Annotated in this window: 53 protein-coding genes (1 of these 53 running past the window's edge); 24 read left to right on the forward strand and 29 right to left on the reverse strand. The window is 42.3% G+C overall.

The window, feature by feature from the left end; translation table 11 throughout:
• Positions 1 to 347 precede the first annotated feature (347 nt).
• Positions 348 to 848, reverse strand: coding sequence for a hypothetical protein (locus RMZ95_RS16215; protein WP_322684290.1), 501 nt, complete (start codon positions 846 to 848; stop codon positions 348 to 350).
• Positions 849 to 1082: 234 nt separating this feature from the next.
• Here RMZ95_RS16215 and RMZ95_RS16220 point away from each other — a divergent pair, with 234 nt between their 5' ends.
• Positions 1083 to 1961: a M48 family metallopeptidase gene (locus RMZ95_RS16220; RefSeq protein WP_322684322.1), complete on the forward strand. Its 879-nt coding sequence runs from the start codon at positions 1083 to 1085 to the stop codon at positions 1959 to 1961.
• Positions 1962 to 2099: 138 nt separating this feature from the next.
• Here the strand turns inward: RMZ95_RS16220 and cimA are convergent, their stop codons facing one another.
• Positions 2100 to 3797, reverse strand: a complete 1698-nt coding sequence (gene cimA / locus RMZ95_RS16225; RefSeq protein WP_322684289.1) for a citramalate synthase — start codon at positions 3795 to 3797, stop codon at positions 2100 to 2102.
• Between the two features lie 75 nt (positions 3798 to 3872).
• Here cimA and RMZ95_RS16230 point away from each other — a divergent pair, with 75 nt between their 5' ends.
• The 6 genes from RMZ95_RS16230 to RMZ95_RS16255 all read left to right on the forward strand — a co-directional run bounded on the left by RMZ95_RS16230 (position 3873) and on the right by RMZ95_RS16255 (position 10911).
• On the forward strand, positions 3873 to 4211 hold the full coding sequence (locus tag RMZ95_RS16230) for a 2Fe-2S iron-sulfur cluster-binding protein (RefSeq protein ID WP_322684288.1): 339 nt from the start codon (positions 3873 to 3875) through the stop codon (positions 4209 to 4211).
• A gap of 17 nt (positions 4212 to 4228) precedes the next feature.
• Positions 4229 to 4627, forward strand: a complete 399-nt coding sequence (locus tag RMZ95_RS16235; RefSeq protein WP_322673556.1) for a hypothetical protein — start codon at positions 4229 to 4231, stop codon at positions 4625 to 4627.
• Between the two features lie 132 nt (positions 4628 to 4759).
• Positions 4760 to 6802 carry a glycine oxidase ThiO gene (gene thiO, locus RMZ95_RS16240; protein WP_322684287.1) on the forward strand — a complete coding sequence of 681 codons (2043 nt, stop codon included), beginning with the start codon at positions 4760 to 4762 and terminating at the stop codon, positions 6800 to 6802.
• 274 nt (positions 6803 to 7076) lie between these two features.
• Complete coding sequence (gene psb34 / locus RMZ95_RS16245; protein WP_322673558.1) at positions 7077 to 7256, forward strand: photosystem II assembly protein Psb34; 180 nt, start codon at positions 7077 to 7079, stop codon at positions 7254 to 7256.
• Between the two features lie 266 nt (positions 7257 to 7522).
• Entirely contained in the window at positions 7523 to 9736 is a 2214-nt protein-coding gene (locus tag RMZ95_RS16250) for a tetratricopeptide repeat protein (RefSeq protein ID WP_322684286.1), read from the forward strand.
• Between the two features lie 455 nt (positions 9737 to 10191).
• The gene (locus RMZ95_RS16255) at positions 10192 to 10911 is read left to right on the forward strand and encodes a choice-of-anchor K domain-containing protein (protein ID WP_322684285.1); all 720 of its coding nucleotides are present in this window, start codon (positions 10192 to 10194) and stop codon (positions 10909 to 10911) included.
• A gap of 238 nt (positions 10912 to 11149) precedes the next feature.
• On the opposite strand, the gene RMZ95_RS16260 is transcribed toward RMZ95_RS16255, so the two are convergent.
• The 4 genes from RMZ95_RS16260 to RMZ95_RS16275 form a co-directional block, all read right to left on the reverse strand.
• Positions 11150 to 12274, reverse strand: a complete 1125-nt coding sequence (locus tag RMZ95_RS16260; protein WP_322684321.1) for a site-2 protease family protein — start codon at positions 12272 to 12274, stop codon at positions 11150 to 11152.
• An 82-nt stretch (positions 12275 to 12356) separates the two neighbouring features.
• Positions 12357 to 12587: a hypothetical protein gene (locus RMZ95_RS16265; RefSeq protein WP_322684284.1), complete on the reverse strand. Its 231-nt coding sequence runs from the start codon at positions 12585 to 12587 to the stop codon at positions 12357 to 12359.
• 300 nt (positions 12588 to 12887) lie between these two features.
• Entirely contained in the window at positions 12888 to 13550 is a 663-nt protein-coding gene (locus RMZ95_RS16270) for a DJ-1/PfpI family protein (RefSeq protein WP_322684283.1), read from the reverse strand.
• A 62-nt stretch (positions 13551 to 13612) separates the two neighbouring features.
• Positions 13613 to 14032 carry a DUF6220 domain-containing protein gene (locus tag RMZ95_RS16275; RefSeq protein ID WP_322673562.1) on the reverse strand — a complete coding sequence of 140 codons (420 nt, stop codon included), beginning with the start codon at positions 14030 to 14032 and terminating at the stop codon, positions 13613 to 13615.
• A gap of 188 nt (positions 14033 to 14220) precedes the next feature.
• On the opposite strand from RMZ95_RS16275, the gene RMZ95_RS16280 reads away from it, so the two are divergent.
• Positions 14221 to 14883 (forward strand): LuxR C-terminal-related transcriptional regulator, encoded by a 663-nt coding sequence (locus RMZ95_RS16280; protein ID WP_322673563.1) that lies wholly within the window; start codon positions 14221 to 14223, stop codon positions 14881 to 14883.
• A 352-nt stretch (positions 14884 to 15235) separates the two neighbouring features.
• On the opposite strand, the gene RMZ95_RS16285 is transcribed toward RMZ95_RS16280, so the two are convergent.
• Together RMZ95_RS16285 and RMZ95_RS16290 are read right to left on the reverse strand one after the other, a co-directional pair.
• Positions 15236 to 16948 (reverse strand): bifunctional diguanylate cyclase/phosphodiesterase, encoded by a 1713-nt coding sequence (locus RMZ95_RS16285; protein WP_322684282.1) that lies wholly within the window; start codon positions 16946 to 16948, stop codon positions 15236 to 15238.
• A gap of 445 nt (positions 16949 to 17393) precedes the next feature.
• Positions 17394 to 18083: a phosphorylase gene (locus RMZ95_RS16290; RefSeq protein WP_322684281.1), complete on the reverse strand. Its 690-nt coding sequence runs from the start codon at positions 18081 to 18083 to the stop codon at positions 17394 to 17396.
• A gap of 180 nt (positions 18084 to 18263) precedes the next feature.
• Here RMZ95_RS16290 and RMZ95_RS16295 point away from each other — a divergent pair, with 180 nt between their 5' ends.
• The 11 genes from RMZ95_RS16295 (at position 18264) to RMZ95_RS16345 (ending at position 30313) form a co-directional block, all read left to right on the forward strand.
• Positions 18264 to 21062 (forward strand): efflux RND transporter permease subunit, encoded by a 2799-nt coding sequence (locus RMZ95_RS16295; RefSeq protein ID WP_322684280.1) that lies wholly within the window; start codon positions 18264 to 18266, stop codon positions 21060 to 21062.
• Positions 21062 to 22087 carry a hopanoid-associated sugar epimerase gene (gene hpnA / locus RMZ95_RS16300; protein WP_322684279.1) on the forward strand — a complete coding sequence of 342 codons (1026 nt, stop codon included), beginning with the start codon at positions 21062 to 21064 and terminating at the stop codon, positions 22085 to 22087. The genes RMZ95_RS16295 and hpnA overlap by 1 nt, the downstream gene beginning before the upstream one ends.
• Positions 22088 to 22157: 70 nt before the next feature.
• Positions 22158 to 23177 (forward strand): adenosyl-hopene transferase HpnH, encoded by a 1020-nt coding sequence (gene hpnH, locus RMZ95_RS16305; protein ID WP_322673568.1) that lies wholly within the window; start codon positions 22158 to 22160, stop codon positions 23175 to 23177.
• Positions 23178 to 23349: 172 nt separating this feature from the next.
• A complete protein-coding gene (locus tag RMZ95_RS16310; protein ID WP_322673569.1) occupies positions 23350 to 24165 on the forward strand; it encodes an alpha/beta hydrolase in 816 nt (271 codons plus the stop codon).
• A gap of 418 nt (positions 24166 to 24583) precedes the next feature.
• The gene (locus RMZ95_RS16315; RefSeq protein WP_322673570.1) at positions 24584 to 25105 is read left to right on the forward strand and encodes a phycocyanin subunit beta; all 522 of its coding nucleotides are present in this window, start codon (positions 24584 to 24586) and stop codon (positions 25103 to 25105) included.
• A gap of 87 nt (positions 25106 to 25192) precedes the next feature.
• Entirely contained in the window at positions 25193 to 25684 is a 492-nt protein-coding gene (cpcA, locus tag RMZ95_RS16320) for a phycocyanin subunit alpha (protein WP_322673571.1), read from the forward strand.
• Positions 25685 to 26386: 702 nt separating this feature from the next.
• Positions 26387 to 27199, forward strand: coding sequence for a phycobilisome linker polypeptide (locus RMZ95_RS16325; protein WP_322673572.1), 813 nt, complete (start codon positions 26387 to 26389; stop codon positions 27197 to 27199).
• A gap of 173 nt (positions 27200 to 27372) precedes the next feature.
• Positions 27373 to 28242, forward strand: a complete 870-nt coding sequence (locus tag RMZ95_RS16330; RefSeq protein WP_322673573.1) for a phycobilisome linker polypeptide — start codon at positions 27373 to 27375, stop codon at positions 28240 to 28242.
• A gap of 75 nt (positions 28243 to 28317) precedes the next feature.
• Entirely contained in the window at positions 28318 to 28572 is a 255-nt protein-coding gene (locus tag RMZ95_RS16335; RefSeq protein WP_322673574.1) for a phycobilisome linker polypeptide, read from the forward strand.
• Complete coding sequence (locus tag RMZ95_RS16340; protein ID WP_322684278.1) at positions 28572 to 29414, forward strand: HEAT repeat domain-containing protein; 843 nt, start codon at positions 28572 to 28574, stop codon at positions 29412 to 29414. Before RMZ95_RS16335 ends, RMZ95_RS16340 begins: the two co-directional genes overlap by 1 nt.
• Positions 29415 to 29521: 107 nt before the next feature.
• On the forward strand, positions 29522 to 30313 hold the full coding sequence (locus tag RMZ95_RS16345; RefSeq protein WP_322673576.1) for a HEAT repeat domain-containing protein: 792 nt from the start codon (positions 29522 to 29524) through the stop codon (positions 30311 to 30313).
• 45 nt (positions 30314 to 30358) lie between these two features.
• On the opposite strand, the gene RMZ95_RS16350 is transcribed toward RMZ95_RS16345, so the two are convergent.
• Positions 30359 to 31009, reverse strand: coding sequence for a hypothetical protein (locus tag RMZ95_RS16350; RefSeq protein WP_322673577.1), 651 nt, complete (start codon positions 31007 to 31009; stop codon positions 30359 to 30361).
• A gap of 347 nt (positions 31010 to 31356) precedes the next feature.
• Between RMZ95_RS16350 and RMZ95_RS16355 the strand changes: the two genes are divergently transcribed.
• The 3 genes from RMZ95_RS16355 to RMZ95_RS16365 all read left to right on the forward strand — a co-directional run bounded on the left by RMZ95_RS16355 (position 31357) and on the right by RMZ95_RS16365 (position 36958).
• Positions 31357 to 32724: a protein kinase domain-containing protein gene (locus RMZ95_RS16355; RefSeq protein ID WP_322684277.1), complete on the forward strand. Its 1368-nt coding sequence runs from the start codon at positions 31357 to 31359 to the stop codon at positions 32722 to 32724.
• A gap of 474 nt (positions 32725 to 33198) precedes the next feature.
• Positions 33199 to 36171, forward strand: a complete 2973-nt coding sequence (gene pruA, locus RMZ95_RS16360; RefSeq protein ID WP_322684276.1) for an L-glutamate gamma-semialdehyde dehydrogenase — start codon at positions 33199 to 33201, stop codon at positions 36169 to 36171.
• 349 nt (positions 36172 to 36520) lie between these two features.
• A complete protein-coding gene (locus RMZ95_RS16365; protein ID WP_322684275.1) occupies positions 36521 to 36958 on the forward strand; it encodes a GNAT family N-acetyltransferase in 438 nt (145 codons plus the stop codon).
• Between the two features lie 64 nt (positions 36959 to 37022).
• On the opposite strand, the gene RMZ95_RS16370 is transcribed toward RMZ95_RS16365, so the two are convergent.
• The gene (locus RMZ95_RS16370; protein WP_322684274.1) at positions 37023 to 39251 is read right to left on the reverse strand and encodes an ATP-binding protein; all 2229 of its coding nucleotides are present in this window, start codon (positions 39249 to 39251) and stop codon (positions 37023 to 37025) included.
• A gap of 448 nt (positions 39252 to 39699) precedes the next feature.
• Here RMZ95_RS16370 and RMZ95_RS16375 point away from each other — a divergent pair, with 448 nt between their 5' ends.
• The gene (locus RMZ95_RS16375) at positions 39700 to 40626 is read left to right on the forward strand and encodes a cobalamin-binding protein (RefSeq protein ID WP_322673582.1); all 927 of its coding nucleotides are present in this window, start codon (positions 39700 to 39702) and stop codon (positions 40624 to 40626) included.
• A gap of 158 nt (positions 40627 to 40784) precedes the next feature.
• On the opposite strand, the gene RMZ95_RS16380 is transcribed toward RMZ95_RS16375, so the two are convergent.
• The 3 genes from RMZ95_RS16380 to RMZ95_RS16390 form a co-directional block, all read right to left on the reverse strand.
• Positions 40785 to 41087: a TMEM165/GDT1 family protein gene (locus tag RMZ95_RS16380; protein WP_322673583.1), complete on the reverse strand. Its 303-nt coding sequence runs from the start codon at positions 41085 to 41087 to the stop codon at positions 40785 to 40787.
• A 77-nt stretch (positions 41088 to 41164) separates the two neighbouring features.
• Positions 41165 to 41596 (reverse strand): TMEM165/GDT1 family protein, encoded by a 432-nt coding sequence (locus RMZ95_RS16385; RefSeq protein ID WP_322673584.1) that lies wholly within the window; start codon positions 41594 to 41596, stop codon positions 41165 to 41167.
• A 100-nt stretch (positions 41597 to 41696) separates the two neighbouring features.
• A complete protein-coding gene (locus RMZ95_RS16390) occupies positions 41697 to 42047 on the reverse strand; it encodes a YkgJ family cysteine cluster protein (protein WP_322684273.1) in 351 nt (116 codons plus the stop codon).
• A gap of 383 nt (positions 42048 to 42430) precedes the next feature.
• Between RMZ95_RS16390 and psb30 the strand changes: the two genes are divergently transcribed.
• Complete coding sequence (gene psb30, locus RMZ95_RS16395) at positions 42431 to 42574, forward strand: photosystem II reaction center protein Ycf12/Psb30 (protein WP_069068686.1); 144 nt, start codon at positions 42431 to 42433, stop codon at positions 42572 to 42574.
• A 78-nt stretch (positions 42575 to 42652) separates the two neighbouring features.
• Here psb30 and RMZ95_RS16400 read toward each other — a convergent pair whose 3' ends face one another.
• The 16 genes from RMZ95_RS16400 to RMZ95_RS16475 form a co-directional block, all read right to left on the reverse strand.
• Positions 42653 to 44773 carry a single-stranded-DNA-specific exonuclease RecJ gene (locus tag RMZ95_RS16400; protein WP_322683524.1) on the reverse strand — a complete coding sequence of 707 codons (2121 nt, stop codon included), beginning with the start codon at positions 44771 to 44773 and terminating at the stop codon, positions 42653 to 42655.
• A gap of 117 nt (positions 44774 to 44890) precedes the next feature.
• Positions 44891 to 45316 carry a hypothetical protein gene (locus tag RMZ95_RS16405; protein WP_322673587.1) on the reverse strand — a complete coding sequence of 142 codons (426 nt, stop codon included), beginning with the start codon at positions 45314 to 45316 and terminating at the stop codon, positions 44891 to 44893.
• 115 nt (positions 45317 to 45431) lie between these two features.
• Complete coding sequence (locus RMZ95_RS16410; protein ID WP_322683525.1) at positions 45432 to 45713, reverse strand: type II toxin-antitoxin system RelE/ParE family toxin; 282 nt, start codon at positions 45711 to 45713, stop codon at positions 45432 to 45434.
• Positions 45682 to 45906, reverse strand: coding sequence for a hypothetical protein (locus tag RMZ95_RS16415; RefSeq protein ID WP_322683526.1), 225 nt, complete (start codon positions 45904 to 45906; stop codon positions 45682 to 45684). Before RMZ95_RS16415 ends, RMZ95_RS16410 begins: the two co-directional genes overlap by 32 nt.
• Before the next feature lie 261 nt (positions 45907 to 46167).
• Entirely contained in the window at positions 46168 to 46995 is an 828-nt protein-coding gene (gene pstB, locus RMZ95_RS16420) for a phosphate ABC transporter ATP-binding protein PstB (protein ID WP_322673590.1), read from the reverse strand.
• Between the two features lie 51 nt (positions 46996 to 47046).
• Positions 47047 to 47946 carry a phosphate ABC transporter permease PstA gene (gene pstA / locus RMZ95_RS16425; protein ID WP_322673591.1) on the reverse strand — a complete coding sequence of 300 codons (900 nt, stop codon included), beginning with the start codon at positions 47944 to 47946 and terminating at the stop codon, positions 47047 to 47049.
• A 6-nt stretch (positions 47947 to 47952) separates the two neighbouring features.
• Positions 47953 to 48894: a phosphate ABC transporter permease subunit PstC gene (pstC, locus tag RMZ95_RS16430; protein WP_322683527.1), complete on the reverse strand. Its 942-nt coding sequence runs from the start codon at positions 48892 to 48894 to the stop codon at positions 47953 to 47955.
• A 49-nt stretch (positions 48895 to 48943) separates the two neighbouring features.
• Complete coding sequence (locus RMZ95_RS16435) at positions 48944 to 49945, reverse strand: PstS family phosphate ABC transporter substrate-binding protein (protein ID WP_322683528.1); 1002 nt, start codon at positions 49943 to 49945, stop codon at positions 48944 to 48946.
• A gap of 88 nt (positions 49946 to 50033) precedes the next feature.
• On the reverse strand, positions 50034 to 51191 hold the full coding sequence (locus tag RMZ95_RS16440; RefSeq protein ID WP_322683529.1) for a sulfate ABC transporter substrate-binding protein: 1158 nt from the start codon (positions 51189 to 51191) through the stop codon (positions 50034 to 50036).
• Between the two features lie 288 nt (positions 51192 to 51479).
• Positions 51480 to 51695: a type II toxin-antitoxin system HicB family antitoxin gene (locus RMZ95_RS16445; RefSeq protein WP_322673631.1), complete on the reverse strand. Its 216-nt coding sequence runs from the start codon at positions 51693 to 51695 to the stop codon at positions 51480 to 51482.
• A gap of 67 nt (positions 51696 to 51762) precedes the next feature.
• On the reverse strand, positions 51763 to 52215 hold the full coding sequence (locus RMZ95_RS16450; protein ID WP_322683530.1) for a type II toxin-antitoxin system VapC family toxin: 453 nt from the start codon (positions 52213 to 52215) through the stop codon (positions 51763 to 51765).
• An 11-nt stretch (positions 52216 to 52226) separates the two neighbouring features.
• Positions 52227 to 52502, reverse strand: a complete 276-nt coding sequence (locus RMZ95_RS16455; protein ID WP_322683531.1) for a hypothetical protein — start codon at positions 52500 to 52502, stop codon at positions 52227 to 52229.
• A 151-nt stretch (positions 52503 to 52653) separates the two neighbouring features.
• Positions 52654 to 53283 (reverse strand): restriction endonuclease subunit R, encoded by a 630-nt coding sequence (locus tag RMZ95_RS16460; protein WP_322683532.1) that lies wholly within the window; start codon positions 53281 to 53283, stop codon positions 52654 to 52656.
• 151 nt (positions 53284 to 53434) lie between these two features.
• A complete protein-coding gene (locus RMZ95_RS16465; RefSeq protein WP_322683533.1) occupies positions 53435 to 54688 on the reverse strand; it encodes an exonuclease SbcCD subunit D in 1254 nt (417 codons plus the stop codon).
• A 129-nt stretch (positions 54689 to 54817) separates the two neighbouring features.
• Positions 54818 to 55543 carry a phosphoadenosine phosphosulfate reductase gene (cysH, locus tag RMZ95_RS16470; protein ID WP_322683534.1) on the reverse strand — a complete coding sequence of 242 codons (726 nt, stop codon included), beginning with the start codon at positions 55541 to 55543 and terminating at the stop codon, positions 54818 to 54820.
• Positions 55544 to 56157: 614 nt separating this feature from the next.
• Positions 56158 to 57671: the 3' portion of a DHA2 family efflux MFS transporter permease subunit gene (locus tag RMZ95_RS16475; protein ID WP_322673600.1), read on the reverse strand. The gene runs 76 nt beyond the window's last position; the window shows 1514 of its 1590 coding nt (coding positions 77–1590); its start codon lies off the right edge, out of view; the stop codon is at positions 56158 to 56160.

Here is a 57671-nt window from a genome sequence, read left to right on the forward strand (position 1 = left end):
ATTAACAAGGCCGCGGCCGCATTCACAATACAAGCCGATGTATTAACAAGGCCGCGGCCGCATTCACAATACAAGCCGATGTATTAACAAGGCCGCGGCCGCATTCACAATACAAGCCGATGTATTAACAAGGCCGCGGCCGCATTCACAATACAAGCCGATGTATTAACAAGGCCGCGGCCGCATTCACAATACAAGCCAACGCATTGGCATTGCACAGTATTGCCTTTCATGAATTCGCTATAAATTAATGAAATTCTGTACTTAGTTTTCTCACGGTACAACAAGACTTTGAAGCTTCTAGATTTCAGAGACTTGGAACTAGGAAGCGAAAAGAAGTGGCTTGGTCAATTATCATTTCGTAGTTTGATTGGGCGAATGTCGCGGATCTTGAGGGTTCTTTTGCCTGCGTTATCGTCGTCATCAATTGTTACCAGGGATTTCACGACCGTATGGTTTGCATTTCCACCAGTCACGGTGAGAACAAATGCTGAGTAACTGTTAGTGTTTGTGCCACAACCACTCCGGTCATGGAAGGTTTGATTCCATTCACCAATACGGACACCCTCGCCTCGTGGCTCATCACCACTTTGTTTAATTTCATTGAGGAGAGCTACTTTCAGTTGAGATAGCTTTGATTTTTTATCGGCAAGCATAAGTTTAAGAAACTTCTCGCGATTTACGTTGTCAAGGTTGCCGCCGTTGCTGCATTTATCTTCGTAGTTGGCAAAAGCTGAATTTGGGCTAGTCATCACCAGTGCTGGGATGTTGGCAGACTCAGAGGCGTGCCCACTTGTTGCCGCTAGTGCGAGAACACATAAAGTTAAAGTACAAAAATCAAAGCGCATTCAATTCTCCAAGCGTGAATTAGTGTGTCCAATCAAGATTAACTGCAACGGACACTAAAGGAGAGGGTTTGCTTGGTAGGCGTATGCAGCAAAGGGGTGACATGAGCAGTGATACCAAAGGTTACGAATATGCAAGAAACGAAACCCCTAACTGAAATCGTTATACTAACTGTGGGAGGCTGTTTATCTATCCAGCCAGATTCCATAGTTGTGTTTTTTATAGCTTGTTGCACTATGTCTTTCTTCAAAACCCCGCTGATTGGTTTAAAAGCTGACTCATTTCGTCATCCATTAGACCTGGAAGCTACCAGAGCGCTCAAGCAGATACCAGGCATAGATATGTTGGTGCGAAATTGGCTCGGGCCAATGGCAGAGCAGGTTTTTTATGTGGAAAATATTGCCTCTAGCATTTTGGTGGGTGAAAAGCAACTACCCGATTTATACAAGCTATTGTTAGATGCCTGTAAAATCCTGGATATCGATCCTCCCCAGTTGTACGTTCGGCAACATCCGGCTCCTAACGCCTATACTTTTGCTGTGCGGGGTAAGCAGCCTTTTGTGGTGGTACACACTTCCCTGATTGATATCCTTACACCAGAGGAAATACAAGCAGTAATCGCCCACGAGTTAGGGCATCTCAAGTGTGACCATAGCGTTTACTTGACACCTGTAAATTTATTAATATTAGCTGCGGCGATTGTGCCCAATGTCGGAACCTTCGTGGCTCAAGCTATACAGGCGCAACTTTTGGAATGGGTACGTTGTGCTGAGTTTACCTGCGATCGCGCCGCATTACTAGCAACTCAAGACCCGAAAGTGGTTATGTCCGTGTTGATGAAGTTGGCTGGTGGTTCTCCCACCTTAGCGCCACAACTGAATCTCGATGCCTTTGTTGCCCAAGCTCGCGCTTACGATGATATTAGCAAGACAGAACTGGGTGAAATGGTCAAAGCTGCCCGTACAGCCCAATTAACCCATCCAGTGCCAGTACTGCGGGCGCGAGAAATTGACCGTTGGGCAAGCAGCACCGAATATCAAACTCTGTTGCACAGTCACGGACTAAAGTCTACTAATAATGAAGTTGCACCCAAAGGTGGATGGCGCAATTGGTAGAGCTTCTATTGACAACCGTTTTTTGGCTATATAAGCAGAAAAATTTTTAATAGATCGTGAGAAGCGATCGCCAAATAGCGATCGCTTCTCCTTTTGATCAAAAAACGCAAACTCTGATTACACTACATATCCCTTTTGTCAACTAGAAGCTTTTAAAGCTGCTTCTGCTTGGGAATGTAACAACAAACCGTATTCCAAGCCCTCTACCACTGCTTGATAGGAAGCCGCCAAAATATTGGTAGAAACCCCTACCGTCGTCCAGCGTTGACGACCATTGCCTGATTCTACCAACACACGAGTTTTCGCCGCAGTGCCCGTATGTCCGTTGAGAATTCGCACTTTGTAATCTGTCAAATCAAAGGTTGCAATCTGAGGATAAAAGTTCACCAAAGCCTTGCGTAAAGCTGCATCTAAAGCTGCAACAGGCCCGTTACCTTCCGCCGCCTCCAAAATATTTTTGCCGTCAACAGCGACTTTGACTGTAGCTAGGGCATTGCTAGTTTCTTTCCCCTCAATCAAGTCACAGTGGACTTGAAAACCTTTGACTTCAAAAAACTTTTGGCGCCCTCCCAAAGCTTCGTGCATCAACAGCACAAAACTCGCCTCTGCGGCTTCAAATTGAAATCCTTCACTCTCCAAATCTTTGAGGCGCTGGAGAATTTCTCTAGCCTCTGCCTTTTGTTGATCCAATTCAATCCCAAAACTGCGGGCTTTGGCTAAAACATTGCTCAGTCCAGACTGTTCCGAAATCACAATGCGGCGGCGATTCCCGACTTGTTCCGGCTGAATGTGTTCGTAAGTCAGGGGATTACGTTCCACTGCTGATACATGAATACCGCCCTTATGGGCAAAAGCCGAACGTCCCACAAAGGGAGCGTGTTCATCTGGCGCAAGGTTGACCACCTCACTCACAAAACGACTAGCTTCTGTAAGTTGTGTAAGCTGGTCTTCTGTGATACAACTGTAACCCGCCTTCAGTTGTAAATTGGGAATTAACGAACAGAGGTTAGCATTACCGCAACGTTCACCGTAACCATTAATTGTGCCCTGTACCATCTTTGCCCCTGCCATCACGGCAGCTATTGCGTTAGCAACTGCCATTTCCGAATCGTTGTGAGTATGAATTCCAATTTGGGGCATTGGGGATTGGGCATTGGGGATTGGGAATTGGGAAGAGTCTTTCCTAGTCCCCAATCCCCAGTCCCCAGTCCCCGATACCCAGTCCCCAGTCACCTTGACTACATCTTGCACAATTTGGCTAATTTCGTGGGGTAAAGTGCCGCCATTGGTATCACACAGGACTAGCCATTCCGCACCAGAGGCGATCGCAGCTTCTAATGTCTGTAAAGCATAATCTCGATTGTGCTTATAGCCATCAAACCAATGTTCGGCATCGTAGATAATCCGACGACCTTGAGAACGGAGGTACTCAATGGTATCGCGAATCATTGCCAAATTTTCTTCTAATGTCGTCTTGAGTCCTGTTGTCACATGTAAATCCCAAGACTTGCCAAAAATCGTTACCCAGCGAGTTCCCGCCGCCAAAATATCCTGTAGCATCGGTTCGGTGGCGGCAGTGGAGTTGGGGCGGCGAGTCGAACAAAAAGCAACAATTTCAGCTTGTTTGAGCGGATCTTCTTGAAGTTGCCAGAAAAATTGTACATCCTTGGGATTGGCACCAGGCCAACCGCCTTCAATAAAGGGAATTCCCAGTTGATCGAGTCTACGGGCAATGCGTAACTTATCTTCTATCGATACAGATAGCCCTTCGCGCTGAGTGCCATCCCGTAATGTAGTGTCATAGAGCCAAAGTTGAGGTGAAGAATTTGTGGTCATAAAACTGGGACCGACGAGACAACTTTCGAGGCAATGTGTCAATATACAACAAAAAGCCAGTTTGGCAATTTAAAAATGCCTAAAGTAATAGCTGAAGGTAAAACAATTGATTGCGAGCATGGAAGCAATCTCCGCACGATTTTGCTGCAAAATGGTATTAACCTCTACAATGACGGTGCTAGGGTAATAAACTGTCGGGGCATTGGCAGTTGTGGTACCTGCGCGGTTAAGGTAGAGGGCAAAGTCTCAGCAGCGAACTGGCGCGATCGAGCACGGCGTTCGCTTCCTCCCCATTCTCCTACAACAGACTTACGTTTAGCCTGTCAAACTCAAGTTTTAGGCGATGTGAAAGTGACAAAGTTTGATGGATTTTGGGGACAAGGTTCTCGAATAGTGTGGACACCAAAAGGTTAAAAAGGAGTTAAGACAAGATGGGTAGATGGACACCCTTAATTTTAATGGCTGGAGGTTTAGCCATTCTGCTTGGTACATTACTGGGCATCAACTTTCCGATGGGCGTACAAACTGCTAACGCTCCTAGTGACAAAAAATCAGAAGTCCTGCCAGCTAATATCAATGTTAATAGCAGCGCTGGCAGCAAAAATGAAGAAACTGCAACAGAAGGAAACGAAACAACTGAAACCAACCAAAACAGACGCTCTATTGTAGCTCCAAGACCTGACAACAGGAGTAACGTTGCTCAGAATTCTGGCGATGACTCAACATCACCTGCTGACACTACAACAGAGAATAATACAGATTCTTCAGGAACAAGCACACCATCTAGCGATACAAATCAAAGCAACGAACCAATTCGCGCCTTGTGGTAACGAGCAGATCCTTCTTCAGACCCGTCTTTAGTTACAAGTTATAAGTTATAAGTTATGAGTTATGAGTTATGAGTTATTAGTTATGTACTAATGATAAATGGCTAATGACAGATGACTAATGACTAATGACTAATGATTAGTGAGACTGTAATTATTGGTGGCGGCGTTATTGGTTTAGCGATCGCCATTGAACTAAAATTGCGCGGGACAAACGTCACCGTGCTTTGTCGTGACTTTCAGGCTGCCGCTACCCACGCCGCCGCCGGGATGTTGGCACCAGATGCAGAAAACATCGCTAATGAAGCAATGCGTTCTTTGTGTTGGCGATCGCGTGCCTTATATCCCGACTGGACGCGCAAATTAGAAGAACTGACCGGCTTAAATACTGGCTACCGTGCCTGTGGTATCCTTGCACCCGTGTTTGAAGAAGCAGGAGAGCAGGGGAGCAGCACTTCGGCTACGCTCAGTGACCAGGGAGCAGGGGAGCAGAGGAGCAGAGGGGAAAGTCTTTCCTCCTCATCTCCCTCATCCCCCTCTTACTGGTTAAACAAGGAGGCAATTCATCAATATCAGCCAGGATTGGGAGCCGAGGTAGTTGGTGGCTGGTGGTATCCTGAAGACGCCCAAGTTGATAATCAAGCTCTAGCTCACGTATTGCGGACGGCGGCTGAATCTATTGGTGTTGAACTCAAAGATGGTATTACGGTAGAAGGATTTTTACAGCAGCAAGGACAAGTGGTTGGCGTGCAAACCAATGCTGGAATAATTCGCGCCGCGCACTATGTTTTAGCTTCAGGTGCTTGGTCAAATGAATTGTTACCGCTACCCGTGCTACCCAGAAAAGGACAAATGCTGAGTGTGCGGATACCAGAAGTTTCGCAGGAATTGCCCTTGAAGCGGGTTTTGTTCGGACAGGATATTTACATCGTACCAAGACGCGATCGCCTGGTTATTGGCGCAACCAGTGAAGACGTTGGCTTTATGCCCAACAACACCCCAGAAGGTATTCAAAAATTACTACAAGCTGCCATCCGGCTGTATCCCCAATTAAAGCATTATCCCATCCAAGAATTTTGGTGGGGATTTCGCCCAACCACCCCTGATGAATTACCCATCCTGGGCACTAGCCACTGTCAAAATTTAACCTTTGCTACGGGTCATTACCGCAACGGAATTCTACTTGCGCCCGTAACCGCCGCTTTGATTGCCAATTTAATCTTAGAGCAAAAGTCTGACCCCCTACTTGCTGATTTTCACTATTCGCGTTTTCAGTCCAAGTCATCTACCTCCACCCCAATGCTGACTCACTCTGCCAATTTCTCTAACGGACATCACTCTGCTATATCTCCACTCCCCACGGATGCGATTAATCGCGTCTCTACCGATTCCCCATTGATTATCGCTGGCAAAACCTTCCAATCCCGCTTGATGACGGGAACTGGTAAGTATCGCAGCATTGAGGAAATGCAGCAAAGCGTCGCCGCCAGCGATTGCCAAATTGTCACCGTAGCAGTACGACGGGTACAAACCAAGGCTCCGGGACATGAAGGTTTAGCTGAAGCCTTGGATTGGACGAAAATCTGGATGTTACCCAATACCGCAGGTTGTCAAACTGCCGAAGAGGCGATTCGGGTGGCGCGTTTGGGGCGAGAAATGGCGAAATTGCTGGGGCAAGAAGATAATAACTTTATAAAGTTAGAAGTAATACCAGACCTTAAGTATTTACTCCCAGACCCAATTGGGACATTGCAAGCAGCAGAACAACTAGTTAAAGAAGGCTTTGCAGTATTACCCTATATCAATGCTGACCCGATGTTAGCCAAGCGCTTAGAAGAGGTAGGCTGTGCTACAGTCATGCCTTTGGCATCACCAATTGGTTCTGGACAAGGACTGAAAACAACTGCCAATATCCAAATAATCATCGAAAATGCAGGTGTGCCAGTGGTGGTAGATGCTGGTATTGGTTCACCTTCAGAAGCCGCTCAGGCAATGGAATTGGGAGCAGATGCCTTGTTAATTAATAGTGCGATCGCTCTTTCTCCAAAACCAGCAGCAATGGCTCGTGCGATGAATTTAGCAACAGTCGCCGGTCGTCTAGCATACCTTGCTGGCAGAATGCCTATTAAAGATTACGCCAGTCCTAGTTCACCTCTAACTGGGACGATTACTAGTTAGGCAATAGGGCATGGGGCATGGGGCATGGGGCATGGAGAATAAACAGACAAGACAGACAAACGGACAAGGTGACAAGGTGACTTGAGTCAGAACTTGCAACAAGTCTTTCCCTTGCCCTCAATTTTCCTTTCCTAATGCCCAATGCCCAATGCCCTATGCCCAATGACAAATGACAAATGACAAATGACAAATGTAACGATTTATCTAGCAGTTTAAGACCAGATTTAGCATTTATGTAACATTAAATTAACGATAAAGATAAAGGAATTCATTCATGCCCTATACCAATGAAGAAGGCGGTCTTCTGAATAATTTTGCCCGGGAACCAAAGGTTTATCAAGCAGAACCTCTCACGGAAGGGCAAAAGCGAACTTATATCATACTAGGAATTGCCGCTACAGCTTTGGTTGCCGGCTTGATTCTAGTCGCCTTCTTTGTTTCTAAGAGCAGTTGATCGTAAAACATTTTAAGAAAACTTCATCTTTTTTATAGTTTTTCAGGTTCCGATTTTAAGAGGGGCCTGCTTTTTTATTTTTTGTTAAAATCGAACTAGGAATGAAAGTATATAATTATACTTTATTGTTCCTACTATAATTGAAGGCTCAATATATCCACAGCAGCACAACATCTACTTATTAAAAATCATTTTTATTATGACTTTAGTCCACTTGAATGCACCCAGAAAGGTGATATGTACTATGTTTTGGCTTTTTAGCCGCTATGAGCGTGAATGATACTGCACACAACAATAATTCTACTTGGAATCGGCAAGTATACCACCGCCTGAAACTTGCCTTAAGTCTTGGCTTACGACGACAAATTCTTTTGGCAGTTTGTGATGATTTATACTTAAGAAATCAAGTAGCAGCCCGTTTGCATTCTACATTGGCTTATCCTGTTGGACAGGTGCTATATCAATCATCAAATGCTCAGGAAAATAGCACTCCAGCTTATCCGCGATTAGTCACGTTGCGTTTGAATTTAAACGATCCCAATCCCATAATTCAGATTAATCAATGGTTGACTAATTACCCACCGCCAATTGTTGAGGCATCAAAAGATACTCCGGGAAGACCTTTTCCAGTACCAGCATTTCAGATTGTCGGTGTGGAACATCTTACGAAGCAACCAGTTGCAACACAGCGTTTATTTTTGCACTATCTCCGCTTAAGCGAACAATATTTCTCTACACAAGAATCCAGCCGATTTCTAGAATCTAATTTGCTTTTGTGGATACCACGTCCTTGGTTAGCGGCTATTAAGCAATCAGCACCACAGTTTTGGCGTTGTCGTACTGGCGTATTTGTCTTTGCTGGAGAACCCACACCAGCAACTCAGAATTTGGCCTATCCAGAACGTTTTTCACGTTCAGGAAGCTTGGATTTAGGGAATATTGAGCAGTCGATTCTAGATGAATCAGCTAACCAAGCAGAACTCAGAACCGCAACCACCGAGTTCAAGTTTGATAATAATTCTGATTTCCCAGTAGAGATACAAGAAAATCGCGTACACAAAACTGAGGAAGTTCCATCATCAACAGCGGATTTATTGAAGGCTACGCCACAACAACAGGAATCTACAAATCGGTCTGGTAGCGGGAGTAATAATCAATCGCTGTCGTCTTTATCTTATATTAGCAATGAGTTAAAAGAGCTAGTAACAGCAACAATAAATACAAGTATTGCTCAAAATACAGAGGATTCTTTACAACCACAGCAGATTTTGTTGGAGATTGAAGAATTACACGAAAATCTTGCTTCAGAGGAGATACTGGCAGAGGCTTATCATCGCTTGGGTACTTTATATCGTCTTCGGATTGAGCAAGGAGAGGCAACTTTAGAAAACCTAATGGTGGCAATTATTGCCTATCAAGAGGCAATTAGCTATGACGAAAGCTCACCGCAACTCCCAGATATCTTGAATGATTTGGGTACACTCTACTGGATGCTATACCGCACACCACCCAATTCTGAAGAGGGACAAACTTATATAGAGCAGGCAATAGAATTTTATCAGTTGGCGTTAAAGATAATTTCGCCTCAGACACATTTGGAAACTTACGCTCGCGTACAAAATAATTTGGGGACAGCCTATGGTGATTTAGCTCGTTTCTCTCACCCATCGGAAAATTGGCAGCAAGCAATTTTGGCTTACAGTGAAGCACTCAGCTACCGTACAGCTGAAATGGATTCATTAAAGTATGCAGCTTGCCAAAATAATTTGGGTACTGCTTACTGGCATTTAGGGCAATACAACCAACCGATTGTGCATTTAAAGAAAGCGATCGCAGCTTACAATGAAGCACTTGCACACTACAACCCAAAAGAGGAACCGCTCAAGTATGGGATGATTCAAAACAATATCGGTACTGCGTTTTGGAATCTGGCACAATACGAACAACCTGCCCAAAATCTCCAGCTAGCCATAGATGTTTATAGCGAAGCTCTCAAGTATCGCACTCCAGCTAATGTTCCCAGTGCCTGCGCCGCTACACAAAATAATCTGGGTACTGCTTACTGGCATTTAGCAAACCTATCTGAAACTACTAAAGAGGCACGGCAAAAATATCTGCAACTATGTATCAGCGCTTACGAAGAAGCTATAGCTTTGGCTCACTCACTTAGCGGTACTTCTTTAAGTTTTGATTTGCTTGCCTCTCACAATAACCTGGGACTAGCACATTATCAGCTAGCAATAGATAAGTCTTTTAATGTTGACAAAGCAACACGCTCTCAACACTTAGAAGTAGCATTAGATAACCATTTGCAAGCCTTAAACGGATTAAGTAAACAACCAGAGGCTTATCAAACAACCTTTGCTTATGTGGTTAAAACTATTCGTGCTTTTCATAATGAGTTAGGGATACAGGGACAAAATCTAGCTTTATCTAAAGTTCCTAGCCAGTTGTTACCAGAGATTTTGTCAAAATTATGAATCCCATTGCTCTCCATAGTGCGGAGAATGTCAAAAAACTGTAACTTCATATCAACTTGACAATTTATTGGTAAGTCAAGTAAGGTAGCGATGTTTACGACGGGCTACGTCTACGTAATTGCCTACGTAATTACTAGACTTCTTGCATAAATCAAAAAAGAACCCTAATCCGCCTTTGACTTACCTTAAAGTCTCCACTCTTGCTGAGAGGTAGCGTGTTAGGGAGATTTTGCAATCGGTTTACTGTTTTACTAATTACAAACTAGTGAAATATATTTTCACTAGTCATAATTTTAACTTCATAAATATAAATTATTCATTAAATTATTTTGAAATACACATAAATATTTTATAAAAAATACAAGAAGACATTGGCGTATTTTCCGTAAATTTACTAAGGTAGACTGAATACCTACTTGAAAGAAGCTCCAGAATGAACGTTTAAACCTAGAATTATGAAACTAAGTTTTGTTTTCGCTACTGCTATATCTAGTTTTTTTGTGAGTTCGGCCACAGGATTTAGTTTCTCTGGTCAAGCACAAGCTCTAACTTTTTCTGGCATCTCTAGTGCGACATGGGGAAATCCAACTCCAGGAATCAATGATACTAATCCCATATATACAGGTGTGGGAAGTAACACATTTACCTGGGGTCAAGCTAATTTGCCGCCAGGACTTCCAAATAAACTAACCTCTAATGGAACTTCATTTTCTGCGGACATTAACTCTGTATTCAAAATAGCTGATTTAACTTACTTCAATGGTAAGGTACGCACTGATTCAAGCGTTGGATTTGTACCTTTAAATCTCAATCTATCTTTCAGCCCACCTGTGGGAACCAGCCAAGTTTTTGACTTTAACTTGCGTTTAGTAAATACACTTAATGACCCAAAAGATCGTGAGAATAGTGCAGACTTGGTATTTTTAGACACAAATTTGAGTAATCGCAGTTTCACCTTTGGAAGTAATAAATATACCCTTGAGTTAATCGGTTTTAATCTAGAAGGTCGCCAGATAAGTATTAAGGCTCTTGAAGAAGCTACAACTACAACAGCTATTTATGCCAAAATCAAAACTATACCCGAACCTGCGTCAGTGTTGGGTCTATCATTGCTAGGGATATACCTGATATCTCGTAAAAATCCTTGGAAAATAAATACAGGGAATAGAAAATAGGGAATAGATATATACTGAGTTTTATTCAAAAATTAAATAGGAGTGCTACATAACAATCCGATTTGATTTTTGAACTTATTTACGGGGACAGATAAGAGGCAACGCTCAAGAAGGTTCTTTCAATTGTATGGGGTTTTTTCACGCAATCAAAAATTTGGGCGATAAAAATATAGAGACGCGATTTGTCGCGTCTCTACAAGGGTTTAGCGTTTTTTGATATACGGGATGAATTGCGTCTTTATGCAGGGTTAGGTTGGGTTCGGCTTTGAAGTAGCTGGATAATTGCAGCTTTTTCTAAGATTCCAACTAGGACGCCATTCTCACGAATCACGGGAAGTACAGATAGTTTTTGTTGTTCGAGTAACTGCATGACTTCCAGCAGAGGTTGATCTGATTGGACTGTGGTAGATTCGGTAATTGGTCGCATGACTTCTTTAACTTGAGTTTCTGACCACAGTGCTGTAGAGATGGTTCTTAAATTATCAATTGCGATCGCACCTATTAATTGTCCATCATCATCAGTCACTAAGAACCGATGCCAGTTTTGCCCACTTATGACTCGCTCATCGGCAAACTCTCTTAAGGTAAGATTAGCAGATACAATCGGGCTGTCATGAGTTACAGCATCTTCGGCTGTCAAACCTGTAAGTTTTTCTTGGACTCTGGCAAATTGAGCCGAATTACCAGCATTTTGCAACAAGAAGAAGCCAATTAACAAGTTCCAGAAGTTACCGGAGTTGCCAAATAATAGTAGGGGAAGTACACCGGAAAGAATTGCTACCCAACCAAAGATTTGCCCGACTCGACTTGCAAAGGTGACACCTTTATAAGGATTACCTGTAATTTTCCAAACGATGGCTTTCAGTATATTTCCGCCATCTAAGGGCAAGCCAGGAATTAGATTAAACAGCGCTAATGCCAAGTTAACAGAAGCGAGAACACCAAGAATTGCAGCTAACGGCCCTGATGCAGCAGTCGTAACACCAATAGCTGTAACGATACCGCACAATAGTAAGCTTACCATTGGCCCGGCGATCGCTACCCAGAAAGCCTCACCTGGGGTTTTCGACTCTTTTTCTAAGCTAGCCAAACCGCCAAATATAAACAGCGTGATGGATTTGACATCAATTCCCTGGCGAATCGCAACAAAACTGTGGCCTAATTCATGGGCGACGACAGAGGCAAATAACATCAGCGCTGTCATCAATCCTAGTACCAAAGCTAATCCCGCAGACAATTGGGGAAATTGCGCCGCCAGTCCACTGCTATAACTCCAAGTTACTAAACCCAGAACTAAAAACCATGATGGATGGATATAGAAGGGAATTCCGAAGAGATTACCAACGCGAATTGTGCCATTCATGTCGTTCACCTTTGATTTCAGCTTCGAGAGGTTTGCTTTCATCCTTCTCGATGTATTTATTGTAACGAAAGGTTAAGAGATTTTAATCTTGATGGCGGTAGTGGTGTCCGTCGGTAAAGGTGCGGTTATTGGGAATATTGAGAGCATCCAAATTCAGGAAGCAGGAGAAACGTTGGATCGCGTCGATAGCACATTTCGATACATTTTTTTGTACGAATGCTGCTTTATACCCAGAACTTCTGTCTGAAATGGGGCGCTCAACAACCCTCCTAGTAATAAAAAGGACAGTCCACTGTACTCTCGCACGAGCCAAACATGAATAGTCCTCTTGCATAAATCAAAAATAAGAAAGAACCCCACCCCGCCAAAGCTACGCTTTGTCTCCCCTCCCGAAGAGCGGGGAGGGGTTGGGTTGGGGGTGGGGTGTTAGGGACTTTTGCAAGAGGTCTAATGAATAGTCCACCAGGCAGGATCGTTGAACTAGGCAACCCCAATCGTTAATAACTGAGCAATCAAGCAGAGGTTAAAGACAGTTTAAGTCGTATAAAAACGGATTTGTATCCAACGTGTGGGAACACGTTCAATTTCCGAATTTGTGGTCATGTCAGACTGCCTATTTTACGTTTAAACCCAATGTCCCCGTAGCATATAACATTGCTTTATTGACTAACTCAGCCCCCGCTTTTTCGGGCGAACCGACATCGAATGGAGGAGCTGGATCGTACTCCATTAATAGTTGAGCGATCTTGGCGGCTTCTTCACCACAAAGGACTTCAGCGATCGTTAGACCAAAATCAATGCCTGCCGTAACCCCCCCACCAGTTATGCGATTTCGGTCAATCACAACTCGCTCCGTTCCGACCTCAACGCCCAACGTTGCGAGTTGTTCGCGCATCATCCAGTGAGTCGCCGCTCGATAGCCTTGTAGTAGTCCTGCCTTCGCTAAAAACTCAGACCCGCCGCACACAGAGGTGATGAACTTTGCCGTGTTCCCCTGTTTGTGGAAAAACTCAAGCACTTCTGGATCGTTTACTACTGCACTCTGTCCTAAACCGCCGCCGACGCAGATTGCGTCTAAAGGTGGGCAATTTTCAAAGGTGGTATCGGGCAAAATCATCATTCCGTCATCGGTTTTGATCGGGTCTAAAGCTTTCCAGATGCGGTGGATCTGGACACTAGGAAGCGAATTAAAAACTGTCTGGGGCCCTACAATATCAAGTGCTGTCATGCCAGGATAAAGTACCAAGCCAATAATATGTTTTTGTGAGTAAGTCATGAATCAATCTCCTGATGAAAGTTGCTATGAAATCTATCCTTAAAGAATTGAAAGTTAAGGATTTAGTCTTGGTTGTGGTTAGGAAATACAATGCGAAATGTCCGATGAACTAGGGTTGTAGAAATAGAGAATAAAGAAAAGCCGATAAGTGGATGGAAGACTGCTAAAGGAAAAGAAGTCTTCAAGTGAATTGTGAGAAATTGTAGTCCCAACAACACTGGAATACTTGCAGTAAGGTTCTGGACTCTTGAAGGAAACGGCATCAGAAACACCCATATCAACAAAATTAGCGAGAGTCCGCTATATCCTCGCACGAGCCAGATATGTAGGTTCCACCAATCAGAGTTGTAAAAGTAAGCCAGTCCAACACTGAATACTTGGATTGCTAAACAGAGATTAAAAAACACTACTGCGATAAAAAAACTAATTTGAATCCAGCGCCCGGATATCTGTGTATCATCAATCCCAGGATTTAGAGTCATGGTTAAGTAATCCCAAAAAAAGCAAATAAATTAGTCATTGGTCATTAGTCATTGATAAAGAATTTTTTGGTACATACCTCGCAAGAGAGTGCCCAAAAAAACTAATGACAAATGACAAATGACTAAAGCTAAGATAAGTCTGGTTGCTATACTGCGCCTAGACCTCGAAAGGGTACAATTTGCCAATCATGATTGCCTTACAAACTCTGTTTCATGCAATTGCTCAAGCTAAAGATGAAGAGACATTGCGATCGCACATACGCACCGAAATGAGTGAATATTTTTCAGCTACACGATGTGGGCTGTTTTTCTTTGCTCAAATTCCTCTAGCTAACAGCAAGCTCCAAAAAGCAGTGGAAACCGCATTATCACCCCAACACAACCCAGTTGCACGCTACTTGCTAGAACATCATGCCCCTGTTCATGAAGCTTTAGTAGTAGAACCTAAGACGTGGAGGTTGATTTGTCCTCGTGCCGATCACTGGCACGTTATGGGAGGGCCAATTGTCAGCAATGGTCAGTTAGTAGGCGTGGTAGGTTTTACTCGTCAGCAAGGAATGCCTGCATTTGATTCACAAAATCTTACAGATTTGAGTGCGCTTTGTTTGCATCTTTCTACTTGGGTGGCAATGGCGCGGCAATATCCACTAATATTACAGACAGAGCGTTTAACGCCTCGTGAAATGCAAATTGCTGACTTGGTGGCTCAAGGACAAACCAATGCAGAAATTAGTGCTGAACTTTGGATTACTGAAAACTCTGTCAAGCAAGCCTTAAAAAGGATGTTTCGCAAACTTGAAGTTTCATCTCGAACTCAGATGGTTGCAAAGCTTTCCACAGTTTCAAAATAAATAACCTTTTATTGGCCTCATTAATCCTGGATTTCTCTGCTTATGTCACTGGAGAAAGGCAGGGGGCAGGAGGCAGGAGGTTTTAGAAAAGAATTTTCTCTGGAGGCAAAATGGCCTGAGAGCAACTAAATTTATTTATGAAAAATAAAAAAATATGTATTTTATTAACTGGATACAAGAAATACAGCTTCCTTCTTAAATTGCCGTTCGGCTGAGGCTCATGTGGAAGTCTAAATTTATTTATGGGGATTCCTTCAGCATAGCTGCTCCTTAACCTGCCCCCTGATAACCATGTCTAGCAAAATTCAAGTGATACGTTATCAGGGGTGTATTTTCTGGCTTAGGCATCCACTTATGCGGAAATTTTCTCCATCTGCTGAGAAACTTTCTGTAACATCGGGGTAATTATATCGGCGGGCACAGGACAACTGAAGTAGTAACCTTGACCTTCATCACATCCTTGCATTTTCAGGTAGTCAAGCTGTTCTTGGGTTTCCACACCCTCTGCTGTGATGTTCAACCGCAGGCTTTTTGCCAGGGCAATAATCGCATTCGTGACGGCGGCACTATCAGGATTAGATGTGACATCCTGTACAAATGACCGATCGATCTTGAGCATATTCACGGGAAAGCGCTTCAAGTAGTTGAGGGAGGAATAACCAGTACCGAAGTCATCTAGAGCCAAGCATATACCCAGTTCTCGTAATTGTTTTAAGGTTTTAACCGATCGCTCCATATCACCCATCAAGAAGCTTTCTGTCACTTCCAATTCCAGATAAGATACTTGGAGTCCAGTTTCCTCAAGAATTTGACTGACGATCTCAACCAGATTCGGTAGTTCAAACTGTCGGGCTGACAGATTTACAGACATCCGAATTGGGTTAAATCCAGCAAGTTGCCAAGCACGGTTTTGGGCACAAGCAGTTCGCAAGACCCATTCACCAATTGGTAGGATCAAACCATTGGCTTCAGCAATGGGAATAAACTTTGTTGGAGAAACCAAACCTAATGTAGGATGCTGCCAGCGAACCAACGCTTCCATAGCTGTAATTTGTCCGCTGTGTAAATCAATCAGAGGTTGATAATAAACCAGCATTTCATTGCGCTCAAGCGCTCCACGTAATTCATTTTCTAAAGTTATTCGCTCCTGTAACTGAGCATTAATCTCCGGGGAATAGAATTGGTATTTGCTACGCCCTTGTTGCTTCGCCTGGTACAGTGCGATATGAGCCTGTTGCAAAAGTTGATCTACGCTATTACGTTCATTTATGCCATTAATTGTGATGCCGATGCTGGCGGTAATATGAATCAAATTACCCTGTATAGAAAAGGGTTTGCTCAGGGTACTTAACAGCATCTGAGATAGCTTAATCACACTTTCAAAAGAAACAATGTCTATGCGGGCAATGGCAAATTCATCTCCACTTAAATGGGCAAGAATATCTGTTTGTGTCATGCAGAGTGATAACCTCTGAGCGACTGCTCTTAACAACAAATTTGTTGTTTCATGCTCCAAACCATGACTCATAGCAGTGAAATCATCAATACCCAGTAAAAAGATTGCTACAAAGCGCTGGTTATTTTCAGGTTGAGATAGAGTCTGATGGAGGCGATCGCGAAATAAATCGCGATTGGGCAATCCAGTTAGATCGTCATAATTACTGATGTAATGAATTAATTCATCTAATTTGTAAAGAGTTTGTGAAGTATCCGCCATCAATGTACCGGCTTCATCAGCAAAATCTGTGGGCAATTCAGGTAAGGTTTTGGTGTTTAGATAATTTTGCAATGCCGCAGATGTCAAAATAACTGGTTTGAGCAGGTGGTGTAGTGCGTAGAGAGTGGCGGCTGTACCCGCTAAAGTAGCCAACAGAGCAATAAGCATCACTCGAATCGCCATCTCCAAAGAATAGGAGTTTGAGATAACGAAACTCAAGAGTAAGCTTAGAAGTGGTATGTGAGTACCCAAAAATGCCACCAACATGATTTTAGCGGTGTAACTTTTTTTGAGTAATGGAAAACTATCTAGAAACGAGTATAGATTGAGCTTGTGATTGAGCTGCATAAATTCTGTTTGATAGTTGGTAAATTAGTTCCGCGCTATTTTGGCAAAAAGTATTTTTGATTTACAATTCAGTGCGATTAGCTCTCATGGAACCCAACCCTGATAAGGTTATATATTATGCTTCCCAATCTAGGTTTCTATTTATATGTTTAACCATAAAGTTTATGTAAAACTTATCCATAAACAATTTCACAATAAATACGCACATCATTTTTATTTTTATTAGTTTTTCTTCCGGTGAGGTAATAATAAAAAATATATAAATTCGATTTTGTTAGTAAAAAATTATTTTTTATAACTAATGGCAGAGACACAGAAAATGCAAAGAGAGTAAAAAGATATTTTCACAAATGATTTTGGATTGCTATATTTTGTAAGGGCACAGCTTTGCTGTGCCCTTACGGCATGGTTATTTATCTAAAAATTGCTGTAAAGACGCAACAGATTATTTATTGCTAGAGCCTGAAAAGAGCCGATTTGTAACTTGCTCTAATACTTTTAATGCTGTTAATGAACCTCGAATCAACCGAGTAGCGGCAAAAGGTTGTCGAAGCATGGCGATCGCTAACGGAAAAGGGTTTAGAGAGCCATCAGAGTTAATTGCTGGTGTGAGATCGGGGATATTATGCTGACAATCGTCGCTGACTACTCGCAGCATTGCCACAGACACCTCAGCCGCATTGAAAAATTCTAAAGCGGTAAATCCTTCCATATCAACAACATCAGCCGCCAAAGTCTTACCCAAATGGCGTTTTTCGGATGCAGACCAAATCACGCGATCGCTTGTCAGTGACTTGACTAATAAGGCTTTTTCTGATAGATAAGAGTGCAATTGTGCTGTGAAAGTGCGATCGCATTCTTGCTGTTTCCCCTGATAAATACAATTTTGATACAGCACAAGATCGCCAACTGTATAGCGATCGCTCAAGCTGCCACATATACCCATAATCAGCACTCTGGATTTTGGAGTCAGAAATTGTCCTTGTTGCAGGTATTTGAGTAAAGGTTTCATCCCAACAGGTATGGGTACTACTTTTGGGATGGAGGCAGTAATGCCGCTTAATCCGCGATACACAGCTTTATATTCTGCTCCTTGAGGTACCAGAATTGTGTTGATGGGCAAAAGATTAGGCACTAGTCTCGATAGTTTCAAGTTTTAACGGTCAATTAATGTTTGAAGTAAACGGGCGTGGCGCGATTCTTCTTTGTGACAATAAGTAATATTACCGTTTAGTAGTAACCAAAATTCGCAAACCGAAGATGATTGCTGTAGCATGACTAAATAATTGTGTCATCCACACGATAATTTTCAAAGATGGTAAAGCTTCATAACTCCAAATCCGCACGAGAACTCTTCAATATTTCCAAATTGGCGATTCAATTTTCGTGGCTGACGGTGAGTTTTTGGATTGCCGTAACGGTAGCTGGAGTTCTAGCTTTCAGTTCCCTTAAGTATGCCTTGTTTCCAGATATTACCTTTCCAGTGGTGGTTGTAAATGCTACAGCTCCTCTGACAACTGCCCTGGATACAGAAGCGAAGCTCACTAAACCCCTAGAAGAACGCCTCCGCTCCCTAGAAGGACTGGAGAATATCCGCTCATCAACCTATCCTAGTCAAACAGCTGTTGCCCTTTCTTTTGCGGTTGGGACAAATTTAGAAACATCGACCAAAAAGGTTGAAACTGCCCTAAAGCAGCTAACTTTACCTCAAGGAGCGACTTCTAAAATTATTCCCCTAAATCTAAACGAGTCAGCCGCCATTAGTTATGCCATAGAGAGTCCTACACGGAATCTCAAAGATTTGACGAAGTTTGCGCAAGATGAGATTGTTAGTGCGATCGCTAAATTACCAGGAGTATTAAAAGTCTCACTACTAGGCGCTGCGACAGCAACTCCTCCGATAAATCCAGCGAATGCGAATGCAACAGTCCCCCAAGGTGGGGCGACATTAGTCCGGTTTAACGGTGAAGATGCACTCGCATTTCAGGTAATCAAACGCGGTAATGCTAATACTTTGGAAGTAGTGAGTCGGGTTGAGAAAGAAGTTCAAAGGCTACGTACCCTCAAAGATGTCAAACTCACCTTAGCTGCCACCCAAGCAGAATATATCCGCCAAGCTACCCAGTCAACCATCGATGCTTTGCTGGAAGCAGTCTTGTTGTCAATAGTGGTAATTTTTCCTTTTTTATGGAATTGGCGGGCAACTCTGATCTCTGCCTTAGCGATTCCCACGTCTTTGCTGGCTACATTTATCGTCATGGCGATTTTCGGCTTTAACCTGGAAACAATCACCCTGCTGGCTTTAGCTTTGGTAATTGGTAGCATTGTTGATGATGCGATCGTCGATGTGGAAAACATCATGCGACACGTTGACGATGGGGAAACTCCTCGCCAAGCAGCGCTTTTAGCTACAAATGAGATTGGGTTGACAGTTACCGCCGCCACTTTAACAGCAGTAGCAGTTTTTCTACCCATAGGTTTAATGGGTGGGGTAATTGGTCAGTTCTTCAAGCCTTTTGGCATCACTGTATCCGCGGCGATGCTTGCTTCTATGCTAGTTGCTCGAACTTTATCTCCAGTTCTGGCTATCTACTGGCTCAAACCTAAATCCTCACTCTCCCCGCGTCGAGAAGCAAAAATCTGGGTGGCGTTTACCCAATCTTACAGAAATTTGCTCAGTTGGTCTTTAAATCACCGCAAGATAGTTATCGGGTTAGCTGCACTCAGTTTCATCGCAGGTATAGCACTGATTCCACTAATTCCCAAAGGATTTATTCCCAAACTCGATCGCGGCGAATTTAATATTGCTTATACGGCTCCTTTGCCGAGTATTCCTAGTGGAGGAGAGGGGCAGGGGAGCAGCACTTCGGCTACGCTCAGTGACCGGGGAGCAGGGGAGCAGGGGGGCAGAGGGGCAGGGGAACAAGGGATAAATCCCAGTCCCCAATCCCCAGTCCCCAATCCCCAGTCCCCAATCCCCAGCCCCCAATCCCCAATCCCCAATCCTTTAAATGATTCTCTTGAGGTTGCGAAGAAATTAGAAAATGTAGTCAGAAAATCACCAGCAGTTGAAACAGTATTTACCACCGTTGGTTCTCGTGAGGGTGAACCAAATAAAGGGACACTATATGTAAAGTTAAAGGAAAATCGCACAATTACAACTGCGGAATTACAAGACCAGTTGCGCTCCTCCTTACCTGTTCTTTCTGGGGTAACTACTAGTGTTGAAGATATTCAATTTGTCGATTCCGGCGGTCAAAAACCCTTGCAAATAGCATTACAAGGTGATAATCTCCAAGCTTTGAGCAAAGCAGTCAAAGCAATTAAAGAAAGAATTCAAAGGCTACCGGGATTCGTTGATGTCACAGTTACAGGTGAAACAAATCCACAAGGCACGGTTTTTCAGATCGAGCGTCTGAATAATCAACGGGTGGCCTACATCAGTGCTAATCTTGGCAAGGATCTGTCTTTGGGTGATGCCACTGACAAAGTGGTAGCTGAAGCAAACGCGGTGTTACCCTCTAATGTTTCTTTAAATTTAGGAGGAGATTCTGCTAACCAAAATAAGGTTTTTAGTAGTTTCGGCAGTACTTTAGCTCTATCTGCCCTATGTATTGTTGTGGTACTAATTTTACTATTCAAAAGCTGGGTAGACCCTTTAGTTATTGGTGTCTCTTTGCCTTTAGCACTAGTGGGGGCGATGTTGGCGCTACTAATTACCAAGAGCGACTTTGGTATGATCTCATTGATCGGTTTCGTCTTTTTGCTGGGGCTGGCAAATAAAAATGCTATTTTGCTTGTAGATTATATCAACCAGTTACGCAATGCTGGCTTAAATCGTACAGAGGCGATTCTCAACACCGGACTAGTGCGCCTCAGACCAATTATGATGACCACGGCCTCCACTATTTTAGGGATGCTGCCGATCGCTTTGGGTTTGGGTGCTGGTTCCGAATTGCGATCGCCGATGGCTGTAGCGATCGCAGGTGGACTAGTAACTTCAACTATTCTCAGTTTGATTGTTGTGCCAGTAGTCTACACCATTTTGGATGATTGGTTTCCCCGGTTTAAGAAGAGGGGGAGCAGGGAAGCAGAGGAGCAGGGGGCAAGTTGATGCAGGTTTTTGTCACGGGGGGGACGGGTTTTATTGGCGCTCATTTGGTACGGTTGCTCCTACAAGAAGGATATGCCGTCAAAGCACTGGTACGCTCAACCAGCAATTTGGAGAATCTACGCGGTTTGGATGTGGAAATTGTCAAAGGCGATTTGAACGATCCAAATCTCTGGCAACAGATGGGAGGTTGTCAATATCTATTTCATGTAGCAGCTCATTATTCCCTCTGGCAGACAGACCGAGAATTACTCCACCGTTACAATGTCCTGGGTACGCGCAATGTGTTGGCAGCAGCTCGCAAAGCTAATATTGAGCGCACCGTCTACACCAGTTCAGTGGCAGCGATTGGGGTAGGAGCGTCAGGGGAAGTTGTGGATGAAACACATCAGAGTCCCTTAGAAAAGTTGGTGGGTGACTACAAAAAGTCTAAGTTTTTGGCTGAACAAGAAGCTATGCAAGCCGTTGCTACAGGTCAGGAAGTAGTTATTGTCAATCCCAGCAGTCCGATTGGCTCGTTGGATATCAAACCTACCCCGACGGGTGATATAATCTTGCGGTTTTTACGACGGCAAATGCCCTTTTACTTGGATACTGGTCTAAATTTTATCGACGTGCGGGATGTGGCATGGGGGCATTTACTGGCTTTGCAACGGGGTAAATCTGGCGATCGCTATATCTTAGGTCATCAAAACCTCAGTCTCAAGCAACTACTCGAACAACTCGCCGATATCACAGGTCTGAGCGCACCTCAACAAACAGTACCCGCTTGGTTGCCCCTCAGTGTTGCCTGGGTTGATGAAAAGATTCTCGCACCACTGGGTAAATCGCCCTCAGTACCATTGGATGGCGTTCGGATGGCAAAACAACCTATGTATTACAATGCTTCCAAGGCTGTACGAGAATTGGGTCTACCCCAATCTTCGCTAAATGCCGCACTCAAAGATTCTGTGGATTGGTTTGTTGCTCAAGGATATGTCAACCCCTCTGGGAAATTCAAAATTCAAAATTCACGCATTCAAAACTGAAGACCCCACAGATAAATCTTGGGGTTGAGAAAGTGGTGCATTTATCTTTAAAAGAGGAGCGATCGCAACAATGGCAGTTAATCTACAACAAGCTATGGATATTGGGAAGTATCTTGTTACACAGCGTTTGAAAGGACGCAAACGCTTCCCCTTAGTATTAATGTTGGAACCTCTTTTTCGGTGTAATCTCGCTTGTACTGGTTGTGGTAAAATCCAACATCCAAAGGAAATTTTAAAGCAAAATCTCACCCCAGAACAGTGTTTTGCGGCTGTGGAAGAGTGTGGCGCACCAGTTGTCTCAATTCCTGGTGGAGAACCTCTGCTACACCCCCAGATTGATGAGATTGTCCAGGGATTAATTGAGCGCAAGAAATATATTTACTTGTGTACCAATGGTTTGTTGTTAGAAAAGAGCCTGGATAAGTTTCAACCTTCTCCTTACCTCACTTTCAGCGTACATTTAGATGGAATGCGGGAATTACACGATCGCTGCGTCGATCGTAAAGGTGTTTTTGATATTGCTGTTAAAGCCATTCGCGCCGCTAAAGCTAAAGGCTTTCGTGTTACAACTAACACCACTATCTTTGAAGGTACTGAACCTAAAGATATGCAAGAGTTTTTCAACTTTCTGGAAACACTAAATACTGACGGGATGATGATTTCTCCCGGTTACAGTTACGAGTGGGCACCAGATCAAGATCATTTTCTCCACCGCGAACAAACCCGCGCCCTCTTCCGAGAAATTCTGGCTCCTTACAAAAGTGGTGAAAAAAACTGGAACTTCAATCACAATCCGTTGTTCCTAGATTTTCTCACTGGCGAGAAGGACTACGAATGCACGCCTTGGGGTAGCCCTAGTTATAGCGTTCTCGGTTGGCAAAAACCTTGCTATCTGCTAAACGAAGGTTATTACTCTACCTTTAAGGAACTACTCGCACAAACTGACTGGAGTCAATACGGCCAGAAGAGTGGTAATCCTAAATGTGCCGATTGTATGGTTCATTGTGGCTACGAACCCACCGCCGCAATGGATGCAATGCAGCCGCAAAATATGGCGCGTGCCCTTAGCAGTGTGTTTGGTAGGAATTAAAAAGTAGTAAATACTACATATTAAAGGGTGCTATACTTGCGCACCCTTTAAGGATTCTGATTGCCCGAAAATGTGTATAATAACATACAATATTTCAAGGAAAATGCTTATTTAGAGATATTGCGATCGCTCCCTCAGCCAAATTAGCCGAAATGCATCAGGAAAAATACTCATGCCATTTGTATCTGTTCGCGATCTGCAAATGTATTATGAGATTCGTGGCACTGGTCAACGCCTGCTCAGTATTAGTGGTACTGGAGTAGATTTGCAGCGATCGCCGACTATTTTTGACTCACCATTAGCCCCACACTTTGAAATCTTAGCCTACGATCAGCGCGGTCTGGGTCAAACCTCAAAACCTGATATTCCTTACACCATAGCAGATTACGCCGCCGATGCAGACTCTTTGTTAAATGCAGTCGGGTGGGAGAACGCTCATGTCATCGGAATTTCCTTTGGGGGTATGGTAGCCCAAGAGTTGGCACTGCGCTATCCACACCGCGTTAAACGTCTTGTTTTGGCCTGTACCAGTAGTGGCGGTGCTGGTGGGTCGTCATATCCACTACATGAACTCGCGAACCTTCCTACTGAAGAACTAGCTCATCGGCAAATCACAATTGCTGATACCCGTTGGCAAGAGGAAGCTTGGCTCTCTAGCCGAACTACACAATTTCAGGAATTAGTGAAGCTGACACTAGCAGTTTTTCAAGCGGGTACAGACCAACCAAGTCGTGAAGTTGGGCGTCGTCGCCAGCTTGAGGCTCGTGCTGCTCACGATACATATAATCGACTTTCTCAACTGCATATTCCTGTCTATATCTGCGGCGGTCATCACGATGGCATATCTCCTCCTGCCAATCTTGAGGCAATGCACAAACAGATACCAGGTTCGTATTTAGAGTTCTTTAAGGGTGGTCACGGCTTTCTTTACCAAGACTCCCAAGCATTCAAGCGCGTTATTGCCTTTCTCCAAAATAAATTTGAGTAATTTTACATAAGACATATCAGACATAACTACAAAGTTACAGTAACTACAACACTTATTGCCCTCCCACAAGAGCAGCGCTCGGCTCGTAAACTAAACATAAACCACAATATGAAGTTATGTAAACAAATTTCACAAACATAACAATAATTTGTAATAAATAATGATACGGCAGCATTGTATAAAGAGAACTTGGAAGTAAAAAACAACATCTTAATCAGGTTTTCCAGTCGTTCATAGAAGTTTGAAGTTTTTTAACAAAAGTTTTAATCTGAAAGCCTGGAGATCGTAAACTTATTTCTGGGATGTCTGTTTTAAACCTTTCGTAACTCGTCAGGCAGTGCTGACATCAAAAATCAACTGAACCACTCAGTTTTGAGTCCAATTATTCTTAACCAAGCAAAGTAGGAGATTTAACGCAATGGTTTTAGATGCATTTGCAAAAGTAGTTTCCCAAGCTGATACACGTGGGGAATATCTCTCCGATGCACAATTGGATGCGTTGAGCGAACTAGTCAAAGATGGTAACAAGCGTACAGATGCCGTTAACCGGATTACCAGCAATGCGTCTGCTCTTGTTGCTGCTGCCGCTCGTGATTTGTGGGCAGAACAACCCCAATTGATCACTCCTGGTGGTAATGCTTACACCAGCCGTCGCGCTGCTGCTTGCATCAGAGACTTGGACATCATTCTTCGCTATATCACCTACGCTATCTTTGCTGGCGATTCCAGCGTGCTAGATGACCGTGCCCTCAATGGTTTGCGGGAAACCTATTTAGCATTGGGAACCCCAGGAGCTTCAGTTGCTGTTGGTATTCAAAAGCTGAAACAAGCTTCTTTGGCCATTGTCAACGATACCAACAACATCACCAGAGGAGATTGCAGCGCTCTGTCATCTGAAATAGCTAGCTATTTCGATCGTGCTGCTGCTGCTGTGGCTTAAGCCAAGCATTGCTGATGTTGACTAAATAATTGTCCATAGGACAAAACAAAATTTCAACCATAAAGTTTGTAAAAGGGAGATAGCAAAATGTCAAAAACACCTCTAACTGAAGCAATTGCATCGGCTGATTCTCAAGGACGCTACCTCAGCAGCACCGAAATTCAAGTTGCTTTTGGTCGCTTCCGTCAAGCTCCAGCTAGCTTACAAGCAGCAAAAGCTTTAAGCGCCAATGCTCAACGCTTGACTGAAGGTGCTGCTCAAGCGGTGTATAACAAGTACCCTTACACCACTCAACAACAAGGGCCCAACTTCGCGGCTGATGCACGCGGCAAGAGCAAGTGTGTACGTGATGTCGGCTACTACTTGCGGATTATCACATACGCTTTAGTTGTTGGTGGCACAGGCCCCTTGGATGACTTCTTGATTTCTGGCTTGGCTGAAATCAACCGGACTTTTGATCTGTCTCCTAGCTGGTACATTGAAGCTCTCAAGTACATCAAAGCTAACCACGGTCTAAGCGGCGATCCAGGTGTTGAAGCAAATTCCTACATCGACTATGTAATCAATACTCTAAGCTAGAGTGTTTCTTTAGCCCGGAGAGGAAATCAGCTCTTATGACAAGTAAGTTCTATGAGTTGTTTATCTCTCCGGGCAGTTTTTTAAGAAAAACTAGCAGAAAACCCTGGAGAAAGAGGAACGTAGTTCTGTATTTTTTGCTTTAGAACAGGGATGAAAGCTGCCGACGTAGCACGGTATTTGCTACAAATTTGGGAAAGTTCACAACCCAGTGCCTCTTTTAAGCTACCGTCAATTGGCACAATATTTTTGTCAGTACAAGATTTAAACACCTACCCTCGGACTGGGGGAAAGTATACGCCCGAAATAACGTAAGGAGATATCACTACGCCCTAGTGGCAGATGTGGTGAGGCAGCGAGCGCAATCTTCTACCTTCTCTTAGGAGACGCTACGTGTTGGCGGAACGTTCCGTAAGGAAGGAAAGATGCTAGTGCAACGTTAACGAGTCCGCGCCCCCTACAGGGAAGGAAGCTACGCGTAGTGTCTGACAGAGAACTTCTGAAGGTTTTTCTCTCCCATGAGGGACTGCCAAACTGATAAGGTGAGCCTGGGAACCTGTGGAAACAGGATATTAAGGCAGCTATGTCTTAAAAATCACCTGATTTAAAGTAAGGTGAGTGTCAATTTCAAAAAGACTGTTAAAAGACTAGAAAAAATTTTCTAAAAAGTTTTCAGTTTTGCAGTTAAAACTGAGGAGGTAAAAGATGGCAGCTTTGGGACAAGCAGCAAGATTAGGGATTGCAGCGTTTGAAAATTCAGCACCAGTAGAACTACGCCCTGATAGAACAGAAGCCGATGTGGCAGTGGTTATCCGGGCGGCTTACCGTCAGGTTTTAGGTAATGCATATCTACTAGAAGGAGACCGTCTAGAGAGTGCAGAATCACTATTGCAGCAAGGTTTAATCACCGTAAGGGGATTTGTGCTAGCCATTGCTCAATCAGAACTCTATCGGGATAAGTTTTTCTACTCCAACTCCCAAACTCGGTTTATCGAGTTGAATTATAAGCATTTATTGGGGCGTGCCCCAGAAGATGAGTCAGAGATTTCGTACCATGTTGAGCTTTACAACTCACAAGGTTATGAAGCTGAGATTAATTCCTACATTGACTCATTAGAATATCAAGAGAGTTTTGGCGAAAATATTGTGCCCAACTACAGAGGCTTTAAAAGTCAAGTAGGACAGAAAAATGTTGGCTATAGCCGACTGTTCCAACTTTATCGGGGTTATGCCAATAGCGATCGCGCTCAAGGACAAAAACAAGGACGCCTCACTTGGGAAGTGGCTAAGAATTTAGCTTCACCCATTTATCCAGTCTCTGCTGGAGCTTTAGCAGGTCTTTCTAGAGGCGATCGCGGCGAAACATACCGGATCAGAGTGTTACAAGCAGCTTCCCCAAACTCAGCTGTAGTAAGGCGCGGTACTGCGGAATTGATCGTACCCTACGAACAACTTTCTAGTAAATTACAGCAGTTGAATCGCAAGGGCAGTAAGGTTATTAGCATTACAGCCGTATAAATAGGGAATTGGGGAATTAAGTGAGGAGTTAGGAGTGAGGAGTTAGAAGTGAGGAGTGAGGAGTTAGAAGTTATGAGTTTTAAATTCCTAACTATATCCCTACTCTTAAGTCCTAACTCTTAACTCCTAACTCCTAATTTTTCCAACTACTAATTACAAAAGGAAAATTACCAATGGCTATTACAACAGCAGCTTCCCGTCTGGGAACAGAACCTTTTAGCGATCAGTCTCCTGTGGAATTGCGTCCGAATGCAACCAAAGAAGACATCGAAAGAGTAATTGCTGCCGTCTATCGTCAAGTTTTGGGCAACAACTACATATTGGCATCTGACCGCCTAACAAGTGCTGAATCGATCCTCCGCGATGGAAAAATTACAGTGCAAGAGTTTGTGCGTCAAGTAGCTAAATCGGAACTGTACAAAACCAAATTTTTCTACGACAACTTCCAAACTCGCGTCATCGAACTGAACTACAAACATTTGTTAGGTCGTGCCCCTTATGATGAGTCTGATGTCGTCTATCACTTAGACTTGTATCAAACCAAGGGATATGAAGCCGACATCGATTCTTATATTGATTCGCCAGAGTATCAATCTAACTTTGGTGAAAATATAGTGCCTTACTATCGCGGCTTTGAAACCCAAACAGGACAAAAAACTGTCGGATTTACCCGGATATTTCAACTTTATCGCGGCTATGCCAGTAGCGATACCTCCCAACTCAAAGGCAAAGACACCCGCCTTGCCAGCGAACTAGGTCGCAATAGCGCATCCGTCATTGTTCCTCCCTCCGGTGCTTCTTCAGGCTTTTCATACGTTGCTTCTGAAAAAGGCGTTACCCCCAACAGTACTTTTGGTGGTGCGGGAACCTTTGGTAAAGAAGGCAGACTTTACCGCATTGAAGTAGCAGGTGTTTTTGGATCTGGGTATCCCAGCACACGCCGCGTCAATCAAGCGGTGGTTATACCTTATGAAGAACTATCTAGTTACTTCCAGAGAGTGGTAAAACAAGGTGGTAAAATAGCAAGTGTGAAACCTCTTTAGTGTCAATAGTCATTAGTCAATAGTCATTTTTAAGGGCAAACGACTAATGACGATCTAGAATTGGGAATTAATTTTATGGTTGGAGCAATTAGCAGTACGAGTAGTCGCTACTTTCGGTATGAAGTAGTGGGTTTGCGCCAAAGCGAAGAAACTGAAAAAACCAACTATCCTATTCGTTCTAGTGCTACTGTGTTTTTCACAGTACCTGAGAACCGGATGAATCAAGAAATGCAGCGGATTACTCGCTTGGGTGGCAAAATAGTCAGCATTCAGCCATTGAACGCTGAAGCTAAAACAAATAGCGAACAAAGCGATCCTCCTTCTTCATAATGAATTCTAGTCCGCAAAAATTTGAAGATTTATCACCGACAGGTAACTCTGGCGATGATGAATCTTTAACAGTAGAGCAAGCGATCGCTAATCTTGAGAGTGCAGATTTAGGTCTGCGCTTTTATGCTGCCTGGTGGTTGGGTAGGTTTCGGATCTGTGAAGCAGCTGCGGTTACAGGATTGATTAAAGCGTTAGAGGATGAAGCTGACAGAACACCAGAAGGCGGATATCCTCTGCGACGTAATGCAGCTAGGGCTTTAGGAAAACTAGGCGATCGCCAGGCAGTCTCACCTTTAATTGCGTGTTTAGACTGCTCAGATTTTTATGTTCGAGAAGCGGCGGTACAATCCTTAGAAATGCTGGGCGATCCAGTTTGCATTCCCGCCCTGATCGAGTTATTACAAGTAGGTTTGCAGGGAGAGCAGCTGATCTCAAAGCCTGATTTATCTCAACCCTACGAAGCCATTTTGGAAGCCTTGGGAGCCTTGAGGGCAACTGAGTGCATCCCTTTGGTAAAACCATTTTTAGAGCATCCAATCGAATTGGTGCAATATGCTGCCGCACGAGCGATGTATCAATTAACCCAAGAACCAGTTTATGGAGAACGGTTAGTAAAAGCCCTGGCAGGAGATAAATTGCAATTGCGTCGAGCAGTGTTAGCAGACTTGGGAGCGATTGGCTATCTACCCGCAGCAGATGCGATCGCCGAAACTCTTGCTGAAAATAGCCTGAAGCTAATTTCTCTTAAAGGATTACTAGAACATCAAGTTAAGCACACAGCAACAAGCACTTTGTCAGCAGGTGCGATAAAAGTGATAAATTTGATGGACTCGCTATTGTAGTCATAATTTCCCAGGCATTAGTTGTTATTAATACGCTTAAATCAACTGTTTACCACAGATAAACCCCTAACATAGCTGCGAGATAAGGGCTAGGGGGTTTGTGTCTGATGTCAACTACGGAGGGCTTAAGCTACAATTGGCAGATCCCTAATGACTCATGGCAAATTATTATGAATAACAGTGACCTTGCCCAAATATTAATTCGTGCTGTGGAAGAAGCAGACTCCTCGGATCGCTTATTAGACGCAGTTCAGGAGTTAGCGGCAGCTGGCATTGAGGAATCTGTTCCCACTCTGATTGCAGCTTTAGGCTACAACAATCCAGGGGCAGCAGTGGCGGCAGTAGATGGACTAATTGCGATCGGGGAAGTTGCAGTACCATCACTATTGGAACTAATTGATGACTACAACTACAGTGCGAGAGCCTGGGCTATTCGCGCCTTGGCGGGAATTGGTGATGTCCGGGCGCTGGATACCTTGTTAGAGGCAGCAAAAAACGATTTTTCCTTAAGTGTGCGGCGGGCAGCTGCCAGAGGATTAGGCACTTTGCGCTGGCAGCAACTACCTGCTGAGAAAGTGGAATCTGTTCAGACTCAGGTATTAGAGGCATTATTAGTAATTTCTCAAGATCCAGAGTGGATAGTGCGTTATGCAGCAGTGACGAGTTTAGAAACACTAGCGATCGCTATAGCAGTAACTTTACCCGATCAAGCGTCACGGATTACAAATCAACTTCAGCAAATACTCGATACCGATGCCGATGTGGGAGTTCGTACCCGCGTAAAATTTGCACAACAAAAAATTCAACAGCAACAACATCAAGAAATGTTTGCACCGAAAAGAAAGTTAGAAGACACTGAAGTGTCTGAAGTACCTCATCGTGGTGGTGGCAGACGGTAAATCACCAGACACCATACTGCGCTTGCGGTATGGTGTTATGTCAAACTAACTAGGCGATAAAGATTGAATTTCTGCCTGGATATTGCCACGAGCAGATGGTTCGGCAAACTCTGACATTAAAGGCGTAAAATAAATACGCGATCGCTGTAAAAATTGTTCTAAAATTTTCTGACGACCTGTGATATAATCTGCCTCTGCCACCCAGCCATATTCCTGACGAATAGCATGGGCGTATTCTTGATAATCAACTTGGTTAGTAGCCAAAATCGCTAAATCTGCATCAACTAGGACTTGGCTATCATAGTCATTTACCGCAGCTTGGTGGTTTTTAGTGTTCAGAATCAGACGGGTGACAGTAGTTATAATACTTTCTGGAATACCTAAATTACTCAGCAACTCAAAAGCGTAGTCTGCACTTCGTTCTTCGTTATCTTTGGCTTCAGTGTCATACACTACATCGTGAAACCAGGCAGCTAGTTGAACAGCAGCTAGGTTATTGGTGTAGCCTTGCAAAACCTCAATTGTGCTAAGAACGCGATCGATGTGTTTCAGTGTATGGTAATAGCGATCGGGGGTAGAGTAAGCTTCAACCAAGAAATTAAAGGCTTTCTCAGCCGCTACTCGATCGACGCCAAAGGGTTGGAGTGTGTGTTGCCAGTTATAAAATAAAATATCCATAAATTTTTCTGTAGGCATAGAGGCAGTATACCCATTCTGAGTATTAGAAAAAATAAGTACATACTGTTAAAACAGCAGTAGAAGACTTCAAGTAGAACCTCACCTTCTAACTTTGCTACGAGAAAGAGAGGAAAAATTTTCTTCCCCTTACTTGTAGTAAAGGGTTAGGAGTGAGTTCACGCGAATATATTTACAAGTTATAAATCAATGAAACTTTGGAGTTTCGAGAATTGCTGGGTATTGCAACCACACCTACAGGAAGGGGAACCGTTAATTTCAAATATCAGCGGGATATGAGTGGTTCACCACTGTGATATCTGATACAGGTAAGTTATGATCGTGGGCATTAATTTTTTATTGTTAAGATGCCAGCTAAAATCATCCTTACCGTTATCCAAGGACAATTATTAGGACAGCAATATATTTTTGATTGCCGCAGTAGTTGCATAATCGGTAGAAGTCCAGATTGCAATCCTCAGTTACCAGATGATGAGAATCATCGGGGCATCTCCCGCTATCACTGTCTACTAGATATTAATCCTCCTGATATTCGGGTGCGGGACTTTGGTAGTAAAAATGGCACTTACATTAACGGTAAAAATATTGGACAACGCCAACGAAATCAAACGGCTGAAGAAGCTGTAAAATTCCAATTTCCAGAGTATGACTTACGAACAGGCGACGAAATCAATTTAGGTCACACTGTCTTTAAAGTTAGTATAGAAATACATCCAGATCGAGTAAATCTACCAACCTTCATCCCTGATGATGTTACTGTTAAAAATAACCCAGTACAACAAACTTATTTCTTAGACATCATCAAATACTTTCTGAATTTGGCTGAGAGTGGCGATCGCAACCTCAAAGCAATTAGCGGTTATAATCTTGTCAAACTTCTCAGCACGAGTGAATTCGGAGAAGTTTATTTAGCACAGCATAATCAGTCTGGCAAGTTCATAGCCTTAAAGGTCATGTTACCAGCAGTGGCGGCGAATGACTTCGCTGTGCAGATGTTTCTCCAGGAGACTGAAAACACCAAGGCTTTGCAACATCCTCATGTAGTGCAACTGATGGATTGTAGCTTCTCGGAAATTATCTTCTTTTTTACAATGGAATATTGTGAGGTCGGTACTGTATGGGATTTCATGCAACAACTGGGTGGGCGATTGTCTGTTGATATTGCAGTACCGATTATTCTCCAAATTTTAGACGCTTTAGAATATGCCCACAATGTTGAACTTCCTTATGTCAAACTGGCTGATGGGAAGTTTGGCAAAGGTAAAGGTATAGTTCACCGCGACCTCAAACCGAGTAACATCTTCTTGACTAAGATTGACGGAAAGCTGGTGGCAAAAATCGGTGATTACGGCTTATCTAAGGCCTTTGACTTAGCTGGTTTAAGTGGTCAAACTTTGACTGGGACTCAAGCTGGTACTCCCGTTTTTATGCCGCGACAGCAGGTGCTTAACTTTAAATATGCCCAACCGGAGGTAGATATTTGGGCAGTTGCGGCTTGTCTCTACAATATGCTAACAGGTTGTTTCCCCCGCAACTTCATAGGCGACCCTTTTCTGGCAGTTTTACAGAATAATCCCATACCAATTCGCCAACGAGATGCAACAATTATGCAACCCCTAGCGCAGGTGATTGATTTGGCGTTGGTTGATAAGCCAGAAATTCACTTTAAGAGTGCAGCCGAATTTAAGCGGGCATTGTTAAGTGCGTTGTCATAGTCGAGTTTATAGCAGTTTTTATGTATTTAATCCACATCTGTAGTCGTGGCGCAATGCCCATTAGTGTCAAATTAAGGTTAAAGCCAGTCTAGAAAAAGCTTTTAGCAGATTATCTCGTTCCCAGTCTCCGACTGGGAATGTCCCTGATTGAGGCGGAGCCTCCCTCTCCTCGCGGCAGAGCCGCCAAGAGTAGCATTTCCAGCCAGAGGCTGAAAACGAGATTTTAAAAGGGTTTTGGCTTAAGTTGACACTAATGCACAATGCCTCTACGTTCGCCAAGCGTCCCGCAAGGAATATTTTTTAATTGCAAGTTCCTAGAACGCACGGCGTAACTACATCATTCAAAATCAATGAAATCCTTACGGTATAGTAATTCCGAATTCAGCATAATGGTGACAGCTAAATGAAAGCGTCAAAATAGAAGACACAGGCTTTGTACAAAAAGCCTTGCCTTGATTAACGGAGTTATTATCAGTGGTATTACAAGTACAAACAAGCACCTACGAAGCTAAAACCCAAGAAATTGCTAAACAACTTCTCGCCGCAACGCAGGAAAATCGTTCGTTTTTTTCTTCCCTGCGGGATCAAATGCGTTGGGATGATAAATTACTAGCTTGGGCAATGAGTAACCCTGGATTGCGGGTGCAGCTATTTCGCTTTATAGATACGCTACCGGCTTTGCATAGTAAATCAGAAATTGCCTCACATTTACAAGAATATTTAGGCGATGAATCTGTAGAATTGCCGGCAGCTTTGAAGGGAATGCTAAACTTTGCTAACCCCGACTCGATGCCTGGACAAGTTGCTGCTACAACCGTTGGGACAGCCGTTGAAACTCTTGCCCATAAATATATTTCTGGGGAAAATATTAAACAAGTCATCAAAACAGTTGAACGACTGCGAAAAGAAAAAATGGCCTTCACCATCGACTTACTTGGTGAAGCGGTTATTACCGAAGCGGAAGCGCAGTCTTATCTAGAACGCTATCTAGAATTAATGCAACAATTGGTGGAAGCATCGAAGAATTGGGCAGTTATTCCGGCGATTGATGAGGCTGATGGCGAACCGATACCAAAAGTTCAGGTTTCTGTGAAATTAACGGCGTTTTATTCCCAATTCGATCCATTAGATGCTAAAGGTAGTGAGGAGCGAGTTAGCGATCGCATTCGGATTCTCCTACGTCGTGCTAAAGAATTAGGCGCAGCTGTCCATTTTGATATGGAACAGTATGCCTATAAGGATATAACTCTCAGTATTCTGAAAAAACTCTTACTAGAAGAAGAATTTCGGCAACGCACAGATATTGGCATGACAATTCAAGCATATCTGCGTGATAGCGAACAAGATGCCAAAGACGTAATTTCTTGGTTGAAAGAACGCGGTTATCCCCTGACAATCCGCTTGGTGAAGGGCGCATATTGGGATCAAGAAACTATCAAAGCAGCGCAGAAGCATTGGCCACAGCCAGTTTACAACGACAAAGCCGCAACTGATGCTAACTTTGAAACCATCACTCAATTGTTGTTAGAAAATCATCAATATGTCTATTCTGCCATTGGTAGCCATAATGTGCGATCGCACTCTCGCGCCATTGCCATTGCTGAAAGTTTAAATGTCCCCCGCCGTCGCTTTGAATTACAAGTCCTCTACGGTATGGGTGATAAAGTTGCAAAGGCGTTGGTTGACAAGGGTTATCGGGTGAGAGTTTACTGTCCTTACGGTGAATTATTACCTGGAATGGCGTATTTAATTCGTCGGTTGTTAGAAAATACAGCTAATAGTTCTTTTTTACGGCAAAATCTCGAAAATCGACCAATTGAAGAATTATTAGCGCCGCCGATTCTCAAAGAGGAGAAGAAATCTTTAACTCCTGACTCTCATTTCCTCGGTGCTGCTGATACTGATTACGCTGAGGAAGAGATAAGAAGGAAAGCCGCGAAAGCTTTCCAAAATGTTCGCCAACAGTTAGGTAAAACTTATTTACCACTGATTAATGGCGAGTATGTTAATCCGCCGGAATTTGTTGATTCTCTCAATCCTTCTAATTTCAGTGAGGTAATTGGTAAAGTTGGGTTGATTAGCGTTGAACAAGCGGAACAGGCAATGCAAGCTGCGAAAGCGGCTTTTCCTGAATGGAAGAAAACACCAGCTAAACAACGCGCTGATATTTTGCGGAAAGCGGGTGATTTGATGGAACTCCGCCGTGCTGAACTTTCAGTTTGGATAGTTTTGGAAGTTGGGAAACCAGTTAAGGAAGCTGATGGAGAGGTTTCGGAAGCGATAGATTTCTGTCGGTATTACGCTGATGAGATAGAACGATTAGACAAAGGTGTTAATTACGACATACCTGGGGAAACTAACCATTATATTTACCAACCACGAGGAATTGCTGTAGTGATTTCTCCCTGGAATTTCCCGCTAGCGATCGCTTGTGGAATGACTGTTGCAGCTTTGGTTTCTGGCAATTGCACTCTCCTCAAACCTGCGGAAACATCTTCTGTAATTGCAGCGAAACTCACAGAAATCTTGGTAGACGCTGGTTTTCCCAAAGGTGTATTTCAATACGTACCTGGTAAGGGTTCGCAAGTTGGCGCTCATTTGGTCAATCATCCAGATACTCATGTAATTGCTTTTACAGGTTCTCAAGAAGTCGGATGTCGAATTTACGCAGAAGCGGCAACGCTGAAACCCGGACAAAAGCACATGAAACGGGTGATTGCGGAAATGGGTGGCAAGAATGCCATTATTGTTGATGAAAGTGCTGATTTAGACCAAGCTGTTGTGGGGATAGTGCAGTCGGCATTTGGTTACAGCGGACAAAAATGTTCTGCTGCTTCCAGGGTGATTGTGCTGGAACCGATTTATGATGCCTTTGTGCAACGATTGGTAGAAGCAACAAAATCCTTAAACATTGGGGAAGCAGAGTTACCGAGTACACAAGTTGGGCCAGTGATTGATGCTAATGCCCGCGATCGCATCCAGAAGTATATTGAGATAGGTCGGCAATCAGCTGAGGTAGCCTTGGAATTACCAGCACCCAAGCAAGGATATTTTATTGGCCCAGTCATCTTTAGTGAAGTATCGCCCAATGCGGTAATTTCTCAGGAAGAAATTTTTGGCCCTGTGCTGGCGGTAATTCGGGTGAAAGATTTCCAGGAAGCGTTAGCAGTCGCCAACGGTACAAACTTCGCCTTAACTGGCGGACTTTATTCTAGAACACCTTCGCACATTCAGCAGGCAGAGACAGAGTTTGAAGTTGGGAATTTGTACATCAACCGCAATATTACCGGAGCGATCGTTGGACGGCAACCCTTTGGTGGATTCAAACTTTCGGGAGTAGGTTCTAAAGCAGGGGGCCCTGACTACTTACTGCAATTTTTAGAACCACGCGCGGTGACAGAAAATATTCAACGTCAAGGTTTTGCACCAATTGAAGGTGCAGATTAAACTAACGTGAATTCCACGGCTCATATAGTGTCCGTCAATTAGCACAATCAAAACATCTCTCTCTGATTTTACTGCGTAAAACCCTCCCTCTCCGAGTCCTACGGTGTACACACATCTTGGTAATGAAGCCCCAATCCTGGATTTACCCCTCTTAATCCCCCCGATGTATTGGGGGAAAATATCCGGTTCTCCCCCTTACCAAGGGCGAGTTAGAGGGGGTCAGAAGGACTTGTGTGTACACCGTAGCTCCGACTCAAAGAGGGACAGGCTTGCACTTTCGGTCAAAGCAGGGAGAGGTGCATCAAACTCACATTAAACTACAATAGGTAGTAACATCAAACAGAGTTTAATGAGTAATTTAGTTATAAAAGTTGCTGAATTACCTAAAGATTTTCCGGCAATTCAAGCAATTAGAAAATCAGTTTTTCAAGAAGAACAAGGTGTAGATCCCGCTTTAGAATTCGATGGCAAAGATGAAATATCCGATCATCTAATTGCTTATTTAAATGTGGAAGCTGTAGGTACTGCTAGAATCAGATATTTAAATGAGAAAACTGCCAAAATAGAAAGGTTAGCTGTTTTGTCGACAGTTAGAGGGCAAGGTATTGGTAAGAAAATTATGGAAAATGCCCTACAGGTGATAGCTAACCAAGATATTCCAGAAGTCGTAATTCATGCTCAAGAATATGTGAAAGATTTATACAAAAAACTGGATTTTGTAGAAGAAGGAGAAATATTTGAAGAAGCTAATATTCTCCATGTGAAAATGAGAAAAATATTTTCATAGTTAAAGTAAAATTATGTAGTATTTTTTTAGTAATCTTTTAAAGAAAATGTATGTTTATGAGCAATTAACTAAAATATTTCATTAGAATTGACTCTAGCTGAACTATACGAATTGGCTTGATAAGGTAGTCATCAACACTACCTGGTAGTATGGCGATTTTCTCCTCTAAAGGTTCGCTAAAGGTCATCATTACAATCGGTAAATGTTCCCGATAAGGCTCTTTTCTAAGGATATTCAGCAAATTCCAGATATGAGCATCTTTTACTAACTGCAAATCAAAAAAAACTAAATCTGGTTGGAAGCTTTGTACCTGTTTCAAAAAGTCGTTACTATTATCTATCCACTTGACTTGGTAGCCAATTGTGTGGAGATAATCTTGCAATACTGTTGCTGTGTTTTCCTCTTCTTCTACAAGCAAAATAGTTTTATTTGTGGAGATGACTGAAGAAGAGGAGGACGAGGTAAAGTTTGCTTCCTCTTCAGTCTCATCTATCTTATCTATCTCATTTGTCTCATCTTCCCTATTTTCCAGATGCTCTGGATTTGGTAGAAACAGAATGAACTGACTGCCCTTTCCTAAAGTTGATGTCACGGTAACATCTCCACCATGTAAACGCGCTAATTTCCGCGTCAAGGCTAAACCTAAACCAGTGCCTTCATACTGCCGATTTAACCGACTGTCAAGCTGTTTAAACGGTTCAAATAAAAATTGAAACTGACTTGAGTCTATACCAATGCCAGTATCTGAAACTGTAAACGTTATCCCTTGTGGCACTTTTTTCACTACCAGCGATACTTCGCCTGCTGGGGTGAATTTAATCGCATTAGTGAGCAAGTTGAGTAGCATTTGCTTGATGCGCCGCTCATCAGCAATGCAAATATCAGCTTCTTGGTCAATTTCATGTGTGAGTTGCAATCCCTTTTCTGAGGCGCGATCGCGCACTGTCCAGATAGCATAATTACATATATCTACCACTGACAAAGATGATAATAACAGATCCTCTTTACCTGCTTCTACTTTAGATAAGTCAAGGATATCGTTAATCACTGCCAGTAGATGTTCGCCACTACTATATATACAACTTACATATTCGTTCTGCTTTTCATTCAAAGAACCAACTATTTCTTGTTGCAATAACTGTGACAAACCCATAATCGCATTCAGAGGTGTCCGCAACTCATGGCTCATGGTTGCTAAAAATTCAGTTTTTGCTCGATTGGCAGCTTCTGCTGCTTCTTGAGAGGCACGTAGTTTCAACTCTGTTTGTTTACGTTCAGTAATATCCTCAATCATCGCTAGAAAAAACTCAGGTTTACCATTGCTGCCTGGTATAACAGAAACAGAGATATGAGTCCAAAGTAAGTTACCATTTTGATGCTGGCAGCATCTTTCTATCTCAATACGATGTCTTTCGACAACCTGTTTCTGATGTTTGGAGGGTTGTAAACCGTCCCTCGAAGTTCTCTTTAAGTCTGTGCGAATTCCTGACATCAGTTGTTTGTAAAGTTTTAAATCCTCCCTTTCTATGGAAATGTAATCTGTAAAGCTCTTGCCGTATAACTCTTCTCGGCTGTATCCTAAAATCTCGCATAGTGCCAGATTAGTATCAACTATCTGCCCTTTCATATCTATCAGGCCAATACCGATAGAGGAACGCTCAAAAATCGCCCGAAATTGTGCCTCACTCTGTCGCAGTGCTTCCTGTACGACGTTTCGCTCCCTCGCTTCTATAGCCAGTGTCACAAAATCTGCAATTGAGCCAGCAAAACTCTCTTCTTCTAAAGTCCATTGGCGACCTTCACCTATGTGTTCGTGACACACTACGCCTATCAAATGACCCTCTAGCCAAATTGGTGCGTCTAGTATAGATGTGATGCCCAAAGCTGATAGATAAGACTCGGATAATTCTTGGGTTCTGGAATCGTTTCTGGCATCATCTGCGGCAATAGTACGCTCCCCTTCTAAAGCCTGGAAATAAACAGGAAAATTTGTTTTTAAAAGCGAGTTACCAAAGGTATGCTTCTTAGTCCTGACATCATACAAATCAATGCATTCAATTTTTGAACGTTCTTCATTATATAACCATACCCCAACTCGCTCTACTAACAGCGTCTGAGCAGCAGTTTCTGTAATTTCCCTCAACACCGCATTGAGATTACCTTGCTGAAATGTCTTGCTTCTTGCCAGTTGCACCAGCATCTGGCTTTGTTTTCGCCGACTATTTTCTCTGATTCGTAAAGCCTCTTGGGCCTGGTTGTGCTCTGTTATATTTCTAGCTGACACCACCTGCATTAGTTGCCCTCAAGAAGAAATAATTTGGACTTGCAGTTCTACGGGAAAAGTAGAACTGTCTTTGTATAACTACAATTACTTGCTATGGTTTTTCATAACCGGAAAATATAATTTTTCTAACTAAATTTTATGATTCTGGCTAATTAGTTATAAGCTAGATTTTGCTGATTACTTCTGTTACTTCATACCAATAATTTTTGCCAGGGGATAATTAGCATTTCTAGTAATTTCACTATTAAGTAATTTTACTATTAAGTAGTATAAGTAGTATAGTATTTTTTATTTGAAACTGGGGAGTGCTAAAGACTTTTCCCAATACTCAATCCCTAGTACAATTTCTTGCTTAGTACTGACTAGCAAAATACCCTTGATTCTCCTAGAGAAAGATACTTAATGGCTCAAATTCTGCCAAACTTAAGGTAACGGCAGCTTTTGCGGAGGTGGAGCGATGACAGATAGTGATGTAAGAATTGTTTCCCTGATTCCCGGTGGAACAGAGATTTTAGCGACACTAGGATTGGTTGATGCTATTGTGGGGCGATCGCACGAATGCGATTACCCTCCAGAAATCCTCAATCGCCCCATTTGTACCCAAGCACGTTTAAACAGTGATGCCTCCAGCAGCCAAATTCACGACGACGTGAACAAGTTATTGCAATCTGCTCTGAGTATTTATGAAATCAAAACAGATGTTTTAGAGCAATTGCAGCCTACCCATATTCTCACTCAAGACCAGTGCGATGTTTGTGCTGTTAGCTTACACGATGTTGAAAAGGCAGTTGCTACACTCATTGACAGTAAACCTCAGATTATTTCTTTACAACCCAATATTCTCCAAGATGTTTGGGCTGACATTGAACGAGTCAGCAACACCTTTGGCGTAGACTCGGTAAAAGTCTTAGAAAATTTAGAAGCTCGCGTCAAAATTTGTCAGCAAAAAATCCAAGGACTTTCTTTAGATGAACTGCCTACTGTCGCTTGTATCGAGTGGATCGATCCTTTGATGATCGCCGCTAATTGGATTCCTGAATTAGTTAACTTAGCAGGAGGACAGTCTTTATTTTGCGCTACAGGTCAGCCTTCTCCGATCTTGCCTTGGGAAACACTATTAACAACTAATCCCGACATAATTGTTTTTATGCCTTGTGGCTTTGATTTAAACCGCACTCGCAAAGAAGCCAATTTATTAACTCAACGTCCAGAGTGGGAAAAACTACATGCTACCGAAACTGGTAGAGTTTACATTACTGATGGCAATTCTTATTTCAATCGTCCAGGGCCGCGACTGGTAGATTCTCTAGAAATTTTGGCAGAAATTTTGCATCCAGAAATTTTTCAATACGGCTACAAAGGAACTGCTTGGGAACGTTTGTAAAAAAGAATTCAGAACTCAGGAGCGGAGCCGGAGACGCTCCGCCTCCGGTCATAATTCAGTATGAATTCAAGTCAGGCTGAGTGAGATTGGTTTAAAACCTTGATGCGTTCCAATCGCCTACAAAGACTAATTCTGATTCCTGGATTCTGGATTCTTCTTCAAGGTGTTTTTTCAGAATCTGCCGATGGTTCATTGTTAAACAACAGCAGACGTGCAGCAAGAATGGCAAATCCTACAGCCGCGATCGCTTTTAAAACACGTGTAGGTAATAATTCCGCTACTGCACCCCCTGCTAACGATCCCAACAGGCTTGTCAACAGCAATGCACCTGCTGCACCGAAAAACACTGCACGCGGAGAATTAGAACGTCCTGAAAGTGCGATCGCCGCTAGCTGACTTTTGTCACCCAATTCTGATAAAAAAACCGTAATAAAGCTCAGTCCTAATAAATGCCAATCCATATAAATTAAGGAGCAGTGGGGAATTTTTCTAATGACCAATGACCAATGACCAATGACTAATGACCAATGACCAATGACTAATAACTAGTAAATACATCCCAAAATAGCATTAGGGAAATTACCAACAACATTACGCCGGCTGATTTTTCTACAGTTTTCGGGCTGAGTCGATTGGCTATCCAACTACCTAAAAGTACACCTAATAAGCTGGTGGTTATTAGGGCTGCCGCCGAGCCGATAAATACCACCCACGGCGAATGAGATTGTGCGCTCATTAACAAAGTGGATAGCTGAGTTTTATCTCCAATTTCTGCTAGAAAAATGGTTACAAAAGTCGTACCAAAAATTACCAACGTTGATTGCTGCTTTTGAGGACTATCGGCAATTACAGGCTGAACCAAGGGAGCGATCGCAGGAGTTAAGTTAAAATCATTGCTGTCTTCCAGTTCTAGCTCGATCTCAGTGTGAGATATGCCAGAAATCTCCAAAGGTGCAGAATCAAGTTTCACAAGCAGTAGTTTTGGTTGCTAGGGTGTTTTCATATTTCTATCATTTTCTCAGATTTTTGTCATAAATTGCAATCTCACACAAAAAAAGCAGGGTTGGATGTCAAAGGCCAACAGCTTTGTCGAAGCGTAGTATTTCTAAACTTCTTTCGCCATAAACTCCTTCTATTTGCTGGCGACAGCAGTCAATAGCAAAATCGTTGACTTCTTCTGGTTCAACCCCATACATATCTTGAAACACTTCTGATTCCACACGGCAGAAGCGCGGACGATTGGGGTAGATGCGACATTCTCGCGTGGTATGGTCGAAATTAACGCACCATCCCCCTTCGCCTACCATGCTGAGGTAGAGTTCTAGTTCTGGTGGAGAGAGGTACTCTTCCAAGTCTGGACGCTCTGCTGGATCGAGATTACAACAGGCTCCACATTGCTTTACACATTGCCAAGTTGACATTTTGGATTAGGGATTGGGGACTGGGGATTGGGGATTGGGGATTGGGGATTGGGGATTGGGGACTGGGGATTGGGGATTGGGAGCCAATACGGTTCGGTTAAGGTTTTTTGATGCAAATTTGAGATCGCAAAGACGCAATAAATCGCTATCAAAATGAAAGACTGATTATTGTAGAGACGGCGATTCATCGCGTCTCTTGCCTTAACCGAACTAGTCCCCCCAGTCCCCAATCCCCAATCCCCCTATTTTACGTTTTTATATCTTTTCTTATAATTTTGTTAAGTAAATTAAATTTAACAGTCCATAGCCAGATATGATCGATTTCGGGTTTTCTAATTTAAGTTATTGAATTTTTTAAGACTATTGGCAGGAGAAAAGGAAAAATGTTTGACGCTGTGTCTGACTTGTTTAACGCTTTTACCAGTATCAATTGGGAAGTTATTTTCCAATTGTTGTCCGTGGCGCTCATCGTGATTGCTGGTCCAGCAGTAATCTTTGTGCTGGCATTTCGCAACGGCAACTTATAAGAGTGCTGAGTGCTGACTAAGGAGTTAACAGTTAAGAGTTAGGAGTGAGAAGTTAATTAAGAATTCATAACTCATAACTCATAACTCAGCACTCAGTACTGATAACGCCTGAAGGGCAGCTTGGATAATATTGTCGTACTGTGGTTGAGAAATATTAACTTCTTTAGCGTTTTGACGATTAGTGCCCAGCAAACCAATTATATGTCCTGGCTGGATGGCTAAGACTTTACCTTCAGAATTTCTAATTCTTAATTCTGCTTCAATACCGTTTTTATAGAAACCACAAGTATATTGTCGCTGGTTGTATTCAAATGTGGTGCTTGACTGGATAGGTGGCGAAGCAAAAAATTGTTGAATCGGAATTGGCAGTCTGACTCCGATTAACTCTAGCTCGATGGTGGTGTTACCGTTAAAGTAATTTTCTCGCAATTTGTAAGCGATATCCACTCGCGGTGGTAAACGGAAGTAGTCGCCCCAACGCCAAGCGATCGCTTTAATTCTATATTCCTGATTATCTATAGTTTGGGCAACGGTCAGTTTGATGTGACCCTTACCAACGATTTTTTGCTCAACCACTTGAATATTAGGTGTCCAGAAAACTGGATCGGGGTTGTCCATACCGCAGGGATGTAGAGCATTAAGCTGTTGATAAAGCTGTTGATTAATGTGATTGAGGTTGACTTCGGCATCAATTTTTAGCAGAGGCTTGAGATGTTGGGGTTCAAGACACTGGTTAGCAAACTCAATCAAACGCGATCGCACCATCTCTAAATTCTCTGCTGGTAGAGAAAACCCCCCGGCTGCTTTGTGTCCGCCAAATTTGCCTAGTAAATCATGACAATATTCCAAAGCTTCAAACACATGAAACTCTGGAATTGAGCGTGCAGAACCGCGTATATGTCCCTCATCTTCATAAGTCCCAATAAATACAGGAACACCGTAGCGTTCCACCAAGCGGGAGGCGACGATACCAATAACGCCATGATGCCAATTGGGTTGAACAACAATTAATACACGGTCTTTTTGTAGAGACGTCACAAATTCTGTCTCTACATAAGCGATCGCTTCTTGTTCAATTTGCTGACACATCTCTTGGCGAGAGGCGTTGACTTGTTCGCATTGCATTGCTCTTTCCAGCGCCACCCCCATATCATCTGTAGTCAGCAATTCAATCACAGTCTGGGGATTACCAATCCGACCAATAGCATTAATGCGCGGGCCCAAGCGAAACCCGATATCTTCAGGCTTCAGCGATTTTGGATTTTGAATTTTGGATTTTGGATTGGCAATTTTCTCCTCTGCTCCCCTGCTCCCCTGCTCCCCTGCTCCCTCATCTCTCGCCTGCACGCCGCCTACCTGAATCAACGCCTGTATTCCAGGTAAGTGGGATTTGGGTAAATGCTGTAAACCACGTTTTACCCAGCGACGATTTACGCCAGTTAAGGGGGCTAAATCTGCGATCGTTCCCAGTGTAAATAGTGCTAGCATCGGCTGGATCAAGCCCTTAGCCTGACCTAGCTGTTGTGCTAGAGACACTGCCAAAATGTAAGCAACACCAACACCAGCAACACCCCGATAAGGTGAGGATTCGGCTATTAATTTGGGGTTGAGGATAGCGTTAGCTGGTGGTAATTTTTGGGGGATATCGTGGTGATCGGTGATAATTACTGCAAGACCAAGTTCTTTAGCTCTGGCAACTGGTTCAAACGCAGAGATACCATTATCTACAGTCAGAATTAATCCCACACCTTCGCTGTGGAATTCTTCAACTATGCGTTTATTAATACCATAACCTTCGTGCATCCGGCTGGGGATAGCATAATCTACTTGTGCGCCTAAAGTGCGGAGACTACGCAAAAGTAGAGCAGTACTAGTCATCCCATCAGCATCGTAGTCACCACAAATAGCAATTTTTGTTTGAGAAGCGATCGCATTTTCCAACAACTCTAAACTAATCGCCAAATCAGGGAAATCTTCTAACGGCGAAGGCAAAACTAAAGACTCTGGATTTAAAAATGCTTGTACCTGTTCTGGTGTTTCGATCCCCCGATTAATTAATAACTGGCTGATAATGGGTGAAAGATTTGTCAAAAACGCCAGATTTTGGGCAAATTCTGGTTTTTGTGGATAAATTTGCCAGCGCTGATCGGGTAAGCGCCTACGAGGCTTTGATAGTTCAGATACAGCTTGGTCTAGCACAATACAAGTTAGGAGTTAGAAGTTAGAAGTTAAGAGTTAGAAGTTTTTAATTAAAAGTTATTTCTTAATTCATAACTCATAACTCATAACTCATAACTCATAACATTAATTTGCTATCTAAAACACGTTTATTCTGCCATCATCCATAATATATAACGAGCGATCGCCCGGAGAGCGCCAAGTCGGACGGAGTTCCAGGCGCAATGTACCAAAGTTAAGTTTAGAGACAATCGCTTGTAGTGATAAACCTGTTTCGCTCCAAAATATCAAAGATGTATTTGGTTCTGTACCTTCTATTTGTCCTAAGTTTAATTTCTGCCCTGGACTCAAGGATATTGCATCAGTCTCGGAGGGTTTTTGAATTTTGATCGGGTTAGGTGTGCTATTTACAACTTCAACTCGGATGTGTTGCCCAGGTGTAAACTGAATTGGGTGCGACCCACACTTAGAGGCACAAGTTCGAGCTAAAGTAGCATTGGGATTATTGATTGATGCAACTAGAATTGTAGCTGCAACTAAAGCAAATGACAGAGGCTTAAACATAATACACAGTATAAGTACTAAACTGAAATATTACTTCAATTTAGTACTATTAAACCTCAGTATATTTTCCAAAATTACTTTGGTAATTCCCAGTTATTAAATTACTAATTACGAATTATTTTTTATAAGCATCTCCTCTCGCACCAATAGCGTAAATTTCGATGTCTCTCGAATCAATATCAACTGTAAAAATAATTCTGTTTTTACCTATACGTAGTCTGTAAAATCCCTCCCAACCACCTTTCATCTTTTTGATATCTAATTCTGTAAACGGGATAATGCCTTGGTCTTCGACAGCAATAATAATTCGCTTTATTTGCTCCCGAATATTTTCAACATCTTCGGGACTTGCTTTTTCTAAAAATTTAATCGCTTTTTTGCGAAACTTTATTGCCATATCTTACCCAATCGGTCATATCGATTACTTCATCCTCAGGATCATCTGAAGGTATACCAAATTCGGCTTCAAGTTCGCGTTGCTCATCATCACTTATGTAAGGAATAAGAATTTGGCAGAGTCGAAGTCTTTCTTCTTGTAGAACTTCACGCATAGTTTCTTTAATCAATGCTTTTAATTCTTGAATTTCCACTGTACGTCTTTTTTTTATGGTTATATGTATATATATTACCTAGTCTCAGCTTTTAGTGGCAGGGAACTTATACGAAAAAACAAACTGCAAAAGTTGGATGATTTCTTTCAAGGTATAAATTTTAGTAGATAGAAGTATTTTTTAAAGGGACATTGAGTTGACTCGATTTAGATGAAAGGGAAAAGGTTAAAAAGCAAAGGAATAATAGTTACTCAGAATTGAACTTGGCTTTTACCTTTCCCTTTCTGCTGTAATGTCTCTTTAACCAAACCGTCCACTGATATAATCTTCAGCTTCTTTGGTTTGAGGAGAACTGAACATTTGCGCTGTCGGATTAAACTCAACTAATTTGCCGCGACGTTTGCCATGCTCGTCAATTTCTGTATTGAAGAAAGCCGTGAAATCTGCGACTCTAGAAGCTTGCTGCATATTGTGTGTCACCATGATGATGGTGTATTGCTCCTTGAGTTCTAAGCAGAGTTCTTCTACTTGGCGACTAGAAATTGGGTCGAGAGCAGAACATGGTTCATCCATCAATAATACATCTGGCTTCATGGCGATCGCACGAGCAATACAAAGTCGTTGCTGTTGTCCGCCAGATAATGCAGTACCCTTCTCTTTGAGTTTGTCCTTGACTTCATCCCAGATAGCAGCGCGTCTGAGAGAATCTTCCACCAATTCATCGATGTTACCTTTATAACCGTTAGCCCGCGGCCCAAAGGAAATATTTTCGTATATTGACTTGGGGAAAGGATTGGGTCTTTGAAAAACCATTCCGACTTGGCGGCGTAATTTTACAGAATTTATCTTAGGATCGTAAATATTGCGATCGCGATAATTCAGTCTACCCTCAACTTTAGCTCCAGGGATTAAATCATTCATCCGATTGAAGCAACGCAGAAGAGTACTTTTACCACATCCTGAAGGCCCAATAAAAGCAATAATTTGTTTATCAGGAATCTTTAAGTAGACATCTAAAAGTGCCAGAAATCCACCGTAATACACCTTCACACCTTCAACATTGAATACACCATTATCTTGGTCAATTGTGGCACTATCTGATTTACTTCTACTATTGCTATAAGTCATTTGGTTGAACTCCAATATCTATGAATCTATCCAAATTAGATATTTAATTACCTAATTTATTGAGAAGCGTTGTCGAATATAAATTGCAACACCATTTAAAGCTAAAATCAAAATTAACAACGCAATAATTGTGGCTGCTGCTGCACTAGCAAAACCCGGTTCGGGACGAGTTATATAACTGTAAATTTGAATGGGTAATGCCATAAATCTCTGAAACAAACCAGGGTTAAAGGTGAGAAAACCCACAGCACCGACAACAATCAGAGAAGCTGCATCACCTATAGCGCGCGATACAGAGATAATCACCCCCGTCAGAATACCGGGAACAGCATAAGGTATGACATGATTGCTAATAGTTCGCCATTTTGTGACACCTAATCCGTAAGAAGCATTTCTCAGAGAATCTGGAACAGCGCGAATTGCTTCTCTAGCTGTCACAATAATTACTGGTAAAGACAACAAAGATAAAGTCAATGCACCGGAAATCAAAGCGGGGCCAAACCCAAGCAAATAATTGAAAACCCCTAAACCTAGCAATCCATAAACGATAGAAGGTACACCCGCCAGATTACTGATATTAATCTCAATAATCGCTGTCCACCAAGCTTTAGGTGCATACTCTTCTAGATATAGAGCTGCTCCAACACCAATGGGGACAGTAACTAAAATCACAACCAACCCTAAAAGAATACTGCTGATAATTGCAGGGCGGATGCCACCTTGGTCAGGAAAACGAGAAGGAGTTTCCGTGAGAAAGCCGGGTGATAAAAATCTGCCTAATCCGTCTTTCAAAATATCAAAAAGTAGCAACGCTAGGACAAATAAACCAATCAGCAATCCTAACAAAAAAAGTACTTCAAATACTTTCCCTAATGTCTCTCTACTTTCAACATTATCGGTAAATTCTGCCGCAGAATCGAGAGAATCATCTTGTTGATAACTTGTAGCCATATCTATTTAGTCGTATTTTTCTTTAAAGCGATTAGCAATCCAGAAACTCACAATATTCAAAGCAAGGGTAAGTAGAAATAAAACAGCGCCTACAGCATATAATGTTTTGAAATTGAGGCTACCGCGCGGACTATCTCCACCAGAAATTTGTGCCATGTAGGCTGTCATTGTTTCTACTGATTCTGCAAAGTTGATAGTTAGTCTTGGTTGCTGTCCGGCGGCGATGAGGACAGTCATTGTTTCACCCACAGCTCGAGAAATACCCAAAATAATCGAGGCGATGATTCCAGAAAGTGCGGCTGGTAGAACTACTTTAAAAATGGTTTCCAGTTTAGTAATACCTAAAGCATAAGATCCTTCTCGCAAAGAACGCGGAACTGCTCGGATAGCATCTAAGCTGATGGAACCAACGGTAGGAGTAATCATTATCCCCATCATCAATCCCGCACTCAAAGCGTTGAATATTTCCAGAGGGATAACATTTCGCAGTAATGGTGTTAGGAACAACAGGGCAAAGTAACCATATACTACTGTAGGTACTCCTGCCAAAAGTTCCACTGCCGGACGTAAAATAGCTGCTACTTTAGGTTGAGCATACTCACTTAAATAAATCGCAGAAGACAAACCTAGAGGAATAGCAACCGCCATTGCAATAGCTGTAGTTAAAAAAGTGCCATTAATTAAGGGCCAAATGCCAAAATGTTTCTCTGCAAATAGAGGTGTCCATTTAGTATCAAGAAAGAATTTTGCAAAGGAAACTTCTTGGAAAAAACTGAATGTCTCCTGAAAAATAATTACGACAATACCAAAAGTAGTCAAAACCGAAACTAAAGCACAAGCAAATAAAATTACCGCCACAATCTTTTCAGATATATCTTCAGATGGATTTTTATCCAGAGACTGTCTGGATTGTAGATAAAGACCATCTTGAGAATTAGTATTTTGCATAAACAATTAGCTTCTCACTAAAATTAAACTACTATGCCTGAGACTTAAATTAAATAAAGTTTGTAATCGGTTCACCTGGTTTTGCTTTTTTAAACTTTGTCCCAGTTTCACCAGTAGCAAATTTTTGTTTGACTTTGAGGTAAGCTTCATCAGGTAATGCTACATAACCTACACTATCTACCCACTTCCAAGAATTTTCTAGATAAAAATCTACAAATTCTTTGACTGCTGGCTTAGTATCTAAAGATTTTTTGCTGACATAGATGAAGAGAGGACGAGACAAAGGTGTATAGATGTTTTTAATTACATTATCCACCGGAACTGGTTTTTCACACTTTCCAGCAAGACTTTCTACAGCAACTAGATTCAGTTTTTCTTGATTTTGAATGTAGTAAGATATCCCAACATAACCCAGGGCTGTTACATCACCTGACACTCCTTGTACGAGAAGGTTTTGATTTTGAGTGGCAGTGTAGTCTGTACGGCCATTCTTGGCTTTGCCAGTCACAGCTTGAGTCATATAATCGAATGTTCCCGTATCAGAAGATGGAGCATATAGCTTCAGCTTTTCGTTAGGAAACTTGGGATTAACTTGATTCCATGCCAATATTTTGCCGTCTGATTTGCCGCCCCAAATCTTACCCAGTTCCTTAATAGTTAGACATTTGGCAAAGTTATTTTTACGGTTGGCAATCACGGCGATGCCATCTAAAGCTACTGGCAACTCGACAAAGTTAATATTTTTACTTTTACATTTTTTTATTTCTTCATCTCTAATGGTGCGAGAAGCACCAGCTATATCAATATCGCCATTACAAAATTTACTGAAACCACCACCAGTGCCACTTGAGGCAACGCTAACTTGAGCCTCAGGCTTAACTTTACTGTATTCTTCTGCAACTGCTAAAGAAATAGGAAAGCCTACAGCTGCACCATCAATACTCACTTGACTTTTCAATTCTTGCCCGCCGTTACAAGCACTGATACTGCTGGCAATAAGCATTAAAGATGTTAGGAAAAAGCTATCCTTAAATCGGCTACGAAAGCTCATAAAATTATTAATTTCAGTAAAATGACTGTAAATTGCTGCTTATGCTTGGCTATCTGCAAATAAAAAATGCTGCATTAAAAAATACATATCATGCTTTGTTTGCAGCTTGCACTTTGTCAAAAATTGCTCCATCTCCAAAAAACTTTTTCTGAATAATATCCCAGCCACCTAAATCTTGAGATGTGAATAAAGTTTTAATTGGTGGATGTTGTGATGCTACTTCTTGACTAACGGTGGGATTAACAGGACGATATTGTAATTTAGCAAATTCCCGTTGAGCTTCTGTAGAGTAAAGAAAATCAACAAATGCTTGTGCAACTTCTCTTGTACTGTGTTTATCGACGTTTTTATCAACTACCGCCACAGGATTATCAATAGAAATATTGACTTGAGGTACAACATAAGGCAACTTCGTCCCATTTTGTCCTGCCAAAATTACCTCATTTTCGTAGTTAATTAAAACATCTCCCTCACCTTTTTGGAAGAATAAATTGCTAGCCTCACGGGCATCTTTCGTTAGAGTCGGGATATTCTTATAAACTTTGGTGACATAATCTAGCGCTGTGGCTTCATCACCACCTGTTAGACTCACCGAACCCCAGAAAGCCAAGAATTCCCAGATAGCAATACCAGAAGTTTTTGGGTTGGCGGCAATCACTTTCACGCCATCTTTTGCTAAGTCTGCCCAAGTATTAATACCTTTAGGATTGCCTTCACGGGTGACGATCGCAGCAACCGATTTACTAACAATACCATTTCTCGGAGCTTCGGTTTCCCAACCTGATTTAATCAAACCTGCTTGTTGAATTTTGCTGACATCGAGAGGAAGTGCTAAGTGTACTATATCTGCTTCTTGCGAACCGTTAATGACAGCAGCCGCTTGAGCGCCAGAACCTCCATAACTTTGCTCAAAGGTAACGTTTTGGTTGTGTTCTTGCTTCCACTTTTCGATAAACTTGGGAATTATCTGGTCATGAGCGGCTTTGGTGACAGAGAAAGATACAAGTTTTAGCTTAACATCATTTTTGCTAGCTGAACTGCTTCCAGAACAAGAGGCAACTGCTATACTCAAAAAAATACTTGTTAAAAACAGACTCACAAAGCTTTGTACACTGCGTCCATTCAACCAACTTTTAATTGCGTGTTGATACCGGAGTTGTATACTCTGCAAAGCTTTGATGACATAAGCCTGCATCCCTTGACTTAGAATTTTACTTAATTGTGTCGATTGCTGCGACTTGCTCATTAGAATCACCCCTAAATCTACGGTATTTCTACACGGATACCGTGATTATGAGAATTATAGGGTATATAGAATAATATTTATCATCTGGATTAATTTTTTTTTACTCAATGAGCAATTAACGATCAAAACTAGTAAATAAATCTGATTTACCAAGGCATTTTAGAAGACAGTTTTTTTGCTGGATAGCAAAACAATCTGATTGCATACATAATATTTGCTATAAATATGTAATTATTAATACAAAACAATAATGAAGGCTCGATTTTATTTTGACACTTGGGAATTGACTCATATCTCAACTGCGACTCGTTGAATACCAACAAAGTCCACTGAATCCTGCTGTTCTTCCTCAAATTCTAAACAAAGTTCAATCGCTTCTCTAATCCGCTCCATTAACTCATCTAAAGTTTGGGCTTGCGTATGACAACCAGGAAGATTAGGGACGGAAGCAACAAAGTAGCCATCAGCATCTCGTTCGAGAATTACATTAAACTCTCGCTTCATCACTCTTCTTTTCTGAATTTATACTATATTAATTATTCTCTCATTATTGAAAGAGCGATCGCCCCTGTTATGAGAATATACGATCGGGCGATCGCTCACTTGTAAAAATACTCATACAGCTTTTTTGCAACTCTAACCAGTTCTCTAATTGCAAATTAGGTATATTTTCAAAATCTTTGATATTGTTTGTAACCAAAATATCATTACGAGAACGGACAACAGCAGCAATTAGTGCATCTACTTCTCCTGTTGGTCTACCAATTTGCCTCAATTCACTTTGGATTTTACCAAATTGTCTGGCAGCATCTATATCAAATGGCTCAATAGGTAATAGTTCAGTTAGTTGTGCTAGTGTTTCTAAATTTTTTTCAACTTGTTTAGAACAGTAAACACCTTTGTAAAGTTCTGAAACTACTATTGTAGATAGATAGCATTGGCTGAAATAGCGATTGAATACAGGTACTACTTTGGAATTACCGTTAAGCAGTGCAATACAAATGTTAGTATCTAAGAGATACATTAGTCTTTATTCTATTTATCTATTGAATTTATTACCCTTCCTTGGTAAGTATGACGCTGCTGGTTAATTTCAGCAAAGATATCTATCAACTCTGTTTGGTCTTGCCAAACTCCAAATAATTGATTCAATTTTGCTAGTTTCTGTTCATCTGTTAAGTCTAGTTTTGCTAGTACAGGTTCAGTAGCAGGTAGTTCTAGATTAACGATTATTTCTGCCCCATCAGGAATACTGTGAATTTGCTCTAATAATTCAATAGTTTGGCCGCGTTTGATTCCTCTAATTTGCATTATATGCTTACTCCTGTAATCTTTACTATTCAAATCTTAGATATTTTCTCATTACTTAATCTTAACTGATTAACTGATGTAGCGTAGACGCGTAGCTATTGGTCGCCAGACATCGCCCTTGTTGTGAGAATATACGATCGGGCGATCGGGTTTAAGCACCCACCAACTGAGTCAGGCGTTTCAATATACGTAGCACGTCGTACAATTCATTTCCAGGGTTACGCATCAAAAAACCCTTTGATAAAGCATAACGTGGTGGATTTCCTTTCACTAATTTAACGAAAATAAACTCGCTTCCCGTAGCAATCATACCAAAACTAGGTTGCTCGTTATCCCGATTTCCTAACAGATAAGCCAGAATTTGTGCGAGTCCTTGTTCGACTGAAAACGAAGCTCTTTTAGACTCAATAATTATTAGCCAAAATTGCTCTTTTAAAACTAAGGTATCTATTCTACCTTTGATAATTACATCTTCATCTGGCACAGCAATATCTATAGATTCTTCTGATTTTACATAATACGGAGCTAGATAAAAATCCCCAATAAAAAGCAATGGGTCTACAACTGCCATTCTAACTACATCTTCCAGGAAAGGTGGGTAATTAAGAAGATTAAAATAACCCGTTTTTACCTTATCTAAAAGTTGTTTATCTAAATCATTGATTTCTGGTAAATCTTCTTGCCATTCACGGAAGAATAAGCCATCCAAAACTAACTCAATACCAAAGTTGTCAATTAAATAGCGTAAGTCGATGACTTTTGCTGGGATTGTTTGCGTCATATATTTTGGAGAGTGGAAAATAGGGCTTACACAAAATACCTGTAAAACTCTGATTTCTCCGTGCCCTTTACGCTTCTGCGGTAGCCTGCGGCAAGCCGAAGCGTCTACGTTATTCCATAATAATTAATTGTTAATTACAAATTATTTTCACCTACTCATTAGTTGCTGCTTCCAGCCAAACTTCCACATCATCTGCTAGCAACTTTTGTGCTGCATCCATCATTGAAGTTGCGATATCTTTAAGGTCTTCGCGGTTATTCAAGTAAGTTTTTAAAGCTTCCATTGGGTCGATGCTACTACTTGCACTCAATTCAGGAATTCGGGGTCTGGCTAATTGACTCACTAATTCTGCTTGAATGGTGTAGGTATGAGCGGGACTTAAAGCAGTATGTAGAGAGGAACTGTCAATTAAATCCATCTGTTCGGAGCGGAGTTTGTAAATTAGCCGCACTACAGCATCTTGAATATCATACTTGGCGATCGCTTTCATTAACACCGCTTGCGGATCGTCTGCTTTTGAGACATCTACCTCAATGGTGCGGAAAGTCCGAACTGTCAAAGGACAAAATTCCCACTCAGCGCTTCCCCGCTCTAGTTCTATCATCACATAGCCTTTGTCTTCTTTTTCTTCACTAAAATCTACCCGCTCAATACTCCCTGGATAAATCACCGGCGGGTTGTTAGATTTATTCAGATTTTGGTGGCGGTGGACGTGTCCCAATGCTACATAATCAAAACAAGGTCGCGTCAGCAAAGATAAGGGCAGAGTAAAGCCTTTACCCACCGCCAAAAATCTTTCTGCACCCAAGCTAGCATTGTCAGCCATCAAGTGAGCCAAAAGGATAGTAGGTACATCTGGGTCAAGACGGCGAACTTCCCCTTCTAAAACAACTCGCAGACGTTCCGTTAATAGTTGGTTGACTTCCGCCAAAGATAAACCTTCAGTCTCTTGGCGAGTCATCAAAGTCGAACGAGTCAGCCAAGGCAGGGTGATTACTTGCACTTTGCCATTACAGGTTTCGATACAGTGCGTAGTTAATGTATCACCAACAACAAACCCTGGCACTCCCAAAGTGCGGTAAATATTTAAACTCGCTCCTCCCTGTCCTTGGGAATGTTGGTCGTGGTTGCCTACCAACAGCACTGTTGGAATATTGGCATCCATCAGACGGCGAAACTGGCTAGCAAACGCTTGTTGTACATAAGGCGGTGGTGTCGCATCTGGGAAAGCATCGCCACCAAATATCACCATATCAACAGCATCTCTCAGCGCTCGGTCAATACATATAGATAGAGTATTGACAAAATCCTCCAACCGTGTATTTAATCCCGTTTCTGGATTAATTCGTCCGTGGGAAAAGCCGCTTCCCATGTGGATATCGGAGAGATGGAGGATTTTAATCATATTTGTCCTTTGTTCTTAGTCATTTGTCCTTTGTCTAATACTAATTACAAATGACTAAATGAGTCCTTAACCGTTTGTCCTTTGTCATTTTTGACCAATGACTAATGACTAATGACAAATGACCAATGACTAAATATGAATTCCACATTCTGTTTTATCACTTCCCCGCCAGCGTCCGGCGCGTTCGTCTTCGCCTTCGCCTACTTTGGTGGTGATGGGTTGGTCGCCGATGCTGGGATAACCTTGGTCGTGGAGGGGGTTGTAGATGACTCCATGTTCAGCTACGTAAACCCAGCTGTCTTGGCGTGTCCAAGTAGCTATGGGATTTACTTTCAGCCGACCTTTATTATCAAATTCAAATATGGGCATATTTGCACGGGTTACTGCTTGGTCACGGCGGCGTCCGGTAATCCAAGCAACGCTGTTGAGTTCGTCTAAACCCCGTAATAATGGTTCGATTTTTGTAATATTGTGGAATTGGGCAATATCCGTGTCCCAAAGTTTGTCGCCGTATTTGGCTTCAAAGGCTTCGCGGGTGTCTACGTCTGGAGTTTTGAAAGTTTGCAAATCCAGATTATAGATTTGTTTGGCTTTGGCAACTAATTCTAGGCTTTCAGGGAAGTGGTGCAAAGTGTCGAGAAAGATTACAGGAACGGGATGCTTCAGTTCGCTGTAAAGAATATGGGTAATTATCATGTCATCCACGTTAAAGGCGCTTGTTTGCACCAGCCCCGTTGGGATATTCTCTATAGACCATGCCAGTATGTCTTTGGGTGTGGCAGTTTCAAATTGTTCATTTAATTTGTCTAAGTCAAAAGCGATCGCTTGGTTTCTAGATGCCGTGGAGACTGTCATGATAATCTTCTATTCAAATATTTCTACCTTGATTAATATCGATCTTACTGCATCAAGACGCGTATTCCGCTCGGAGATAAGGTAATTATTTTGGGCGGAAATTACTACATTTTGAAAATGGAGAATAGGACAAGAAAATAATTACGCTAAATACTTGATATAAATTATACAAAAGTGTCTACAATAGTTATTATTAAGAAAATTTACGGTAATTTAAGTTTTGCATTAGTTTTATAGATATTTATACTGATTTTGATATGGTTAAGGAACTATTAATAAAAGGGATTTTACTTAAATGAACAACGCAAAATTCAGCAATCCATTAGGTCAGTCTATAATTATGGGCGCTTTAATGATGTTAACCAGCGTTGGGGTTATTACAATCATGAACTTTTTCTAAGATTTAAGATTTCTCATTTTAGAAATAAGACTTCATATAGTCCCGCTCAAAACTGAGTGGGACTTTTACTTTTTTCATCCAGATCGATCGGTGTGTATTAATTTTCTGCTATCACTTTCGGCAGAAAATAATCCAAAAGCCGTGTTATTACGTAGTTTTGCACTCAGAAAATTTAGAATAGGGATGCGATCGCTATTTCCTTATTTCCTTTACCTTAGTGCCCGACTGGCGCTTTCACTCCTGCACCGCCTTTACCCAAAAATAGCAACAGAGGTAATGAGCAAAGAAACCCTATCCCTACGACTCGAAAGCAATCTGCGTAAGATAAAACCGCAGCTTGAATATCTACTGTTTGACTCAATAAAGCTAGTGCTTGTTGTTGTGCTGTTGCCGCATCCATACCTTGACCTTGGAGTGCCCCGTTGAGCAAGTCGAGACGCTGACTGGTTTCTGGGTCATAAGGGCTAAGTTTTGCTAACAGCATAGCTCGATGAAAAACCTGTCGTCGGTCAAGCAGAGTAGTAAGTAGGGCAATGCCGATACTGCCACCTAGTTGTCGGGTAAGGTTGTAGAAACCAGAACCAGCAGAAACATCTTGTTTAGGTAGCGGGCCTAAAACTGCCAAACTCAAAGGGAGAAACATAAATACAGTAAAAGCTCCGCGCCATACCAATGGCCAAAATAAATCGTCTGTGCCGCTTTGTGGAGTAATTGCTGCTAATTGAAACATGACTCCAGATGAGCCGACAGCGCCGATCGCAATTAAAAATCGGGCATCAACTATACTAGTCAGCTTGCCTAATAAAACCATCCCGATCGCAGACGCTAAAGCCCCAGGTGCTAATAATAGTCCTGTTTGTGTAGCCGTAAATTGCAGCACGCTCTGAGCAAATATCGGCACAGCAAACAGTGCGCCATAAAGCCCCATACCCACCACTGCTGAAAGAACGCTTCCCGCAGCTAAAGAACGGTGACGCAAAACTCTCAAATCCACAGCCGGGTGATCTGTTTTCAGTTCTCGCCAAATAAACAACCCCAAGCCGATAATACCGAGGATAGTCAGAGAAACGATGAAACTAGAGGAAAACCAATCGTCTGTTTCCCCTTCTTCTAATACAGTTTGTATGCTACCCACGGCCACAATTAAAAAGCCAATTCCCCACCAATCAACAGCTTGGTTCTTTGTATCGCTCTTATCTTTATTTTTTGGCAAAAACGCCAAAGACATCAGGACTGCAACGATCCCAAAGGGAATGTTGACAAAGAAAATCCAGCGCCAGCCTAAACCATCTACTAAAAATCCTCCTAAGGTTGGGCCAATTGCTGGCCCAGCAATTACACCCACGCCAAAAACTGCTTGGGCCAAACCTTGTTCAGCTGGGGGAAAAGTCTCGAACAAAATCGCTTGGGCTTTCGCTAGCAATCCGCCACCGCATAAACCTTGGAGAATTCGAGCCGCAATCAACATCGGTAGATTGAAGGACAGCCCACATAAAATAGAGGAAATCGTAAAACCAACTAGCGAGAAGATAAAGTAGGTTTTACGCCCAAAGTAATCTCCCAACCATGCAGATAAGGGAATTAAGACGACGTTAGCGATCGCATATCCGCTAACTACCCAACCCACTTCACTGACAGTTGCACCCAAGGTAGCTTGGATATCAGTGAGAGCGACGTTAACAATACTAGTATCAATTACTTCTAATATTGCACCAAGAGAAGCCGTAA

The organism is Nostoc sp. DedQUE07, assembly GCF_034530975.2.
In the GTDB taxonomy this organism is placed as follows: Bacteria; Cyanobacteriota; Cyanobacteriia; order Cyanobacteriales; family Nostocaceae; genus Nostoc.

What these genes read in the sequence shown, in the direction of transcription:
- RMZ95_RS16215 (WP_322684290.1), bottom strand. Translation starts at nt 848, where the DNA reads ATGCGCTTTGATTTTTGTACTTTAACTTTATGTGTTCTCGCACTAGCG.
- RMZ95_RS16220 (WP_322684322.1), top strand. Translation starts at nt 1,083, where the DNA reads ATGTCTTTCTTCAAAACCCCGCTGATTGGTTTAAAAGCTGACTCATTT.
- cimA (WP_322684289.1), bottom strand. Translation starts at nt 3,797, where the DNA reads ATGACCACAAATTCTTCACCTCAACTTTGGCTCTATGACACTACATTA.
- RMZ95_RS16230 (WP_322684288.1), top strand. Translation starts at nt 3,873, where the DNA reads ATGCCTAAAGTAATAGCTGAAGGTAAAACAATTGATTGCGAGCATGGA.
- RMZ95_RS16235 (WP_322673556.1), top strand. Translation starts at nt 4,229, where the DNA reads ATGGGTAGATGGACACCCTTAATTTTAATGGCTGGAGGTTTAGCCATT.
- thiO (WP_322684287.1), top strand. Translation starts at nt 4,760, where the DNA reads ATGATTAGTGAGACTGTAATTATTGGTGGCGGCGTTATTGGTTTAGCG.
- psb34 (WP_322673558.1), top strand. Translation starts at nt 7,077, where the DNA reads ATGCCCTATACCAATGAAGAAGGCGGTCTTCTGAATAATTTTGCCCGG.
- RMZ95_RS16250 (WP_322684286.1), top strand. Translation starts at nt 7,523, where the DNA reads ATGAGCGTGAATGATACTGCACACAACAATAATTCTACTTGGAATCGG.
- RMZ95_RS16255 (WP_322684285.1), top strand. Translation starts at nt 10,192, where the DNA reads ATGAAACTAAGTTTTGTTTTCGCTACTGCTATATCTAGTTTTTTTGTG.
- RMZ95_RS16260 (WP_322684321.1), bottom strand. Translation starts at nt 12,274, where the DNA reads ATGAATGGCACAATTCGCGTTGGTAATCTCTTCGGAATTCCCTTCTAT.
- RMZ95_RS16270 (WP_322684283.1), bottom strand. Translation starts at nt 13,550, where the DNA reads ATGACTTACTCACAAAAACATATTATTGGCTTGGTACTTTATCCTGGC.
- RMZ95_RS16275 (WP_322673562.1), bottom strand. Translation starts at nt 14,032, where the DNA reads ATGACTCTAAATCCTGGGATTGATGATACACAGATATCCGGGCGCTGG.
- RMZ95_RS16280 (WP_322673563.1), top strand. Translation starts at nt 14,221, where the DNA reads ATGATTGCCTTACAAACTCTGTTTCATGCAATTGCTCAAGCTAAAGAT.
- RMZ95_RS16285 (WP_322684282.1), bottom strand. Translation starts at nt 16,948, where the DNA reads ATGCAGCTCAATCACAAGCTCAATCTATACTCGTTTCTAGATAGTTTT.
- RMZ95_RS16295 (WP_322684280.1), top strand. Translation starts at nt 18,264, where the DNA reads ATGGTAAAGCTTCATAACTCCAAATCCGCACGAGAACTCTTCAATATT.
- hpnA (WP_322684279.1), top strand. Translation starts at nt 21,062, where the DNA reads ATGCAGGTTTTTGTCACGGGGGGGACGGGTTTTATTGGCGCTCATTTG.
- hpnH (WP_322673568.1), top strand. Translation starts at nt 22,158, where the DNA reads ATGGCAGTTAATCTACAACAAGCTATGGATATTGGGAAGTATCTTGTT.
- RMZ95_RS16310 (WP_322673569.1), top strand. Translation starts at nt 23,350, where the DNA reads ATGCCATTTGTATCTGTTCGCGATCTGCAAATGTATTATGAGATTCGT.
- RMZ95_RS16315 (WP_322673570.1), top strand. Translation starts at nt 24,584, where the DNA reads ATGGTTTTAGATGCATTTGCAAAAGTAGTTTCCCAAGCTGATACACGT.
- cpcA (WP_322673571.1), top strand. Translation starts at nt 25,193, where the DNA reads ATGTCAAAAACACCTCTAACTGAAGCAATTGCATCGGCTGATTCTCAA.
- RMZ95_RS16325 (WP_322673572.1), top strand. Translation starts at nt 26,387, where the DNA reads ATGGCAGCTTTGGGACAAGCAGCAAGATTAGGGATTGCAGCGTTTGAA.
- RMZ95_RS16330 (WP_322673573.1), top strand. Translation starts at nt 27,373, where the DNA reads ATGGCTATTACAACAGCAGCTTCCCGTCTGGGAACAGAACCTTTTAGC.
- RMZ95_RS16335 (WP_322673574.1), top strand. Translation starts at nt 28,318, where the DNA reads ATGGTTGGAGCAATTAGCAGTACGAGTAGTCGCTACTTTCGGTATGAA.
- RMZ95_RS16340 (WP_322684278.1), top strand. Translation starts at nt 28,572, where the DNA reads ATGAATTCTAGTCCGCAAAAATTTGAAGATTTATCACCGACAGGTAAC.
- RMZ95_RS16345 (WP_322673576.1), top strand. Translation starts at nt 29,522, where the DNA reads ATGTCAACTACGGAGGGCTTAAGCTACAATTGGCAGATCCCTAATGAC.
- RMZ95_RS16350 (WP_322673577.1), bottom strand. Translation starts at nt 31,009, where the DNA reads ATGCCTACAGAAAAATTTATGGATATTTTATTTTATAACTGGCAACAC.
- RMZ95_RS16355 (WP_322684277.1), top strand. Translation starts at nt 31,357, where the DNA reads ATGCCAGCTAAAATCATCCTTACCGTTATCCAAGGACAATTATTAGGA.
- RMZ95_RS16365 (WP_322684275.1), top strand. Translation starts at nt 36,521, where the DNA reads ATGAGTAATTTAGTTATAAAAGTTGCTGAATTACCTAAAGATTTTCCG.
- RMZ95_RS16370 (WP_322684274.1), bottom strand. Translation starts at nt 39,251, where the DNA reads ATGCAGGTGGTGTCAGCTAGAAATATAACAGAGCACAACCAGGCCCAA.
- RMZ95_RS16375 (WP_322673582.1), top strand. Translation starts at nt 39,700, where the DNA reads ATGACAGATAGTGATGTAAGAATTGTTTCCCTGATTCCCGGTGGAACA.
- RMZ95_RS16380 (WP_322673583.1), bottom strand. Translation starts at nt 41,087, where the DNA reads ATGGATTGGCATTTATTAGGACTGAGCTTTATTACGGTTTTTTTATCA.
- RMZ95_RS16390 (WP_322684273.1), bottom strand. Translation starts at nt 42,047, where the DNA reads ATGTCAACTTGGCAATGTGTAAAGCAATGTGGAGCCTGTTGTAATCTC.
- psb30 (WP_069068686.1), top strand. Translation starts at nt 42,431, where the DNA reads ATGTTTGACGCTGTGTCTGACTTGTTTAACGCTTTTACCAGTATCAAT.
- RMZ95_RS16405 (WP_322673587.1), bottom strand. Translation starts at nt 45,316, where the DNA reads ATGTTTAAGCCTCTGTCATTTGCTTTAGTTGCAGCTACAATTCTAGTT.
- RMZ95_RS16410 (WP_322683525.1), bottom strand. Translation starts at nt 45,713, where the DNA reads ATGGCAATAAAGTTTCGCAAAAAAGCGATTAAATTTTTAGAAAAAGCA.
- pstB (WP_322673590.1), bottom strand. Translation starts at nt 46,995, where the DNA reads ATGACTTATAGCAATAGTAGAAGTAAATCAGATAGTGCCACAATTGAC.
- pstA (WP_322673591.1), bottom strand. Translation starts at nt 47,946, where the DNA reads ATGGCTACAAGTTATCAACAAGATGATTCTCTCGATTCTGCGGCAGAA.
- pstC (WP_322683527.1), bottom strand. Translation starts at nt 48,894, where the DNA reads ATGCAAAATACTAATTCTCAAGATGGTCTTTATCTACAATCCAGACAG.
- RMZ95_RS16435 (WP_322683528.1), bottom strand. Translation starts at nt 49,945, where the DNA reads ATGAGCTTTCGTAGCCGATTTAAGGATAGCTTTTTCCTAACATCTTTA.
- RMZ95_RS16440 (WP_322683529.1), bottom strand. Translation starts at nt 51,191, where the DNA reads ATGAGCAAGTCGCAGCAATCGACACAATTAAGTAAAATTCTAAGTCAA.
- RMZ95_RS16445 (WP_322673631.1), bottom strand. Translation starts at nt 51,695, where the DNA reads ATGAAGCGAGAGTTTAATGTAATTCTCGAACGAGATGCTGATGGCTAC.
- RMZ95_RS16450 (WP_322683530.1), bottom strand. Translation starts at nt 52,215, where the DNA reads ATGTATCTCTTAGATACTAACATTTGTATTGCACTGCTTAACGGTAAT.
- RMZ95_RS16455 (WP_322683531.1), bottom strand. Translation starts at nt 52,502, where the DNA reads ATGCAAATTAGAGGAATCAAACGCGGCCAAACTATTGAATTATTAGAG.
- RMZ95_RS16460 (WP_322683532.1), bottom strand. Translation starts at nt 53,283, where the DNA reads ATGACGCAAACAATCCCAGCAAAAGTCATCGACTTACGCTATTTAATT.
- RMZ95_RS16465 (WP_322683533.1), bottom strand. Translation starts at nt 54,688, where the DNA reads ATGATTAAAATCCTCCATCTCTCCGATATCCACATGGGAAGCGGCTTT.
- cysH (WP_322683534.1), bottom strand. Translation starts at nt 55,543, where the DNA reads ATGACAGTCTCCACGGCATCTAGAAACCAAGCGATCGCTTTTGACTTA.